Source organism: Embleya sp. NPDC008237 (assembly GCF_042956465.1).
In the GTDB taxonomy this organism is placed as follows: domain Bacteria; phylum Actinomycetota; class Actinomycetes; order Streptomycetales; family Streptomycetaceae; genus Embleya.
In genome coordinates, this window is record NZ_JBIBGL010000016.1 from 148311 (window position 1) to 205981 (window position 57671).

Below are 57671 nucleotides of genomic sequence, written 5' to 3' on the forward strand. Positions count from 1 at the left end.
GTCGGTGACGGGGTTGCCGTGTACGTCGGTCAGGACGGGGCCGTGTTCGCCGGGGACGACGAAGTGGGCTTCGCCGGCGCCCTGGAGGGCGATGCCGCGTTCGGCGATGCGGCCGTCGCCGCCGTACCGGACGGACCCGCCGCCGGCGGGATCGGTGACCCGATAGCCGTCGGGGATCGTGGTGAGGGTGTGGTCGGTGATCGGTTTGCCGTGCGCGTTGGTCAGGACCGGAGGCCGGACGTCGCTGTGGACCACGAAGCGGGGTGCGCCGGTCCCGCCGAGCGCGATGCCCTGATCGGCGATGGCGCCGTCGGTGCGGTAGCGGATGCTGTGGCCGCCGGCGGGGTCGGTGACCCGGTAGCCGCCCCGCACCACGGTGACCTCGACGCCGGTGACGGGGTTGCCGTGCACGTCGGTGAGGAAGGGATGACCGGTGCCGTTGTCGACGACGAACCGGGGCTCACCCGGTGAGTGCAGGGCGAGTCCCTCGTCGACGACGGTGCCCCCGTCGTCGTACCGGATGGAGTGGCCGGTCGCGGGGTCGGTGACCCGGTAGCCGTCGTTCACCGTCGTGCGGATCGCCGCATTGTCGAGCCCGACCGAGTCGAGGCCGACATGCAGAGCGGTGATCGCGGTCGGCGGCGGGACGCTCCCGGCCACGGCCGTCGTCGGCAGCGCCGGTGACCCGCCGCCGACCACGTCGTGCCCGCTCCCGCCGACCAGCCTCGGGCGCTCCAACAGGCTTTCCGCCTGTGCCCGGGCCAGGTTGCGGTCGATCCGGGCCGGGTCCATGCCCAGTTGATCCAGCCGGGTGAGGGCGTTCTCCACCTTGGTCGAGGCGTGGTCCACCGCGATCCGGGCGTCGCGCTCGAACGGAGACGGCTTGGAGGACCCGCCGGGGCGGATCTCCAGGTCGTGCAACACCTGCTGGGCCCGGCCCAGTTCGGTCCGCGCCGAGGCCAGGTCGCGCCAGGCCTCGATGCGGCCGGATCGCAGCGGATCGTCGGCCTTGCCGAACAGCGCGCCGATCCGGTCCGCGTCGCTCTTCCACAGTTGTTCCAGCTGGGAAGGGGACAGCCGGTTGGCCGGGCCGGCCAGGCCGCCGCCGGTCGTCGCCGGCGTCGGCGCGACGGCGACCGGGTTCGTGCTCGGCGCGCCGGGGCGCAACTCGGCGCCGCTGCCGGGTCCGTGCGGCGGCGGCGCGGAGGGAAGCGCGCCCGCGTTGGCGGGCGAGTCCGGGCGCAGCGGCGCCGGCCGGCCGTGATCCAGCAGGTTGAGCGCGTTTCCGGCGTGGTCCGGGACCAACGCCGTCGGCGCCGGGCCGCCCGCGAGGGCCGACGGGGACGGCGCGGACAGGCTCGTCGGCGTACCGAACCCGGTCGGCCCGACCTCCACGTGCGGGCCGGGCGTGCCGTGGCCGGGCAGCCCCGGGCCGGTCAGGCCGTGGTTGGTCAGGCCCGAGGCGGGCAGGCTCGGCGCCGGCAGGACGTGGTTGGTCATACCGGACGCGGGCAGGCTCGGCGCGGCCAACCCGTGGGTGCTCAGACTCGGGTTGGCCAGGTGTGGGATGCCGGCGCCGCCGCCCGGGACGGTGCCGGTGATCGGGGACGGTAGGTTCGGCCGGTGTACGGCCCCGGTCTGGACCAGGTCGAGCGCGGACAGCGAGACCGGGGACGGGGTGTGCGCGATGCCCGGGAGCGCGGACGGGCCGGGCAGGGCGGACACCGCACCGGCCGTGCCGGTGGTCGGGGTGAGCCGGCCGACCGAGCCGACCGCGTCGAGTTCCAGTCGGGAACTTCCCGCCGGCGTCGGCAACTTGGCCCAGTCGCCGATCTGCACCATCTTCAGATCGCGCGCGCCGATGTCCAGGAGCGCGTCCATCCGGCGCACCGCGTCCGGTGCGAACTGCATCACCTCGCCGAACGAGGTGGGGATGTGCAGGCCGCCCGGCGAGGTGACGGTCAGATTCGTCGGCAGGTCCAGGCTGTTCAGCCGAAGCTCGTTCGCGCCGAACCCGGACCAGTCGCCCGCCCGGATCTGCGCCAGCTTGTCCAGCGACATCTCGGGCAGCGCGCCCACCCCGTGCAGCGGCGGCGGCGTCGGGATCTGACCCAGGCCGCGCCCACCCGCGCTCAGCAGCGGTGAGGCGTAGCGGAATTTGCCCAGCACGCCGCGCTCGTAGAAGCCGATCTGCAGCGCGCGCTTGAGGCCGAACCGGCTGATCTCGGCCGCGTCCACCGGCAGGATCAGCCGTAGCCACTTGGTGCCGCCGAGTTCGGTTTTGAGGAACTTCCAGGTGCTGCCCGCGGCGCCCTTGACCAGGCCCGGCAGGCCGCGGAACAGGGCCGGCACCGCCTTGAAGCCGTTGATCACCGCGAGGCCGCCCTTGCCGAGCGCGGAGCCGACCCAGGACGGCAGCTTGAGCGTGGCCGCGCCCACCCACAGGGCGCCCGACTTGACCCAGCCGCCCGCGAGTCGGGCGAAGTCCTTGAAGCCCGGGATGAACGCGAACGAGCGGAACGCGCCCGCTTTGAAGGTGCCCTTGAGGGCGCCCCACGCGCCCTGCGCGAAGGCCTTGAGGCCCTTGTCCCAGACGAACTTCGCCCCGTCCTTGAACAACTTCAGCAGGTTGAGGCCCTTGGTGGTCGGCGCGATCATCCCCAGTCCGGCCAGGAACAGGTCGAGCAGCCCGGCCTTGCCGTTCGCGACATCCACCGCGGTCTTGACGAACAGGACCAGGTTGATCCCGATCGCCAGCAGCGCGAGCGGGCCGCCCAACAACAGCGCGGGCAGGATCAGGATGATCGCCAGCCAATTGAACGCCTCCCAGAACAGGTCGCAGTCGGTCACCGGCTGCTTGATCCCGGTGGCCGCGCTGTTGACGACCTTGGCCGTGGCCTCGGCCTGGGTGCGCTGGGTGGTGCCCGCGGTGCGCGCGGTCGTCCCGAAATGAGCGCGTTGCGGGTCCTCCGGTGCCAGGTCCCGGCCGTTGCTCAACGCGGTGTCGGCGACCCGTTGCTGAGCCTCCATCACGTCCGCGTACGTGCGCATCGACTTCGCCGAGTTCTCGAACGCGTCGGCGATGCTCTGCACGAACTCCCGGAGCGGGCCGCTGATCTTGTCCCGCAGCGCGTCGGCGGTCTGCCCCACGAAGGCGCCCGTGCCGGTCTTGTCCAGCACCGAGTTCAACGCGTCGTCGATCTCGCGGGCGACCCGACCCAGGCTCTCCATCGAGGTGACCAGGGCACGCAGTCGGACAGGGTCGCCTGGGGTGGGATCGGTGCTCAAGCCGATCGCGTTCCAGTCGGTGGGGCGATTGCCCATGACCCGTCGTCTCCTCGCCGTGCTCGCCGGACCTCGCCGGGACCACGCCGGGACCGGCTGCGCGGTTCAATGAACCGCGCGGGTCGCCCCGGCGTGGTCACGGCGACGGATCCGGCCGGTGGATCCGCGCTGCCCGACGGGAGCGGACGTGATCGACTTCGCGCTGGACTACAGCACGTTGAGCGAGGCCAAGAAGGACCTGTACGACCTGGCCGAGCGGATCTCGCCCACGCTCAAGTCCAGCGACTTCGCCACCCTGGGCAAGGGCGGCTACACCGACGCCCAGGCGGTGTTCGGCGACCCGACGCTGACCGGTGCGTTCCGCAGCCTGTACCGGCTGTCCGCGGGCCCGATGACCCGCGCCGAGGACCTGCTCAAGAAGCTCGGCGACTGCTTCGGCAAGGTCGGCGACGCCTACTTCAACGCCGACGCACAGATCACCGAGGGCATGGGGGTGATGGGCGCGACCATGGGCCTGGAGGAGTGGCGGAACAAGGTCAGCGCCTGGAAGTACAAGCAGGAGCACCTGTCCGAGTGCGCCACGCCGGGCCCCGACGGCACCTTCCCGGAGTTCTGCAAGGCCCAGGACCCCGGCGACAAGCCGCCGCTCGACCAGGTGATCACCACGCCCAACGGCGGCCGGATCGAGACCCATCTGACCCTGGACGCCAACGGGAACGTGATCAAGGAGGAGACCAAGGTCACCTCCAACGGTCAGACCTACACGTCGGTCACCACCTACGACTCGGACCGGCTGAACTACAAGACCGTGTCCACCGCGGCCGACGGCAGCGTGACCACCACCGAGACGCACCTGAACAAGGACGGCGGCGGGACCCAGACGGTGGTCGACTCCGAAGGCAAGACACACCTCTACACGCGCGTCGACGGCAAGCACGAATGGAAGGACGTCACCCCCAAGCCGCCGGAGAAGCCCGTTCCCCCGGGCGGTGGCGGCGGCGGTGGTGGCCGCATCCCGCGCCGCGACTGAGCCCCCTCGACGCCCGCCTGCGTCGAGCCCCCGACTGCCTCATCCCGGCATCGGGTGATCCCCGCATCGCGCGATCCGCTGCACCCGACCCCCGCAGTTCCCGACCCGGTTCGCCCACCCCTGCGGTGAGCCGATCTCCCCAGGAGGAACCCATGCCCGATATCGCACTCGACTTCGGCCGGATCGACGAGGTCGCCGGCAAGCTCAACAAGGCTCGCGAGACGATCACGCCGATGATCAAGACCCTGCTCGGCGACGTGAACGGGCTGCTCGACAACGGCATGGTCTTCAAGGAGTCGAGCCCGGCCATGCGCGACGCGTACGCCAAGTTCGACACCAGCCTGACCGCCGCCATCGACGGCATCCAGATCTTCTCCGAGATGTTCGCCAAGATCCGCACGCAGATGCACGAGATGGACGTCGAGATGGCGAAGAACCTCAAGAAGAACTGAGCCTCCGGCACCATCGGGCGGGCCTCGGTACTCAGTTGGGCCCGCCCACCACGATTCGGGCCGCACCCCTTGGGGATGCGGCCCGAATTCGTGTCACGCGCGGGGTGGTTCGGCGCCGCCGGCTACCCGACCGACCGCAACACCGTCAGCGGCACCTGCACCGACATCGGCATGCCCCCCGGACCCGCGGTCCACCCCCGGCCGGGCACGGGCGGCGCCACGCGCACCACGTTCGTCGGGAGCCGGACGCCGATCATGTCGCCCTCCTGGAGGTTCTTCGGCGCGAGCAGGATCCCGCTGCGGCTGCCGCGCCGGGCCGCGCTGAGCCAACTGCCCATCGCCACCTGGAGGGCGTCGTAGGAACCCGCGTACAGCAACGCCTGACCGCGGTCCCGCCCGGCGACCGCCAGGTCGCGCAGGACCCGGTCGGCGGCGGGCATCCCGAGCAGTTCGGCGTCGTCGACGACCACCACGCGCGGGCCGGACAACTCCTCCAGGGCACGCTCGACGTCCTCGGCTGCGGGATCCTCCTCGGTCAGCAGGCGCACCTGCGGATGTTGCGCCAGCGCGCGCAACGGTGATTCGCGCGGGGTCAGTACGAGCAGCGAGGTGCCGCCCGCGAGCAGCGACACCGACAACGACGCGAGGGTGGTGCTGCGCCCGGTGCCGGAGGGCCCGATCACGCAGAACACCGACTTGCCGGCGAAGTCCACGCCGACCGGCTCCGCACTGTCCCCGCCGATGCCCAGCAGCCCCCACATCGGACGACGGGCCGCGGTCGGCACCTGCTCGTACGCGGCGGCGAACTCGACCACCCGCGGCAGGGTCGGGATCCGCACCGGCATGCGCTCGCGCGGCAGCCCGGCATCGCGGCGGGTCGCCTCCGCGCCGATCCGGCGCAGCGCCTCGGCCTGCTCCTGCCCGCTCGGGTCGGGCGCCAGCAGCGCGACCTGGCTCTCGGTCTGGGACAACACGTGCCAGCCGCGACCGGGCGGGATCACCGCCGGCACCTTGCGCAGCGGCATGCCGACCATCTGGTAGTCGGTGCGATCCACCTGGCGCAGCAGCAGCTTGTGGTCGTTGTGCGCGGCCAACCGGCCGCCGAGCAGCGCCCGTTCGGAGGTCGCCACGAAGTGGATGCCGGCCGCCGCGCCCTCGCGCAGCAGTCGCGTCACGTCGTCCACGAGCCGGCCGCCGTCGTGGTCGTCGAGCAGTCCCACCAGCGCGTCCCAGCCGTCGAGCAGGACCACGATGTGCGCGGGTCGCTCGGCCGCCGGGAGCATCCGGCGCAGCTCCACCAGCCCGGCGGCGTTGTGGACACTGCACCGTTCCTGACGCTCGGTCAACTCGCGCACCAGGCGGCCCAGCAGCCGGCCCATCCGCTCCATGTCGTGCCGCGAGACCACCGCGCCGCAGTGCGGCAGGGCCTCCAACGCGGCCAACCCGCCGCCGCCCGCGTCGATCCCGTACAGGTGCACGTCGGCGCAACTCGCCGTGGCCGCCGCGGCGCCCGCGAGGGTGCGCAGCACCTGGGTGCGGCCCGAGCGGGGCGAGCCGATCACGTACAGGTGGCCGAACGTGGCCAGGTCCATCGTGGTCACCCGCTGCTCCTGGAGTTGCGGGACGTCCTCCAGCGCGTAGGGGATGGGCGGCGGGCAGGTGTCGGACGCGCCGGTGTCGGCCCGCTCCACCGTCGGCAGGTCGTCCAGCAGCACCCGTTCGGCCAGCGCCGGCAACCAGGGGCTGGGCTGCGGGGTGTAGTCCGGCAGCGTCGCGGCGGCCTCGCGCAGGGCCAGGACCAGCGCGTTGAGGTCGGTCGGGTGGGGTGCGTCCGTGGTGTCCGGCCCCTCGTCGACGGCCGGCAGCGACGCCGGGCGGCCGAGGCCGGCCAGGGTCAGTTCGGTGGCGCGCACCGACCGGGTCGGGCCGGTCACGGGGCCGTGGCCGGGGATCGGCCGCTCGGCGCCCACCCACGCGGCCTGGAACGGCACGGCCGCGTTGTGTCCGGTGCGGATCAGCGCCCGGCCCGGGGTGCCGGCCGAGATGTGCACGGCCTCGGCGGTGTCGATGATGTCCTGGCTCTCGCCGGCGTCGGTCACCCGCAGGGCGATCCGCAGGTTGGTGTTCGCGCGGATGTCGCCGGTGACCACCCCGGCCGGTCGCTGGGTGGCCAGCACCAGGTGGATGCCGAGCGAGCGACCCCGCTGGGCGATGTTGATCAGCCCCGCGACGAAGTCGGGCACCTCGCGGACCAGGGTGGCGAACTCGTCGATCACCAGGATCAGTCGAGGCAGCGGTGCCAGCGCGGGGTCGGCGGTGCGCTTGCCCCGGTACTCGGGGTGGTCCTTGGCCCCGACCTCCGCCAACAGGTGCTCGCGCCGCCGCAGTTCCGCGGCGAGCGAGTCCAGTGCCCGGGTGGCCAGGTGCTCGTCCAGGTCGGTGACCATGCCCAGGGTGTGCGGGAGTTCGGCACACTCGCTGAACGCGCTGCCGCCCTTGTAGTCGACCAGGACGAAGGTCAGCTCGTCCGGCCGGTTGGCCACCGCGAGCGCCGCCACGAAGCTCTGCAACAACTCGGACTTGCCCGAGCCGGTGGTGCCCGCGATCAGGCCGTGCGGGCCGTCGCGCACCAGGTCGATCCGCACCGGCCCGTCGTAGCCGGCCCCCAGGGTGAACGTGGTCGAGGCCGGTCGGCGGGCCCAGCGAGCTTGGAAATCGGCCGCGTTCGGCGGCTCGGCGTCGACCAGGTCGAGCAGCTTTACGGTCTGCGGGAGGCCACTGTCGTGTTCGGGGCTGACATCGCGCAACGGCGCCAGGGAGCGGGCCAGTTGCTCGCACCAGGAGGCGTCCACGTGGTCGGCCCGCACGTCCGCGATGTCGGGCAGGCCGGTCTGGCGCACCGTCAGATGCCGACCCGTGGCCAGCACGACGGCGGCGCACTCCTCGGGCAGCAGCCGCTCCTGCTCGTCCAGGCAGACGCTGAACACCCGAACCGCCGGGCCTTCGGTGAGCACCTGGACCATGCCGGGCACCTCACGCAACTGCCGGGCGCCGTCCGCGATCACCAGGATGTCGGGGCCGCTGAACATCGCCTGGCCCATCGACGAGCCCATGCTGCGCCGGCGGCCCTGGATCTGCGCGACCAGTTCGGAGATCCGGTTGGCGGTGGACTCCGGGTCGGTGCCCAGCAGCACGACCGGCGCGGCCGAGCCGGACTGCGGGCGCAGATGCGGCAACCAGCGCACCCAGGCCCAGCCGGCGGCCCGATCGGGATCGGTCAACACCACCACGCGCAGGTCCCGCGGGCTGTGCAGGACGGCGGACTGGATCACCAGCCAGCGGGCCAGCGCCTGGATCGGTTCGCTGGGGCCGGCCACCCCGAGCACGCCGTGGTCGGCGATCTCGACGCCTATCGGGGTGTCCGGCAACGTCCAGCGGGCGGTGCGGTGATGCTCGTCCCGGGCCGGGTCCTCGACCTCCTTGACCGAAGGCTGATCCACTGTGCCGATCCGCAGTACCAGGTGGTCGGCGTCGCGCCGGCGCCGCTCCCACAGCCGGCTGCCCGGGCCGGTCGCGATCAGCGCGACCGCGGCCGGGTCGGGGCCGACCTCGCCCCGGACGATGCGCTCGCGCCGCACGGCGGTGCGGATGTCGGCGTGCAGGACGCGCAACCGGCGCCGATACTGCACCCCGTCGAGCTGGTGCTTGAGCCGGTTGCCGCGGCGGCCGGAGATCCAGTTCGCGATCGCCATGAGCGGGCTCATGATGCAAAAGATCAGATAGAAGTACGACTGGAAGAACCCGACCATCGCCAGACCCATCACCAGCGGCGCGATCATCACCAGCAGCGGGAACGGCAACCGGTTCGGCTCCAGCGGCGGCGAGGGCAGCCGGATCTTCTCCGCGTCCAGGTGCGGGGCGATCCGGGGTGGCCGGTTGTAGTCCAGCCCGACGCCGTCGTCGGAGGGCGTGACGTCGGCGTCCGCCTCGACGGGCCCGGACAACCGCAGCAGGGACGGGCCGACGACCAGGTCGGCCTCCTGCGGCCAGGGCGTGCCCGGCGGCGCGGGGACGCGGACCACCGGCTCCTCGGGCGGGGCGATCCGGGCGCTCTCCCGCTCCACCTTGAGGTCCGCCTCGCGCTCGTCCTCCAGGACCCGTTCCTCGTGCTTGCGCGGCAGCGCCGCGGCGGCGGTGATCGCGTCGGTGGGCGGCGGCGCGACCTCGCGGCCGTGCACCGCGCCGTCGTCGGGGACGGTGCGATGCCAGTACGCCGAGCCGTCCGGGCAGACCGTCACCCACAGGCCGCGGGCCGGAACGCCGGCGACCGGCAGCCGGATCGCGCAACCCTCGTCGGCGCCGATCTCGTGGCTGCCCGGGCCCAACGGCCAGATCCGACCGGTGTAGGGGCCGGAGACCGCGTGCACCTGGACCAGGGTCTGCGGATCGAAGGGATGCCGCGGAGCGCGCACCCGATCGGGCTCGGCGGGCGGTGCACCCAGGCCGAGGACGGTGGCCTCGTGGATACCGGAGACGGTCAGCGGAGCGTGCGGGTCCAGCGCGGTGTCGCCGAGGTAGAGGGCCTGCCCGTCGGTCTGCGCCTCGCCGTCGAGGAACGCGCCCAACTCGGGCGCGCGCCCGTCGGGGCCGGCCTCGACGGGGGCGGTCGGTCGCCGCACGGCGGTCGCGAGGTCCGCCACGATGCTCCCGGGCGGGAGGTCCACGAGATGGTCGCGGCGCAGACCGTCCGCGGCGTCCACGGTGGTGACGGTGAGTCTCACGTTGGCGTGCTCCTGGGGGTGGGCGGGGATTTACGGCCGGGGGTGCGGCCTGGGATGGCACACGGGAGGTTCGGCCCGGCGGATCACGACGGCGCTGCCCCACCGGGATCCGCCGGAGAGGACCCGAACGCCGGACGGGCCGATCAACGGCCCGTCCGGCGTGGGGACGGTTCACCACCGGGCCCCGACGGCTCGCCCGACGGGATTCCCGGCGGGTGCGACGCCGCGCGGGATCACACGTCGACGGAGACGCCGCTCGGCTTGTCGGTGTCGGCGGGCTCGTCGAAATCGTCGTGCGGGGCCGGCGGGGCCGGCTCGGCCGGGGTCGCGCCCGGCGTCGAACCCGAGGCCGAGGCCGGTGCGTGGGTTGCCGCCTCCGGAACCGGATCCAGGTCCGGATCGGCCGCCATCGGGCCCGGGTGCGCGGCGTCCTCCGTGGACCACGGCGGCAGTTGCCACACCGTCGCGGCGACCGCGCGCGGCAGCGGACGGGCGTCCACCCGCAGCGGGGTGCCGTGTACGAGCAGGGCGCCGGTCGGGGACACCGCCAACAGCCGGGCGTGGCCGCGCGGTGTACCCAGGGTCAGCACCGACACCGGTGAGGAGGCGGGCACATCGGGGGTGTCCGCGCACACCACGACCTGCGGATGGCGGCGGCTCGACGCGGCGGTGGTCGCCAGGGTGAACGCCTCGGCGGTACTCGGCCCGGCATGCCGCGGGTGGATGCCGTCCGCGACGGTGACCGCGCCCGCCGGCAGCCGCGCGTCGAGCTGGGCCGCCAGGGCCTGTACGGTGGCCCGCGCGCCGCGCCGCTCGCCGGACACCGCGAGCACGCGGGGACCGGCCGACAGGTCGAGGAAGACCACCGCGTCCTCCCGGGTACCGATCGCGACCGGCAACGGGGCCGGACCGGTGCCCACTTCCAGGTCGGTGCGCGCGATCCACCACAGCCGGGGGTCGAGTTCGTCGACCGCCCACGGCTCGGCGGGCTCGGGCAGCTCCGGACCGCAGGTGACCAGGACGCCCACCACGTCGCGCTCCACCAGCGCCGCGTACGGACGCGCACCGGCCGCCACGTCGGCCGCGAGCCGCAGCGCGTGCTCGGCGTCGGCCCAGGTGTCCGGCCCGCGCAGCGCCCGTACCAGCAGTCGGCGGCGCCGCCGATACCGGCTGAGGGCGGCGACCGGCTCGGCGAACGCGGCCACCGTGAGCGCCAGTTCCCGGCGCAGCCGGCGGCGGACGAAGCGCCATCCGCCGCGCCGCATCGCGGCCCAGTGCGCGAGGGCGAAGACGAGGACGACGATCCCCGCATAGCCGAGCAGGGTGGTCAGGTTGTGTCCGGCGACCTGCATGGCGAGGTCCTCGGAGCCCGTCATCCGCTCTCCTCGATCGCGGCCGGCTCCCGACGGATGGCCGCGATCCCGTGGTAGGTACGAGACTTGACCGTTCCGCGCGGTATCCCCAGGGTGCGGGCGACGTCCGCGCCGCTGCGATCGAGCAGGTGCACCTGGGCGAGCGCCTCGCGGTGCGGCGCGGCCAGTGCGCGCAACGCCCGTACGAGCACGCAGCGATCCACGACCGTCGCGGCGGGATCGGGCACCGTCGGCAATCCGGTGAACTCGCTCGGATCGATGCCCACCGGTAGTGACCGGTTGCGGCGCCGGGCGTCCACGGCCAGGTTGCGGGCGACCCGGAACAGCCACATCCGGATCGGCCGGCCGTCCCAGTCCAGCCGGTCCGCGGCCTCCCACGCTCGTAACAGCGTTTCCTGGACCACGTCTTCGACGGTGTGCAGGTCGGCGCCCAGGATTCCGCTCACATACCTGCGCAACGGCGCACTCTCCGCCATCAGCAGTTCGATCCGCCGTTCGCGCTCGTGGGTCTCACGGCCAGGCGACACGACTGGGCTCCTCGGAAGTTCGGCCGACGTCCGTTCCGCCGGTCAAGATCACGATATGGAGCCGGAAACACCCTCGGCGGGCCGGAAAATGAACAGTCGGCGATCTTCTGGCGGACCTTCGGTGACCCGAGGTCGTGCGGCCCGAACGTACCTGCGCGGGCGGCCGATTCCGCGGCCCGGTGCGTGGACCGGGCCGGTCAGCCGATGGCCGGCGGGTGCTGCGCGTCGTAGCGCTCGCGGGCCCGGTCCACCTCGGGGATGTGCTGCTCGGCCCAGGACTTGATGGCCGACATCAGCGGCAGCAGGCTCTCGCCCAGCGGGGTCAGCGCGTAGTCGACCCGGACCGGGACGGACGGCGTGACGGTGCGGGTGACCAGGCCGTCGCGTTCGAGGTTGCGCAGGGTCTGGGTGAGCATCTTCTGGCTGACCCCGGCCACTCGGCGGGACAGGTCGCTGTAGCGCTGCGGGCCGTCGGCCAGCGCGTTGACGAGCAGGCTCACCCATTTGTCGCTGATCCCGTCCAGGAGCCGCCGGGCCGGGCAGTCGGCCATGTACGCGTCGAACGCGGAGCGGGCCTGGGCGCGGCGTTCGGCCGCGGTACGGGTCGGCATGGCTCTCCTTCGGGTGGCATACGCACTTTCGGGTACGTGCTTACCCAGGGAGAGTAACTCTTCGTAGGTTGGCGGTCGAGGGGCCGGACGGACCGGCCCGACGCAGAGCGTGGGAGTGGTGTCATGCGTGCGGTGGTCGCCCGAGCCGGATCGCCCGTGGTCGAGGTCGTGGACACGCCCGACCGCGAACCGGGGCCGGGGCAGGTGCGGATCCGGGTCGCGGCGGCGGCGGTGAATCCGGTGGATTCGATGGTGCTGGAGGGTGCGCCGGTGCGATTCGGCCTGGTGCCCGCGCGCGAGGTGTTCGGCCTGGGTTGGGACGTCGCCGGCGAGGTGGCCGGCGTCGGCGCGGGAGTCACCGGGTTCGCGGTCGGCGACGCGGTGCTCGGGTTGCGTGATCGGCTGGATGTACGGACGGGTGCACAGGCCGAGTTCGTGGTGCTGGACGCGGACGCGGTCGGGCCGCTGCCGGCCGGTCTGGATGCCGTCGCGGCGGCGACGATCCCGTTGAACGGGCTGACCGCATGGCAGGGACTGGAACTGCTCGACCTCGCGGCCGGGGACACCCTGGTGGTGACCGGGGCGGCGGGCGCGGTGGGCGGCTTCACGGTCGAACTCGCGGCGGCGCGCGGGGTGCGCGTGGTGGCGGTCGCGGGCGCCGCGGACGAGGACTTCCTCCGCGGGGTCGGCGCCGAGTGGTTCGTGGCCCGCGGCCCGGAACTGGCCGACCGGATCCGGGCGATCGTGCCGGGCGGCGCGGACGCGGCGCTGGACGCGGCGATGCTCGGCCCGGACGCGCTGGACGCGGTGCGCGGAGGCGGGGCGTTCGTGGCGCTCAACGCGGGCGCGGCGCCGCCGGCCCTGCGCGGCACGCGGGTGCACCACGTCTGGGTGCGCGCGGACGGTGCCCGGGCAGCCGAACTCGCGGCGCTGGCCGACAAGGGCGGGCTGACCCCGCGGGTGGCCGGGGTGGTCCCGCTCGCGGACGCGGCCGAGGCATACGCCCGGCCGACGAAGGGCGGGCTGCGCGGGCGGTGGGTGCTGGTGCCGTGAGGGGACGGGCGCCCCGGAGGCCGTAGGCCGAGCCGAACCAGGGGCCGGCTTCGTGTGGGTCGAGTCCGGGCCGGGATCGCGCGGGCCGGGTCCGTGGGGATCCGGCCCGCGTGGGTGGATCAGGGGGTGCGTGCGTGCGGCGGCTTGGGCGTGTGTACGTGCTCCTCCCACGGCTGCCGCGGCGGCCCGGGGTGGATCGCCTCGTCGATTTCCAGCAGGGATTCGCTGTGCCGTTCGCGCTCGAACGCCTCGGCGCCGCCGCGGACCCCGAACAGCCGCTTCGCGACGATGATGTAGACGACCGCGAGGATGTTCAGGGCGAGCGTGGCCACCTTGAACGCGCTCACGTGCTCGCGCATCTCGTAGCCCTCCAGCGGCAGGAACGCCGCGGTGGCGACCACCGTGAGGTATTCCGCCCAGCGCTCGAGCAGCCACAGACCGACCGCCTCGACGATCTCGATCACCGCGTAGACGACCATCGCGACGGCGACCCAGACCAGCGTCGAGTGCTTGTAGTCGAAGGTCTTGCGGATCGAGTCGACGATCGGCGAGTGGTCCAGGTCGTAATGGAAGTGCTCGGCCACCGGCCGGAACGCGGTCAGGTCGTCCTCGAACAACCTGCGCACCGAGTCCTGCGAATTGCTGAAGCGCCAGACCGCGTAGGCCGCGAGCAGGATCAGTACGCCGCGCGCGGCCCGCTCGACGGCCAGAAAGCGCAGGATCAGCACGTCGCGCAGGGCCCGCCCGCGCATCACCGTCGGCGCGTCGCCGGCCGGGCCGCGGCCCTTGACCTCGCCGAGCACGTAGTCCCCGCAGCGCAGGCAGCGCCACGCCTCGCCGACCGGTGTGCTCGCGTGCAGTCGGTCGCGCAACGCCGGTTCGTCGGGAGCGTACGTCTCGTGTCCGCGCCGGGCGCAGGTCCGTCGATTCCAGTCCACGCGGTGAAGTTACGGCCCGTGGATCCCGTTCCGTCCGGGATTTGGCCGGGTGCGGATCAAGGATTGGTCATCGAAGCGTGAAATGACGGCCGCCGGCCCGCCCGGGGCCCGATCACGCCGGATCGGCCCGGCTGAGCCGGGATGTGCCCGAACGAGCCCGGATCACGCCGGGGTACGGCCGGCCAGCACGGTGTCCAGGTGCATCGCCCACTGCCGGACGATCGCCCGCCGGCACGCCTCGTCCTCGGTGAGCAGTTCCCTGATGCCCAGTCCGCGGGCCAGGCTCAGGGTGCCTTCGACGGCGGCCGGCACCCCGGGGCGGGACACGTCGGCGTCGAGCAGGTCGACCGCCATGTCGTACATCGCGGCGCACAGTCGCCGATCCAGCGGCGCCACCCTGGCCCGCAGCGTGTCGTCCTCCACGGCGGCCACCCACAGGTTGAGTGCGGCCCGGTAGAGCGGGCCCCGGAACATCGACACGAGCGCGTCGACCACCGCCTCGGTGTGTGCGGGGCCGGGCGGGATCCGCGCCCCGTCCAGACGTATCCGGGCGAACAGGTCGCCGGCCATGTGATCGATCGCGGCGGTGAACAGGTCCTCGCGGGTGGGGAAGTGGTGCTGCACCGCGCCCCGGGAGACGCTCGCCCGCTCGGCGACCACGGTCACGGTGCCGCCGAGCCAGCCGACCTCGGCCAGCACCTCGACGGCGGTGTCCAGGAGTTTTGCTCGGGTGACGCGACTGCGGTGCTGGCGTGGTTCGCGTACGGGTGCGCTGGTCACGGAGTTCAGCCTAGGCCGTGTCCGGCGGATCTTGGTGGGGCCGCGCCGCCCGGCACCGCGCCTCGCCGCACCGGAGAAACGGCCGAATGGAACCACTATGCGGCTGCTTCTCCGGCACGCCGAGCCACGGCACCGGACGACGCGACCTCATCCACCAAGATCCACCGGACACGGCCCAGGGCCTGTCTTCGGTCCCACGTCGCGGTGCTCGGTGTCGTGACCGGCAACGTTCGGTGGTGCTCGGGTCGATGCTTGACAGGGGTTGCGCCGGAGGGTCGAATGTCTTTAGCGAACGTTCAGTAACCTTGCGGATCCGAGGAGACGAAGCCCCATGACCACAGCCGTCATCGTCGACGCGGTGCGGACCGCCTCCGGCAAGGGCAAGCCCGGTGGCGCGCTGTCCGGCACCCATCCGGTCGACCTGTTCGCCCACACGCTGCGTGCCCTGGTCGAGCGCAACGGCCTCGACCCGGCGCTGGTCGAGGACGTGATCGCGGGGTGTGTCTCCCAGGCCGGCGACCAGTCGCTGAACATCGCGCGCAACGCGGTGCTCGCCGCCGGATTCCCGGAGAGCGTGCCGGCGACGACCGTGGATCGGCAGTGCGGATCCAGTCAGCAGGCCGCGCACTTCGCCGCGCAGGGCGTGATCGCCGGCGCGTACGACATCGTGATCGCGGGCGGCGTCGAGTCGATGAGCCGGGTGCCGATGGGCTTCGCCGCGCGCGGAGGCGACCCGTTCGGCGAACTGCTCGGCAAGCGCTACCCCGAGGGGCTGATCCCGCAGGGATACTCGGCCGAGTTGATCGCGGCCCGCTGGAACCTGGACCGGGCGGCGCTCGACCGCTTCTCCGCCCGTTCGCACCGGCTCGCCGCACAGGCCGCCGCCGAGGGCGCGTTCGATCGGGAGATCGTGCCGATCACGCTCGCCGGCGGCGAGCACCGGGTGGACGAGACGGTGCGGCCCGCCACGACCGAGGAGGGTTTGGCCGGGCTCAAGCCCGCGTTCGTGGACGAGGGCATGGGTGCCCGCTTCCCGGAGATCGACTGGCGGATCACCCCGGGCAACTCGTCGCCGCTGACCGACGGCGCCTCCGCCGCGCTGATCATGAGCGAGGAGCGCGCGACCGCGCTCGGACTGACCCCGCGGGCCCGCTTCCACGCGTTCGCGGTGACCGGCGACGACCCGTTGCTGATGCTCACCGGGATCATCCCGGCCACCCGCAAGGTGCTCGAACGGGCCGGCCTGGGCATCGACGACATCGACGCGTTCGAGGTCAACGAGGCGTTCGCGCCGGTGCCGTTGGCGTGGGCGGCGGAGGTGGGCGCCGACTTGGAGAAGGTGAACCGGCGCGGCGGTGCGATCGCGATCGGGCACCCGCTCGGCGCGTCCGGCGGGCGGCTGCTGAGCACGCTGCTGGGGGTGCTGGAGTCCACGGGTGGCCGGTACGGCCTCCAGACGATGTGCGAGGGCGGCGGGATGGCCAACGCGATGATCATCGAACGCCTCTGAGGGTTGTGCACCCGCCCACCTGTTTTCCGCCGATCCGGACTCACCCTGTTTCCGGCCCGGCACCCCGAATTGCCGACCTCGCTTTGATCGTTTTGATCGTTACGGAGACACATAGATGCGCATCGAAGGCACCACCGCCCTGATCACCGGCGGCGCCTCGGGCCTGGGCCTGGCCACCGCCGAACTGCTCGTCGACAAGGGCGCGTCGGTCGTGCTCTTCGACCTGCCCTCGTCACAGGGCAAGGAGGTGGCCGAACGGCTCGGTGAGCGGGCCGTGTTCGTGGCCGGCGACGTCACGCGGGAGGACGAGGTACGTGCGGCGGTGGACGCGGCGGACGCGGACGGCACGCTGGCGATCACGGTGAACTGCGCGGGCGTGGCCAACGCGGCCCGTACGGTGGGGCGGCAGGGCGCCTTCCCGCTGGACCTGTTCGCGCGCGTGGTCAACGTCAACCTGATCGGTACGTTCAACGTGCTGCGGCTGGCGGCGGAGCGCATGGTCGGGCACGAGCCGGTGGACGGCGAGCGCGGGGTGATCGTCAACACCGCGTCGGTGGCGGCCTTCGACGGACAGATCGGGCAGGCCGCGTACAGCGCGTCCAAGGGCGGCATCGCGGCGATGACGCTGCCGATCGCGCGGGACCTCGCCGGTCTGGCCGTACGGGTGATGACGATCGCGCCCGGGTTGTTCGAGACGCCGCTGCTGGGGGCGCTGCCGGAGGCCGCGCGGGCGTCGCTCGGTGCGCAGGTGCCGCATCCGAGTCGGTTGGGGCGGCCGGCGGAGTATGCGGCGTTGGTCGCGCACATCGTGGAGAACCAGATGCTCAATGGTGAGGTGATTCGGCTCGACGGTGCGATCAGGATGGCGCCGAAGTAGGCGTTGGGCACTGGGCCTTTTGGCCTCATACGCCGGCCGGGCTGGAGTTGGTTCGGCCGGTGTTGGGTGTTGGGTCGGCTGGGTTCGCCTCAAGCGCCGGCGGGGCTGAGTGGCCTCGAACGCCGGCCGGGCTGCTTCGGCTCAAGCGTTCGTCGGTTGAGTGGTCTCAAGGGCCGGGTGGGTTGGGTTTGTGGCCGACTGTGGCCAGGGAGATGGTTACGTAGCGGTTGGCGATTTGTTGGGGGGTCAGGGGGCCCGTGGGGCGGTACCAGTTGGCCACTGCCTGGCAGCACGTGATGACGGCGCGGCCGGCGTCCACCGGGTACGGGGTGGTGAACTCGCCCAGGGCCACGCCGTCTCGTACCGCGTCGTGCATCAGGGCTTCGAGTTCGTCGCGCATGGCGATGTAGCGGGCCCGGTTGTCGGGTTCGAGGCTGCGCATCTCGCTGTCCAGGAAGGCCAGCGGCGCGCGGTTCGCCATGTACAGCACGATGCACTCGACCAGTGCGGCGAATCGCGCGGTGGGCGCGTCGTCGGCCTCGGCGAGGGCGCCTCGGCAGCGACCGAGTGCCGCGTTCATCGAGCCGATCAGCAACTCGACCAGCAGCGCCTGCTTGTTCTGGTAGTGGTAATACAGCGCCGGCACCGTCACGCCCACCCGGCGGGCGATGTCGCGCACGGTCGTGCCGTGATATCCGTGCTCGTCGAACGCGGCGAGCGAGGCGGCCAGGATCGGCGGCAGCAGCAGCGGGTCGTACGCGCGCCAGTCGGTGTGGCCGTCGGCGCGCAGATCCGCCGCGAGTGGCTCCGCCATGGGTCCGGCTCCTGATTCCGCACACGGGCTCCGGCCGCTCCGGGGCACATCGTCTTGGGTGTGGCTATTTCGGGTGTCGCCGTTTTTGGGTGGCGACAGTCTAACGATCGCTCGCTCGGTACCGGGGCGCGGCCGGTGCCCGGGTTGCGGCGATTTCGAACCGGCCCCGAACCCGGCCGCGCGGCGCGGTACTTCGTGCCGCCGCTCAGCCGCCGATCTGCTGCAGGGTCTTGACGAGTTCGGCGAAGCCGATACCGACCTCGTCCAGGACCCGCAGCAGGGCCGGCGGCGGGTCGCCGATCTGCCGGTTGAGCGGACCGACCCGGCCCGGAACGCTCGCCAGGTCGCCGCCGCGGAAGCGCGACTCGGGGTCGGCCGGGGGACGTATCTGGTAGCTGCGCCAGTTCCGGGCGGGCCAGTTCAGCAGTGTCAGGTCGGGCGCGTGCCAGGCCATGAAGGCCCAGCGGCGCTCGTTGCCGGCCTGGATCAGCACCGGCTCGCCGTACTGCGCCAGCCGGGTCGCGGCCACCGCCGCGATCGGGACCGGGTTGCCGAACGAGCCGGTGATCCGCCAGATCCCGTCCTCGATGCCGGCGACCCAGCCGTGTGCGGCGAACTCCTCGATGGCCTCGGCGTACGGCCCGTCCTCGGCGGGGGCGGTCGGGACCGGCTCCGGGTCGAGGTGGGACGGCACGTACAGCGGCGCAGGCGTCGGGGTCGGCGCAGGCGGCGCGGCGGGGGCGGGGGTCGGTGCCGGCGGGCGCGGCGCCGGTGTCGGTGCGGCCGGCGGCGCGGACGCGGCCTGGACCGGCCGCGGCGCGACCGCGGCCGCCGGTGCCGCGGGCCGCGGGGTGGGGGGCACGGGTTCCGGGCGGGCGGCGAGCCGGGTGTCGCTCGGTCGCGCGGCGGCGGCCGGGCTGTACGCGAAGACCGCGGCGGAGTGGACCACGCTGCCGTCGGCCCGCGTGAAGCTGCCGCGCACGGCCGGCCCCAAGCCCGCCGCGGGCGGGAAGTCGGAGCTCGACGCGCCGCTCGGGATGACGCCCAACTCCCGCCAGGAGCCCGGCGATCCGTCGGCGGAGGTGCTCACCGTGACCGGCTCGCGGGCGGCCTCGGCCAGCACCACGTGCAGCCCCGCGCCGTCCGCCTGCGCGCCGAGCAGCACGAGTTCGGCGCCGACCGCGACGCCGCGCAGCGCGTCCAGGTCGGCGAGTGAGGTGGGCCGGCCGTCGCCGAGCGGCAAAACCGGACCGCCCCCGGTGCGCACCGCGAGGTCGAGACCGCCGCCGGCCGCCGCGGTGCCGGCGAACCGGGCCCGGGTCAGGTCGGCGTTGCCGGTCAGCGCGAACCACCGGTCGCCGATCCGCCACTGCGCGAACCGGCCGTGTACCAGCCGCTGTTCGGGCAGTACGAGCACGTCGGCGGGACGACCGCCGAGCGCGGAGCGCAGCAGCGCGCCGGTGTGGCCCGACCAGTTCTCGTGCACACCCAAGAGCACCCGCGCGGGGGCCAGTCGCGCGATCAGCTCGCGCAGCGTGTCACCCGCCGGGTCCACGGCCGGCGCGTACACGTGGAGTTCGTCCACCGGGCCGGCCGGCACCTGGTCCAGCAGCGAGCGGTCCAGGTTGTCCAGCAGCCGCGCGTCGGGACCGGGAGTCTCGTCGGCCAGGATGTGCCGCTCGGTCAGCAGCACGGCGATCTCTCGCAGGTACTCGGCGGCCCACGGGGCCATCGCGACCCCGTCGAGTTCGGGCAGCTTGTCCAGCCAGTCGGCCACGTCGGCCAGCAGCGCGTTGGACGCGTCGTCCTCGGTCTCCACCACCGTCCACAGCCGGTCGTCGCCCGCCCAGCCGGGCAGCGCCGGGGTGCCGCCGCCGATCGCGATTCGGCACGCGTGCTCGCCGAGCAGCACGACCAGCCTGGCGCGCAGACCACCGGGACACACGGTGGGTGCATAGAGGTAGTCACGACCGGCGCCGCGCACCTCGTGCGGGTGGTGCGCCTCCTGCGCGGCGTCCCCGAAGATCGCGACACGGGCGGAGAGGCCACGGGCGAGCGGGACCGCGACGCGCTCCAGGAAGGGCAGGTCGACGTTCAGGCCGAGGAACAGGGCCTCGTGCAGGGCGGCGCCGTCGGTGCGCTCGTGCCATTCCCGCAGGAGCGTGACGGGGGATGCGGATCGGGTGTGCTGCGACGCGGTCATATGTCGATGTCCAAGGTCGTTCGTCCCGAGGGGATGGCGTGCGGGTGCGGCTCGCGGATGCGGTCGGAGGAGCCCTCGACACGCTTCCGATGGTAGGCCCGGTCGCGAGTCGGAGGAGAAAGGCCGATCACCGCACGGGCGCGCCTCGGATCGGCGCCGGTCGGCGTGCGGGCCGCGCGGGTCATCCGAAACCACCTTCCTCGTCGCGAGGATCATCGCAGGAGTCGGCGGTGGCGATGGCAGAGGTCCCACGTCGTGGGCACCATCCGGGAGCGGAGCGCCCCCGCATCCTTGTCGCCGACCCGGCTGCCTGAGATATTAGTCCCATGCGGCATGGGAGTGTCCGGCCGCGTCGGGGTCGATACGCCGGTCACCGGGTTCCGTGAACCGGTCGCGGCACCGGCTTGCCGATCTTCGCCGATCCTCGTCGCCGACACCGATCGCGGCCGGGATCCGAGGAGAATCCGGACATGACGCCGACCTCGACAGCGCGTACCAAGAGCCGGACCGCCCTCGCCCGGGAGACGATCCGCGGCCGCATCCTGCGCCTGGAGATGTTGCCCGGGACGGTGTTCAGCGAAGGGGATCTGGCGACCGCTCTGGACATGGGCAAGACGCCGGTGCGCGAGGCGCTCAACCTGCTCACCCACGAGAGCCTGGTCGCGGTCGCGCCGCATTCGGGCTACCTGGTCATGCCGGTCACCCTGCGCGACATCCGGGAACTGCTCGAACTGCGCCTGACGATCGAGACGTTGGCGGCCCGACTGGCGGCCGGCCGGCGCGATGCGGAGGGGCTGCGCGGGCTGGACGAGGCGGCACGGGCGTGGCGGCGCACGGCGATGGGCGGGGCCTCGACGGCGGATCGGGCGTCCGGGCCGGGGCTCGGGCCGAGCGTCGGGTCGGGGCGCGGGCCGGACGTCGGGTCGACGCTCGGACCCGCCGTGGGTGCCGGAGTACGTGCGCGAGCCCGAGTCGCGTCGGCGCCGCTCGGGTGGCTCGGCTTCGGCACCGCGCTCGCCGAGCGGGCCGGCAACGGGCGGGCCGCCGAGATCGAGGAGTACGTGCTGCGCCACCAACTGCGCCACCTGTGCCTGGCCGTCGTACTCGGCGAGCCGACCTGGCCGGCACCCGACCACGGGCCGCTGAGCGCGGCACTGGCGGCGGGCGACCAGGAGGCCGCGGCCGCCGCCGTCGAGCACGGCATCCGGGCGCTGGGCACGGCCGTGTTCGGCGCGCTGGTGCCGCCGGTCGCCGCGCACCTGGGCCGCAGGGTCGGCGCCGAATGTGCCCCCGAACTGCCGGCCGACCTGCTCGACCTGGACCTGGGCACACTGCTCCGCACGGGCGCGAGCTGAGCCGGCGCCCCGACGGCGGCGCCGGCCGAGTTCGTTCAGGGCCCGGGCGCGAGCCGAGCCCGCGCCCGGCACCGGCGCCGGCCGAGTTCGGTCAAGGCCCGGGTGTGGGACCTGCGATGTTCACGTCCAGGAGGGCGTCGCTGGACAGGAGTGCGTCCAGCACCCGCTCGCGGCATCCGGTGAGCCGGGTGTGTACCGCGTGCCGGGCCGCGTTCGGGTCGCCCGCTGCGAGGGCGTCCAGCAACGGCGCATCGTCGCCCGCGATCGAGCGCAGGTGCGGCCCGCCGGCGGCCACGCACAGTCGGAGCAGCCGGTGGTGTGCGTGCAGCGTTCCGCCCAGGGCGCGGCGCAGGTGTCGATTGCCCGCCAGCTCGCCGAGCAGCAGATGCAGCCGGGTGTACCGGTCCAGCCACGCGTCCGGGCCCTCGACCGGTCGCGCGTCCCGCACCCACGCGCCCTCGCGGGCCACCGGCGCGACGACCTCGGCCGGCCGCCGGGCCACCGCGGCCGCCGCGTCCTGCTCCAGCGCCCGATGCAGGTCGAACAGTTCGCGCGCGGAGCGCAGGGTGACCCGGGAGACCCGGTATCCGCTGCGCGGAAGCACCTCGACGAAACCGTCCTCGGCGAGCAGGGCGAGCGCCTCGTGTACGGGCGTCTTGCTCATGCCCAGTTCGCCGGCCACCGCCTTCTCGGTGAATCGGGCGCCGGGCGCGAGTTCCAGGTGCAGCACCCGACGCCGGACCTCCCGGTACGCCGAGCCGGTCAGCGACCCGGGCCGACCCTCACCGCCGGTGCGGTAGTAGCCGGGCGGACTCGCATTCGCCATGACACTCCTCTCACTGCTCACCGGCCGGTTGCATCCCGGCGCGCGTCGATTCGGTCCGGTGCGCGGGTCGATCCCGGTGCGGTGGGTCGACCCGGGCCGGTCAGTAGAAGTGCCGCAGCTCCGGCCACAGGCGCGACCAGGGCTTCGCCGTGCCCGCGCACAGTTCGACCACCGCGTGCTGTTCCTCGTTGTCGACGCCCTCCCCGTTGTCCACCCGGGTGACCAGTCGGCAGCCGACGAAGCCCCGGTATCCGGACGTCACTTCGCCTTCGCGGACGATCACCACCGGACCGTCGGCGCGATCCGGCGGCGGGCCCCAGTCGGCGAAGGACATGTGGCCCGAGTACGGCTTGGGCAGCCCGCGGTCGGGGCCGTACCGGTCGAGCGCGCCGGCCTCGCCGTAGTTGCCCGCGAACAGCACCGCCCGGTCGCGCTGTTCGGGCGGGATCCGCGCCCAGGCCACCGCCGCCGCGTCGGCCAGTTCGGGCCAGCCGATCTGCTCGCCCTGCTCCGGGTTGATCCCGTTCACCGCGTTCACCCGGCCGGCCGGCAGCAGCGGCAGCGAGATCACCGCGCTGGTGACCGTGGCGACCACGAGCATCGAACCGACCGGCACCCGCCGAGCGGGTCGGGAGGCGGCCCAGCGCACGGTCGGCTCGCAACCGGCCGCGACCAGCACCAGGAGCAGCGGCAGTGCGTAGTACGACTTGCCGCCCGAGCCGATCACCAGGACGCACAGGACCAGGTATCCGGGCAGTATCGCGCGAGCCCAGCGAAGCTCCGCCGAACGCCACAGCCGCACCCCGCCGGCTACCCAGATCGGTACGAACAGCGGTGAAAGGTAGGCGATTTGCAGGGGGACGAACATGATCCGGTTCTCGGTGCCGTCGTCCGTACTGATCCCGCCGGCGACGGTGAACTGCGGCCAGCCGTGGCCGGCCTGCCAGATCAGGCCGGGTGCGCTGAGCAGTACCGCGATCGCGATGCCCGCACCGAGCAGGCGACCGCGCAGCACCTCGCGCGGGCCGACGGCGAGCAGACCGGCGAGCAGGGCCACCACGAGATAGCCGACCAGGTACTTGTTCAGCATCGCGCCGCCGACGGCCGCTCCCACCGCGAGCCACCAACGCCCGTCGCCGGTGCGCAGCAGGCGCAGCAGGAACCACGCCACCATGAGCCAGGCGAGGATGTCCACGGTCGCGGTGGACCACAGGTGGCCGACGCCCAGCACGATCCCGGACGTGGCCGCGCAGGCCGCGGCGAGCAACTGGCCCGCCCGGCCGGAACCGAACTCGCGTGCTATCAGCGCGACGACCAGGACCGTCGCCGCGCACGCGAGCGCGGCGAAGATCCGCAGATCCTGCGGCTCGTCCCCGAACAACTCGCCGGACGCGCGGGCGAGCAGCGGCGTGAGCGGGGGCTGGTCCACGTAGCCCCACGCGAGATGCCGACCGGCCACCACGAAGTACAACTCGTCGCGATGGAAGCCATAGCGCGCGGACAGCGCCGCCTGCACCGCGAAGACCGCGATCACGATCAGTGCGATCGGCCGCTTCGCGAGCGGCGGCAGGGCGGGCGGTACCGGTGCGGGCAGCAGTGGTTCGGTCGACGTGCGTTTCTCCACACGGCTCATTACGTCATGGTGCCGGATCCGGGGTCGGTACGGCAGAGACTCGCGTGCAGGTCCGGCGGAGGAAACTTGTCCGGCCACAGGGGACGTGCCCTCTTCATACGGGTAACGTCGCGGTGCGAAGCCCGGCCGCTCCGCACCGCCACTCCATCCCGTATCCCGGATGTGGCATTTTGCATGCCGCATGCCGCATCCCGCCCGAGGAGACCACGACGTGTCCAAGACCCCCGAGATCGGCGCCCCGGCACCGGACTTCACCCTCGACGCGGTACACCTGAGCGACGGCGAGGTCCGCCGGGAATCGCTGACCCTGTCCGCACAGCGCGGTCGTCCGCTCGTGCTGGCCTTCTACCCCGGCGACGACACGGCGGTGTGCACCAAGCAACTCTGCTCGTACTCCTCCGGCTTCGAACAGTTCACCGACCTCGACGCCACCGTCTGGGGAATCAGCCCGCAGGACTTGGACAGCCACGAGAAGTTCGCCCGCAAGCACTCCCTGCGCATGCCGCTGCTCGCCGACACCGACCACAAGGTGGTCGAGTCCTATGGCATCGGCCTGGGCAGCAACGCGCTGCGCCGTGCCGTCTTCATCATCGACGCCGACGGCATCCTCCGCTGGAAGCACGTAGCCCTCGTCGGCCTCACCTATCGCGGCGTGGACACCCTGACGGCCCAACTGAAACTGCTCCGCGGCTGAGCGGCGGTGCCCGGACCGAAGGTTCAGAAGTTCAGGGGTTGGAGGAAGGTGGGGGCGCCTTCGGGTGGGCCGCCACTGATCAGGGCGACTCCGGTGGGGCCGATGTGGACCGGGCCACCGGAGTCGCCGGCGGCGCCGGACTGGGTGCTGCGGACCAGGCCGGTGACCGCGCCCTCGGGGTAGTTGACGGTGACGCCGGTCGCGTCGATGGTGCCGCACCGGGTGCCACTGGCGGCACCGGTGCCGCAGACCCGGTCACGGAGCCGGGGCACGGCGAAGCCGGTGATCACGGTGGTGGAGTCGCCGTCGACGATGTCGGCCGTCGGAGTCAGGCCCTCTGCCGCGGGGATGACCGCCCAGTCGCCGCCGGGGAAGCGGTACTGGTCGACGGTGCCGACGAGGGCGCCGGTGCGGTCGTACCAGGTGGGGGCGTCCCGGGCGCAATGGCCCGCCGTACCGGTCGCGTTCGGGCGGTAGCCGTTGAAGCCGGCGGTGCAGATGAAGACCGTGCCGGTGAGCCCGCTGTAGATCGTGCTGCCGCCGTGGAACCCGGTCGCGGCGCGGGAGTTGGGCCCGGCCGCCGGTCCTCGGGCCACCCGCGGTCGGATCGGCGCGGGGAGTTCGAGCACCTCGACCGACGCGGGCAACATCCGGGCGGTGCGCAGGAAGGCCGAGGTGGCCGGGTCGGCGGCGCCGCGCAGCTTGGCGATCGTGAGCGTGCAGCGCTGATGGTCGACGTACCAGTACTGGTTGTCGCCGGCTCGGCCGTCCAGGGCCAGCCCGTCCAACCGGTGCCGCAGCGCGAGCAGTTGGTCCAGCCGGTCGACCAGGCAGCCGACGGCGGGCGGATCGGCCGTGGCCGGGCCGACCTGCGTGGTCAGGACGAGCGCGGACGCTGCGGCCATCGACAACATCGAACGCGTCATGGTGGTCCGCTTCATGCCGGACACCGTAGGGACCGGCACCGGGCGCACGGAGGTCAACCGCACCGCGCTCACCCGAACGAGCGGCGGGATCCCCCGCCCGGGCACCGCACGTTCGGGGCCCGGGCGTGACGTGTGCCACCCGGGCGGATGGCGCCCCGTACCGTCTTGCGCAACTTGTGGAAGGTAAGGCTAACCTAAGCACGACCCCGGGGGTCGTGCCGAGCCCCGGCCCCCGTCCTTACTCGTGCCCGGAGCCCCACATGCCCTCATCTCATCGCCCGCTCGCGACCGCCCGACGGCGCGCGGTTCGGCTGCTCGCCGTGGCGGGGGCGGCCGGTCTGCTGCTCACCGGATGCGGTTCCGACTCCGACTCCAAGTCCGAGCCCAAGCCCGCCGCGAGCCAGGGCGGCGGGGCGCCGGCCGCCGGCGACTCGGCCGGCGGCACCCGCACGGTCAAGGACGCGACCGGTACCGCGGTCCAGGTGCCGGCGAGTCCCAAGCGCATCGTGGTGCTCACCCAGGAGGACCTGGACGCGGTGCTCGCGCTCGGCGTCAAGCCGGTCGGGATCACCAACGGCCAGGGCCTGGACAAGCCGCCCGCCTACCTGGCCGACAAGGTCAAGGGCATAGAGGTGGTCGGGAACCTGCTCCAGCCGGTGATGGACAAGGTGATCGCGGCCAAGCCGGACCTGATCCTGGCCGGCGACATGCAGGACGAGCAGGTGCTCAAGCAACTGCGCAAGATCACGCCGGCGACGCTGGTCACGATGGCCCCCACGGACGACTGGAAGTTGTCCTTCCGCGGCATCGGCAACGCGGTCAACAAGCTGGACCAGGCGAACAAGGTGATCACCGACTACGAGGCCAAGGCCAAGAAGACCGGCGAGGACCTGACCGCGAACAAGGGCGCCGCGGTGAGCATCGTGCGTTGGAACCCGAACGGCCCGAGCTGGATGGAGAAGCGCCAGTTCGCCAGTGGTGTCGCCCTCGACATGGGGCTGACCCGGCCCAAGGCGCAGGACAAGGACGGCAATGCGCACACTCCCGCGCTGAGCCTGGAGAAGATCGCCGAGATCGACGGCGAGTGGCTGTTCCTGGGCACGCTCACCGCGGACGGCGCGAGCGCGCTCAAGGAGGTCCAGGAGAAGCCGGCGTACAAGGAGTTGAACGCGGTCAAGAAGAACCACGTGGTCACCGTGGACGGTTCGGTGTGGTCCACCCGGGGCGGCCCGCTGGCCGCCGACGTGGTGCTCGGTGACATCTCCAAGGCACTGTCCGCCACCTCCTGACCCGCCGTCGACGGCGACCGGCCCCGGGACGCGACACGCGCTCCGGGGCCGGGCCCGTTGCGGAACCTTTTCTTCGTCGTCGTCCCAGTCTTCGCCTTCGTCCTCGTCGTCTTCGCGCAGAAAGCCGAGCATCATGGACAACCCGATCCTGCACGCGCTGACCGAGGCGGTTGCCGCCGGACGAGCCGAGGCCGGCGCCGACTTCTGGGCCCGGGTCGAGGCGGTCGGTGCTCCGCTGGTCGAGCCGGACCCGGCCGATCCCGGGCAGCGCCTGGTCACCTTCGTGTGGCGGGACGATCCGGCCGCCCCCGCCGGCGACGTGCTCGCGCTGCTGCACACGTTCACCGATCGGGACCGGCACGCGGGCGACCTGACGCCGCATCTGATGCGCCGAGTGCCCGGGACGGATGTGTGGGCGCTCACCCATCGGTTGCCCGCCGACCTGCGTGCGTCGTACCAGTTCTTCGTCGGCGCCGGTCCGCGCGGGCGGATCCTGCGCACCGATCGTGCCGCCTGGCTGGGCGTATTGGACGGCGCGGTGCCCGATCCGTACAACCACGCGCCCACGCTGGCCGCGCGGGACGGTCGCAACCCGTCGTCGGTGCTCGCGCTGCCCGACGCGCCCGAGCAGCCGTGGGTGCGCCGACGGCCGGGCGTGCCGCGCGGATCGCGGCTGGACACCACCGTGGACGGACGCCGGGTCAGCGTGCTGGTGCCCGCCGGCGACCGGCAGGAGCCCTACCGGGTAGCGGTGTTGCTGGACGGCGAGGTCTGGGGTTCGGTACTCGACATCGGCGACACGCTGGACAACCTGCATGCCGAGGGCCGCATCCCGCCCACCGTCGCGCTGCTCGTGGACACCATGGGTCGGGATCGCCGGATCGCCGATCTCACCTGCAACGAGGCGTTCGTGGACTGGCTGGCGGACGTGCTGTTGCCATGGGCGGGTCGGCAGTACGGGATCGCCGGGGATCCCGCGCACACCGTGGTCGTCGGGCAGAGCGCGGGCGGCCTGACCGCCGCCTTCGCGGCCCTGCGTCGACCGGACCGGTTCGGCAACGTGCTGTCCCAGTCCGGGTCGTTCTGGTGGCCCGACCCGGACGAGAGCAACGACGGACCGGAGTGGCTGACCCGACGGTTCGCCGCGACCGAACGGTTGCCGATCCGCTTCCACGTCGAGGTGGGGCTGCTGGAGTGGATGCTGATTGCCGAGAACCGGCGCCTGCGCGATGTCCTGCTCGAACGCGGATACCCACTCACCTACACCGAGTTCGACGGCGGCCACGACTACGCCTGCTGGCGCGGCGGGCTCGCCGTCGGACTCGTCGGGCTGTTGTCAGCCTCGGCCGGGGACTGAGGCACCGGCCGCATCCGTGCGGTCCGGTTCGACGGCGTCGTCGTCCTCGAACGGTGGGGGAGCGGGCGCCTCGCGCGGGAGTCGCAGTGCGAACACCGCACCGAGCGCCACCAGTGCGGCCGTGACCCAGATCGCCGCGCGGTACGGCCCCGGCGCACTCGCGTCGTGGCCCGAGCCGCCACCCGCCTCGATCACCGCGGCGCCGGCCGCGATCCCCAGCGACCCGCCGAGCGTGCGCACGATGGTGAACAGGGCCATCGCGTGGCCCATGTCCGGTGGTTCGATCTCGGCGAATCCGGCGATCTGCACGGTCAGCACCGCGGTACCGAGCACGAGCCCGACGCAGAACATCAACACTCGTACCGCCCACGCGTTGTCGGCGACCCCGGGCAGGGCGAGCGCACCGAACACCAGCGCGGCCGACAACAACGCGGGCGTGGCCAGTCGCCGCGGGCCGAGGCGGGGCAACAACCGGTCGACCACCTGTGAGGCGAACATCAGGCCGACCGCCTCGGGGAAGACCCCCAGGCCGGCGTCCAACGCGGAAGCGCCGAGCGCCGCCTGATACAGCAGCGGGAAGACGAACAGCACACCCATCAGCCCGGCCGAGGTGACCAGGGCCAGTGCGGTCGCCGCACCGAAGGCCCGGTCGGTCAGCAACCGCAGGCGCAAGAGTGGTTCGGCGGCCCGAAGTTGGTGCGCGATCGCGACGCCCAGCAGGACGAGACCGAGGATCCCGGAGACCGCGATGGCGGGCGTGCTCCAGCCCTGCGACGGCCCGAAGCCGAGTGCGTAGGTGAGCAGTCCGAGGGCCGGCGTGGTGAGCCGGAAGCCGGTCCGGTCGAACGGCCCGACCACTCCCGCCCGGTGCTCGCGCAGCCCGAACAGGCCGAGCAGTACGGCGGCCGCGCCGATCGGCACGTTCACCAGGAACAGCCAGTGCCAGGACAGGTGTTCGGTGAGGAACCCGCCCAGCGGCGGGCCCAACGCGGGCATCAGCGCGGTCGGCACGATCAGCCACTTGGCCAGCCGCATGCGCTCGTGCGGGGCGAACGCGGTGAACAGGATGGTCATCCCGACCGGGGTCGACAGCCCGCCTGCCAGACCCTGTACGACGCGCGCCAGGACCAGCGAGGCCAGGTTCTGGGACAACCCGCAGGCGGCCGAGGCAGCGGTGAACACGGCGAGCGAACCGAGGAAGACGCGCTTGGTGCCGAATCGATCACTCAACCGCCCGGCGACCGGCAGCGCGGCCACCAGCGCGACCAGGAACGCGATCTCGACCGTGTTCGCCGCCACCGCGGGCCGATCGAAGTCCTCCGCGATGGTCAGCAGCGCCGGATTGACGATCGTCGAATCCAGGCCGTTCATGCACATCGCGGCCGTGTAGACGGCGATCACGATCCACCCGGAGGCGCGTTTCGCGGTCGCCGGAGCAGGTCCCGGGTGTTCCGCGGTCACCGCGCGGCCGGGCTCAGGTCGGTCCAGTGCTCGGTGATCCACTCCAGCGCCGCCGAGCGCGCACACGGCCCGTGCACCCCGGTCCAGCCGTCCGGCACGGCGGCGAAGTCGGGCCACAGGGAGTGTTGCCCGAGGTCGTTCACCAGGACCAGGAACTCGCCCGTGTCGTCGTCGAACGGGTTCGTCGGGGTCTCGTGGTCACGAGAGGTCATGGGAGAGGCTCTCCAACTCGGTGAGGCGGTCCCGGACCACGCGCGCGATCTGCGCGATCGGGCCGGGCAGGGTCATGTCCTTGTGCGAGCAGGCCACGTTCGTGGTGTCGATCCGACCGCTTACGTACGGGGCCCAGGTGTCGGGGGTGAGGGTCTCGTCGATGGTGTCGACGGTGGCCCGGAAGAACAGCACGTCGCCGCGGAACACCCGGTGATCGAAGGCGCGGACGAGGTGATTGGTGTTGAGGTAGATGTCGTTGAGCGCCTCGATCGTGGCCTCGTCCAGCCCGGCCAGCGGGCTGCCCTCGCGGCGCAACACGGCAATCACCTCGGCGAGTTCGAACGGGGCGCCGGCCAGGCTCTCCGGTCCGTAGCCGCCCATGGTGAGCAGCGCCTCCAGCGCCTCGGCGAGATCGGGCACCGGCAACTCGCGAAAACCCTCGGCCGGGTACGCGTCCAGGATCGCGAGCAACTCCACCTCGTGTCCCAGGTCCTGGAGCCGGGTCGCCATCGCGTGCGCGATGATCCCCCCGGTCGACCAGCCGAGCAGCCGGTACGGGCCCTCCCGACGCACCTCGCGCAGCCGGTCGACATAGTGCGCGGCCAACTCCTCCAGCGTGCCCGGCAGCGGCTCGCCGGCGGTCGCCGGGCCGACGCCCTGGGCCTGGAGGCCGTACAGCGGCAGCTCCGCCGGCAGGTTCCGGATCAGGCCCGCGTAGCACCAGGAGAGGCCGCCGGCCGGATGCACGCAGAACAGCGGTGCCCGGTCCGTGGGACCGCCCGGGCGCAGCGGAAGCAGCACGTCCAGCGCGTCGGTGCGATCCGTCGCCTCCAGCGCGGCGTCCAGGCCGGCGGCGGTGGGGGCCTGGAAGATCGTGCCGATGCCCACGTCCGCGCCCAGTGCGGACTTGATCCGCCCGGCCAGCCGGACCGCGAGCAGCGAATGGCCGCCCAGGTCGAAGAAGTTGTCGTGCACGCCGACCGTGGGCACGCCGAGCACGTCGGCGAACAGCGCACACAGCTGCTCCTCGCGTGGTCCGCGCGGGGCACGACCCGCGGTGGCCGGGGCGGTGTGCTCCGGCCGCGGCAGCGCCTTGCGGTCCAGTTTGCCGTTCGCGGTCAGCGGCAGCCGATCGACCACGACCACGGCCGACGGAACCATGTGCGTGGGCAGGGTCGCGGCGGCGTGTTCGCGCAGTGCGGATCCGTCCGCGAGCGAATCGGCGACCACATAGCCCACCAGTCGTTTGTCCCCGGGAGTGTCCTCGCGCAACACCACGGCCGCGTCCGAGACTTCCCGATGCGCGACCAATACCGCCTCGATCTCCCCGAGTTCGACCCGGAAGCCGCGAATCTTGACCTGCTGGTCGGCTCGGCCGAGGTAGTCCAGGGTGCCGTCCGCGCGGCGCCGCGCCAGGTCGCCGGAGCGGTACATCCGGGCCCCGCGCTCGCCGAACCGGGCCGCGTGCGGATCGGCCACGAAGCGGCCCGCGGTCAGCGCGTGCCGGCCCAGGTAGCCACGCGCCAAGCCCTCGCCGGCGACGTACATCTCACCGGTCACCCCGGGTGGGACCGGTTGCAGCCGATGGTCCAGGACGTACACGCGCAGGTCCGGGATGTTCACCCCGATCGTGCTCGCCGCCCCGGCGGCGGCCGACGCGCGGTCCAGCGGGTGGTAGGTGACGTGCACCGTGGTCTCGGTGATGCCGTACATGTTCACCAGGCGCGGCGCGTCGTCGGCGTGCCGCTCGTACCAGTCGGCGAGCCGCGCCGGTTCCAGCGCCTCGCCGCCGAACACCACGTACCGCAGCGCCAGTTCGCGCCCGGGGCGATCCCGGTCGGCGGCCACCAACTGGTGGAACGCGGACGGGGTCTGGTTGAGCACGGTGACCCGCTCGCGGGCGAGCAGGTCGAGGAACTCGGCCGGATCGCGGCTGACCGGGTGCGGCACCACGACCAGCCGGCCGCCGAACAGCAGCGCGCCCCAGAGTTCCCAGACCGAGAAGTCGAACGCGTAGGAGTGGAACAGGGTCCACACGTCGTCCGGACCGAAGCCGAACCAGTGGTCGGTCGCGGTGAACAGCCGGGCCACGTTGTGGTGGGTGACCGGCACACCCTTGGGCCGACCGGTCGATCCGGAGGTGTAGATGACATAGACCGGATCGCTCGCCCGCAGCGGGCGCTTGCGCTGGTGCTGACCCAGGTCGGAACTCGGGTAGGCGTCCGCGTCCCGGCCGTCCACCGCGATCCGGGGCAGGTCGTGCGCGGGCAACCGCAGTGCGGTCGCCGAGTCCGTGAGCAGGAGCACCGGCGCGGCGTCGTCCAGCATGTAGGCGAGCCGATCGGCCGGGTAGTCCGGGTCGAGCGGCAGGTAGGCGGCGCCCGCCTTGGCGACCGCGAGCAGGGCCACGACCAGTTCGGGCGAACGCGGCAGGGCGAGCGCGACGATGTCGCCGGGGCCGATGTCCCGGGCGACCAGCAGCCGGGCCAGGCGGTTGGCACGCGCGGACAGCTCCGCGTGGCTCAGCGACAGGCCCGCACAGCTGACCGCGATGCGCTCGGGGTGGGTACGGGCGGCCTGTTCGTAGCGGGCGACCAGGGTGGCCGACGCGGTCGCGGTCGCGGTGGGTCCGACGTTCCACTCGACGAGCGCGCGGTGCCGCTCGGGTTCGTCGAGCAGCGGCAGTGTGTCGATCGGTGCGTCCGGGTCGGCGACGGCGGCGGCCAGCAGTGCGGCGAGCCGACGGGACAATCCGAGCACCGTGGCCCGGTCGAACAGGTCGGTGCGGAACTCGACGAACCCACCGACGCCGCGCCCGGGTTGCTCGCCCACGTTCAGGGTGAGGTCGAACTTGGCCGTCCCGGACGGCACGGCGGTCATCCGGGCGGTCAGCGGACCGAGCGCGAACTCGGTGTCGGGCAACGACTGCCACGCGATCAGCACCTGGAACAGCGGGTGCCGGCCCAGCGAGCGCGGCGGGTTGAGTTCGTCCACGACCCGGTCGAACGGCACGTCGGCGTGGTCGTACCCGGCCAGGGTCGCGGTGCGTACCCGGTCCAGCAGGGTGCGGAAGCTCGGCGCACCGGAGGTGTCGGCGCGCAGCACCAGGGTGTTCACGAAGAACCCGACCAGGTCGGCGGTGGCATCGTCGTCGCGGCCCGCGACCGGCACGCCCAGCGGGATGTCGGTGCCGCAGCCGTGCCGGGTGAGCAGCGCGGCCAGCGCGGCCTGGACGGTCATGAACACGCTGGTGCCGGTCGAGCGGGCCAGCTCGGCCAGGCCCGCGGCCGCGGTGGCATCCAGGTGGAACGGCACGGTGTCGCCCGCGTAGGAGGCGACCTGGGGGCGTGGCCGGTCGGTGGGCAGCTCCAGTTCGTCCGGCAGACCGGCGAGGGTGCGCTTCCAGAAGTCGAGTTGCCGGGCGGCCAGGGGAGTGGGCGCGGCGGCGCTGCCGAGCAGGCGGGCCTGCCACGCGACGTGGTCCGGGTAGCGCACCGGCAGCGGGGTGAACTCCGGTTCGCGACCGGCGACCCGGGCTGCATAGGCGGTGGCCAGGTCGCGCGCGAGCGGCGTGGTGGACGCGCCGTCGCCGGCTATGTGGTGCAGCAGCAGGACCAGCGTGTGGGTGTGCTCGTCGGTGCGGAACAGCGTGCCGCGCAACGGCGGTTCGACCGCGAGGTCGAAGGGGTGCCGCACGGCGTCGGAGATCGATTCGCCCGGCGCCGCGAGACGCAGCCGGGGCCGGGCCTGATCGACCGTCAGCACCCGCTGGTACGGCTCGCCCGCCTCGTGGACCTCGCGGGGCGTGGGCGCCTCCTGCACCTCGCCGGGCGCAGGCGCCGTGCCCATCGCGGTCGGCGTGCCCACCGCGCCCGTCGGGGCCACCGCGCCCACCTCGCCGACCCCGGGGGTCTCAGCGGTTCCACCCGCCTCGTCCCCGAGCATCGGGTAGACGGTGCGCAGCGTCTCGTGTCGCGCCACGAGGTCGACCAGGGCGCGTTCGAGCGCGGTGTGCTCCAGCGGGCCGGTCAGGGTCAGCACGAGCGGGATGTTGTAGGTGGGGCTGGGTCCTTCGAGTCGGTACATGAACCACAGCCGCTGCTGCGCGGGGGACAGCGGCAGCCGGTCGGCGGGGTGTGCCACCGGTTCCAGCACCGGGCGCGGCCCGGGCGCGGCGCCCGTCCGGACGAGTTCGGCCAGACCCGCCGGGGTCGGCCGGCGGAAGACGTCGGCCAGGCCGATCGGCGCCTCGAAGCTCTCCCGGGCCCGCGCGGCCAAGCGCGCGGCGAGCAGCGAATGACCGCCAAGCTCGAAGAAGTCGGCGTCTCGGGCCGGTTGTTCGGCCAATTCCAGGACGGCCGCGAACAGATCGCAGATGATCTCCTCGTGCAATCCGCGAGGTCCCTCCCGCAGACCGGGCGCGCTCGGCGCCGGGTCCGGCAGCGCGCGCCGGTCGATCTTGTCGTTGGCGGTGCGCGGCAGAGCCGGCAACACGAGCAGCGCGGCCGGAACCATGTGCTCGGGCAACTCGTCGGCCAGGTACGCCCGGAGTGTCTCGGGGGACGGACTGCGCCCGGCGACCGGGACGGCGTAGCCCAGCAGCCGCTTGCCGTGCGCCGCGTCCCGGGCGATCACGGCGGCCTGCGCGACGTCCGGATGGGCGGCCAACACCGCCTGGACCTCGCCCGGTTCGATCCGGAAACCGCGGATCTTGACCTGTTCGTCGGCCCGGCCGAGCAGTTCGAGCGTGCCGTCGGCGCGGCGTCGGGCCAGGTCGCCGGTGCGGTACATCCGGGCGCCCGGATCGCCGTGCGCGGCGCCGAACGGGTCGGCCACGAACCGCTCGGCGGTCAGGTCGGGCCGGTTGAGGTAGCCGCGGGCCAGGCAGGCGCCGGCGATGTGCAGTTCGCCGGTCACCCCGACCGGGGTGGGGCGCAGCGAACCGTCCAGCACGTAGGCGCGCGAGGCACGAACGACACTGCCGGTACCGTCCGGGCCCCAGAAGTAGGCGTCGACGGTGGTTTCGGTGGGCCCGTACAGGTTGATCGGTCGGCTGCCCGGGATCGCGGCGAGCCGTTGCCACAGCGGCTCGGCGACGCTCTCGCCACCGACCACCAGCACGGCCGGGTGGTGTCGGTCGGGCGCGTCCAGGCCCTCGGCGAGCAACGCCTCGGCGTAGGTGGGTGTCACGTCCAGGTAGTCGATCCGGTGCTCGTTCAGGTAGTCGAGCAGGGCGAGCGGATCGCGGTAGCCGGCGTCGTCGAGCAGGTGCAGCTCGTGGCCGTGCACCATCCACAACACCGGGTCCCACGAGGCGTCGAACGCGAACGACGCGCTGTGCGCGATCCGCAACCGGGTGCGGCCGGTGCGCTCGACGGCGGGCGCGATGTGGTCGGTGCCGTGGCTCGCGTACAGGTTGGCGAGCGAGGCGTGGGTGACCGCGACGCCCTTGGGCCGGCCGGTCGAGCCGGAGGTGTGGATCACGTAGGCGCTCTGCCGCAGGCGGGGCGGTTGCGGGGCCCGGTCCGGGTGCGCGGCCAGTCGGGCGCGGGTGGCCGGATCGTCCGGCAGCAGGGTGGGGATGGTGTGCGCCGGCAGCTTCGCGATCGTGTCGGTAGTGCCGATCAGGCAGCCCGGTTCGGTGTCGGCCAGCACGTCGCGGATCCGCCGGGCCGGGTGGCCGAGATCGAGGAACTGGCAGACGCCGCCCGCCTTGAGCACCGCGAGCAGCGCCACCACGGTGTCCGCACCGCGGTGCAGCGCGATGGCGACCGGGACTTCGGCGGTCACTCCGATCGCGATCAGCTCGTGGGCGAGCCGGTTGGCGGCCGACTCGATCTCGGCGAAGGTACGTGCGTCGGCGCCGGCGCGGACCGCGATCGTGTCCGGAGTGCGGGCGGCCCGGCGGGAGTACAGCTCGGGCAGGGTGGTGTCGGCCGGCGGCTCGGTGCGACCGGCGGTGGCCTGCTCGACCTCGGCGGGGGTGAGCAGGTCGATTCGGCCGATCGGCCGCTCGGGCGCGTCGTGCAACTGGTCGACCAGTGCGTCGAGGTAGCGCAGCAGGCCGAGTTCGTGGCCGGCCAGGTCCGCGGCGGAGTAGCGCGCGGGATGCGCGTCCAGGTCGATCCGCAGGCCGCCGTCGGCGGTCGGCACCACCCCGACGGCCAGGTCGTCCACGGGGCCGGCAGCCAGGTTGTGCACCCGGCCGACCGCTTCGCCGAGGTCCGGATCGCGCTCGAACGCCTTGATGTTGACCATCGGCCCGTACAGCGGTCGGGCCCGGCCCGTGGCGCCGAGTTCGCGGAGCAGGTCTTCCTGACGGAACCGCTGGTGCCGGCGCACCGCGCGCAGTTCGAGCACCACCCGGCGCAGCAACTCGGCTGCGGTGTCCCGGGGTTGTACGCGCACTCGCAACGGCAGGATGTTGACCGTCATCGCCGGGGTGCGCAGTGCGGTGGGGCTGCGCCGATTGAGCAGCGGCAGGCCGAGCACGATCTCCCGGGCGCCGGTGCTGCGGTGCAGATAGCCCGCGGTGGCCGCGATGAGCAGTTCGGCCCACGTGGCCCGGGCGCTCGAGGCGGCCTCGGTCAGCCGTGCGGTGCGGGCGGGCGTGAATTCGACGCTGCGGCGCAGAATCGGGCCCGTGGGCAGCACGGTTGCCGGTGCCCGGGACAGGGTGACCGGTTCGGGATGATCGGCGAGGCGATCCAGCCAGAACGCGCGATCGGTGTCGTACGCTTCGCTCCCTCGGTAGTCGGCCTCCTCCGCGACCAGTTCGCGCAGCGTGCCGAACGGGTTGGGGGTGGGCCGGTCATGGCGGGCGAAGGCGGTGTACAACTCGGCGACGCGGCGATTGATCAGGGTGAGTGCGTACGCGTCCACCGCGACGTGGTGCACGCGCCGGTACCACCAGTGCAGGTCGTCGGCGAGTCGGAACACGGCGTGCGTGACCAGCGGGCCGGTGGTCGGGTCGACGGGCCGGGCCAAGTCCGCGTGCAGCCAGGCCCGGGCCTTCGCCGCCGGGTCCCGCGCGGTGCGCAGATCCAGGAGATGCACCGGGGGTTCGTGGTCGGTCACGCGCTGGGTCGGGGTGCCGTCGGCGCCCGCGACCACCAGCACGCGCAGCGTCTCGGCCTCGTTGCCGACCCGGCGCAGTGCCCGGGCGAACAGGTCGGCGTCCAGCGGGCCGCGGATCTCGACCCGGTCGCCGGTGTTGTACCCGGGATCGTCCGGCATCAGGGCCTGTGCGTAGACGATGCCGGCCTGCGCGGCGAGCAGAGGCAGCCGGGCGGCGTCGGTGCCGGCGCGGGCCGGCGCGGGCGCATCGGCGTCGGCGGCGTCGGCGGTTTGCGCGCTCTCGGCGGCCCGGGCGGCCGCATCGGCCTCGGCGGCTTCGGCCGGATCAGGGACGGTGGTCTCGGCCTGGTGGTGACGCATGGTGTGGAGACTCCCGGGGCGCGACGACGACAGGCGGCACGTACCGGTCCCCGGCACGTGAAGTTAGGTAAGCCTAAGCTATCTTCCGAGGGTTCGTCAGGGTGCCCCCGGGGCGAAGAAATCTCGATGAAGCGGAGCGGAACATGAGCGTGGCCGACGTTGCGGACCGACCGGCCTCGGATGCCGACCGGGCCGCGATCCGCGATCGGGTCCGGGCGAACCGGGACGAACTGCTCGCACTCAGCCGGCGCATCCACGCCCACCCGGAGCCGGCGTTCGCCGAACACCGGGCCGCCGCGTGGTGCGCCGACCTGCTGCGCACCCACGGCTACGCGGTCACCGCGCCCGCGTTCGGCCTGGACACGGCATTCGTCGCGAGCATCGGCTCCGGCCCGATCACCGTCGCGATCGCCTGCGAGTACGACGCGCTGCCCGGAATGGGCCACGCGTGCGGGCACAACCTGATCGCGGCGGCCGGCGTCGGCGCGGCGCTTGCCCTCGGGCCCGCCGCGGACCTGCTCGGCCTCACCGTGCGCGTGGTCGGCACTCCGGCCGAGGAGCGCGGCGCGGGCAAGGCGTTGCTGCTGGAGGCGGGCGCGTTCGACGGAGTGGACGCGGCGATGATGGTGCACCCGTGCCCGTTCGAGGTGGCCGAGTTCCGCTCCTTCGCGCTCGGCACGCTGTCCGTGGAATACCTCGGTACCGCCGCACACCCGAGCCTGAACCCGCACGAAGGCCGCAGCGCCGCCGACGCGCTGACGGTGGCTCAGGTCGCCCTGGGCCTACTGGGACGGCAGTTGCCCACCGACTGGCGTGTGCACGGCATCACCACGGCGGCCGGCACCTCGCCCAACGCGGTCCCGGACCGGGCCACCGCCGAATACGAGCTGCGCACCACCGACGCGGCCCACCTGGCCGAACTCCGCACCCGCGTCGAGGCCTGCTTCCGCGCCGGCGCCCTGGCCATCGGCTGCGAGGTCCGGCTGACCCGCCCCGAGCCGGACTACCTCGACTTCCGCACCGACCCGACCCTGATCGCCCTGTGGCGCGCCAACGCCCGGGAGCTGGGCCGCCCGGACCCGATCGAGCGACCCCCCTTCGCATGCACCGACATGGGCAACGTCTCGCACGCCATCCCCACCATCCACCCGGTCCTGGACATCACCGGCGGCACCTGCGGCCCCCACGAACCGGCCTTCGCCGAAGCCGCCGTCTCCCCGGCCGCCGACCGCGCCATCCTCGACGGCGCCACCGCCATGGCCTGGACCGCCGCGGACTACGCCCTCCTGCGGCAAGGGGGCGGAGGGGGCGCGACGGGGTGATGACGGCCCGGGATCGAAGCCGGCCTCGTCAGCCCTCCCGGCCGGTCGATCGGAGGCGTTTGCCGATCGTCGTCAGGAACGGCTCGTCCATCGAGGTGAAGGGGTGGTCGCGGACCATGTAGGTCCAGGTCGAGGTGGGGCGTTGGATGTCGGATCGTTCGGCGTCCAGGCCGGATTCGGTGATGTGGGCGGTGTCCAGGTGATCGGCGGCGGCCTCGCGGGCGCGGTCGATCAGCGGGACGAAGGCGCGTTGGGTCTCGGCGTGGAAGGCGTCGATCGGGTTCTGCCGGCCGAGGGCGCGCAGGTGGATGCCCTCGCGCAGATCGGCGGTGCGGGCCAGGTGCTCGCTCCAGGCCGCGTCGAGGTCGTGCAGGAGAATCTGTCGGGCGGCCTCCGCCAGGACGGATTCGCCGACTGCGTCCAGGAGTTCGGCCCAGCGTTCGGGACGCAGGTCGGCCAGGGCGCGGGCGGCCTCGTCGCCGTGCAGGATGCGGCGGCGCAGGTCGAGCACCTCCTCGCGCTGGAGCCGCAGTTGTCGGTTGTACCGCCACGTGGTGCGGTGCCCGTCGAGCAACGCGCCCTCGGCCACCCGCTGGGCCTGCTCGACGTAGCGCCGCACGGAGGCGTCGCGGATCCGCCCGTCGTCCTCCACTCGGGCGGATCGCGGCGGCGGGTCGGACGCGTGCCGGGTGATCGATTCGTCCTCCAGGCTGGTCAGGAAGACCGAAGTGCCCGGGTCGCCCTGCCGGCCGGCCCGGCCGCGGAGCTGGTCGTCCAGGCGGCGGGTGGGGTACCGGCCGACCCCGACCACGAGCAACCCGCCCAGTTCGGCGACCCGTTCGTGATCCGCGCCGTCCCTGCCCCCGAGGCGGATGTCCGTGCCGCGCCCGGCCATCTGGGTGGACACGGTGATCGCCCCGACCGCCCCCGCGTCGGCGATGATCGCCGCCTCCCGGCTGTCGTCCCGGGCGTTGAGCACCGCGCAGCGCAGGCCCGACTCGCGTAGCGTCGCGCCGATCTGCTCGGATTTGGCGACGTCGCGGGTGCCCACCAGAATCGGCCGACCGGTGGCGTGCGTGCGCTCGATCAGGTCGATCAGTGCGGCGTCGCGCGATGCCTCGTCGTGGTAGAGCCGGTCCGGTTCGTCGACCCGTACACACGGCACGTTCGGCGGCAGGTCGCCGGTCTCCAGGCGGTAGAACTCGCGCAGTTGCTCGGCCACGATCACGGCGGTGCCGGTCATCCCGGCGACGGTGGGGTATCCGCCGATCAGGTCCTGGACGATCAACTGGTCCAGCACCTCACCGCGCGGCCCGACGACCAGGCCCTCCTTGGCCTCCACCGCCGCATGCAGCCCGTCCGGCCAGCGTTGGCGCTGCGCCAGTCGGCCGCGGTTGGCGTCCACCAGGCGGATCCGGCCGTCCCGGACCAGGTAGTCCACGTCGCGGCGCAGCAACACGCTCGCGTACAGCGCCACGTTGATCTGCGAGAGCCGGGCGTCCATGCCGAGCGCGAAGAGGTTGTCCACGCCCAGGGCGCGTTCCACCTCGGTCACGCCCGCGTCGGTCAGGTGCACGGTCATCCCGTCCGCCTCGGCCTCGAAGTGCAGGCCGTCGACCAGGCCCCGGACCACCCGGGCGGCCTCCGCCTCGTCCGAGCCCGCGGCCACCCCGCCGGCCAGGACGAGCGGGATCCGGGCCTCGTCGATCAGCACCGCGTCGGCCTCGTCGACGATCGCCACGTCCGGCTCGGGCAGCACCAACTCCGCGGCGGCGGTGCGCAATCGGTCGCGCAGCGTGTCGAAGCCCACCTCGCCGACCGCGACGTGGACGACGTCCCGGGCGTAGCCGGCCTGCCGCTCGGCGTGGGTGGATTCCTGGGTGACGTAGCCGGCCTGTACGCCCAGGAGTTCGTAGACGGGCCGCATCCACTCGGCGTCGCGGCGGGCCAGGTAGTCGTTGACCGACAACACGTGCACGCGCCGACCCCGGATCGCGAACCCGGCTGCGGCCAGCGCGCCGACCAGGGTCTTGCCCTCGCCGGTGGCCATCTCCACCACCGTGCCGCGGAGCAGGCCCAACATGCCCAGGAGCTGTACGTCGAAGGCGCGTTCGCCCAGGGCGCGGTGGGCGGCCTCGCGGCCCAGTGCGCACAGTTCGACCAGGGTGTCGTCGTCCCAGGACGCCGCCGACGCCTTCCGCGTCCCGGCTTCGTCCCGCGCGGCGGCCCGGCTTCGCAGCACATCCACCGCCGCGCGCAGCTCGGCGTCGGTCAGGGCGCGCAGGGCCGGCTCACGCTCTCCCGCGCGCCGGACCAGCGGGCGCAGGCCGGTCGAGCCCACCGTCCCGGGTCTGCCCAGGAAGCGACGTACGGACCGGGTGAGAGCACCGGACGAGCCCACTGGGCCTCCACTTCCGCGGGCGCGTGCACACCCGTGTCGTCGTCGACGTCTGGCGCGCCGGGCGCCACGCGACGCCGCTCGAACAACGAAGCGGGGTTCGACCCTGTTCCCCGCGCCACCGAGCCGGAAGCCGCCGGTCCGGGCTCCTTGCCGGATAATCGCTGCGGAGATAGTCTCCGCGTAGCGTAAATCGGTGCACGTCTCCGTGGACGTCCCGGCGGGCGTCGCGGTCGAACAGCGAACGAACAATGCACAGCGAAACCGAACGAACAATGCACAGCGAAACCGAACGAACCGGGAGCGGGCGCATCATGTGGACTCACGAGCACACGGTCGAGACCGAAGTCGGCGTCGAGGCGATCTGGGCCGTCCTCGCGGACCTCGACAACTGGGCACAGTGGGACACCTCGCTGGAGGCGGTCTCGCTGGAGGGCCCGTTCGAGGTCGGATCGCACGTCTCGATGACGCCAACCGGTCAGGAGCCGATCCGGTCGCGAATCGTGGAGATCGAGGAGCACGCGCGCTACGTGGACGAGACCGAGTTCGGCGGCGTACGGCTGCGTTTCGGCCACACCCTGACCCGGCTGCCCGGCGGTGGCGCCCGGGTGGCGCACCGGCTGGAGATCACCGGCGCGGCGGCGGACGAGGTGGGTCCCGAGCTGGGCCCGGCCATCACGGTCGACTTCCCGGAGGCGATGGCCGCGCTCCTGAACCGCGCGGCGGGGTTGCCGGCACCCCGCGGCTGACCGGCCTCGGGCCGGAAGCACACGTGGGGTCGGCGGGCGGTCGGGCCCGGCAGGTCGGGCCTGCGGGGTCGGACGCGGGTCGCGGGCCCGCCGGTCTCCCGGTGCGCGCCGCGGGCCCGTGTCCCCGGGCCCGCGGCGCCGGCCGGTCAGTCGGCCAACAGTTCCGCGCGCAGCCGGGTCAGGATGCGGTTGAGCAGGCGGGACACGTGCATCTGGGAGATGCCGAGGCGTTCCCCGATCTGGGCCTGGGTCAGTTCCTCGCCGAACCGCATCGACACGATGTCCCGGTCGCGTTGCGGCAGCGCCGCCAGCAGCGGCTTGAGCACGTGCAGATTCTCCGCGATCTCGAAGCCGGGATCGACGAAGGAGGACCGTACGGCGTAGCTCTCGGCGGGACCGTCGTCCCCGGCCGGCGCGTCCAGCGACGCGGCCGAGTATCCGGCGGCGGCGGTCAGCCCCTCGGTGACCTCCTCGACGCTGAGGCCGAGCTGCTCGGCCAACTCGGCCGGCGTCGGCTCACGGTCGAACTCGCACGTGAACGCGTCCCGGGCGCGGGCCAGTTCCAGGCGCAGTTCCTGAAGTCGGCGCGGGACGTGGACGGCCCAGCTGGTGTCGCGGAAGAAGCGCTTGATCTCGCCCGAGATGGTGGGTATCGCGAAGGTGGGGAACTCGGTCCCGAACGACGAGTCGAACCGGTCGATCGCCTTGATCAGGCCGATCGTGCCGACCTGGACCATCTCCTCGGTGGATTCGTGCCGCGAGCGATAGCGGGCGGCCACGAACCGAACCAGAGGGATGTTCAGTTCGATCAGCGTGTTGCGCACGTACTGGTACTCGTGCGTGCCTTCCTCCAACACCTTCAGCCGGTCGAAGAGCACCTTGGACATCGCTCGCGCGTCGCTCGCGGTGACCTCCGACATGTCTTCGACGACCGGCAGGTCGACCACCGGCGGTTCGGCCGCCGACGGCGCGACGGGAGGAGCGGCGTAAACGGCCTCCGCGGCGGCAGTGGAAGCGGTCGTGGCGCTCGGGTTCATGGTCGGCTTCCCCCTCTTGGTCGTACCCGGTGCGTGGTGTTCGGTGCCCGGGCATAGTGCCCCGCCCGTTTCGGAGTACACCCGTTCGGCGTAATTTCTTGTCGCCCGGGCGTGTCCGGGCGCATCCGAACGGGGCAGAGCGGGGCAAAGCAGGACAGAACGGTTCCGGGTAGACCGCGTCCGGCGGGTCGCAGGCGGGTGCGGGCCCACGCGGCCTGCGCAGCCGCCGGGCCGAGCCTACGCGCGCGTCGCGCTCGATCGCCCCAGCAGTACCCACAGCAGGAACGGCCCGCCGAGCACCGTACTGACCACGCCCACCGGAATCTCGGCGCCGTCCAGCAGGACGCGGCCGAGCATGTCGGCCAGCACGATCAGGATCGCGCCGACCAGCATCGAGCCCAGGATCGGCACCCGCAGCGGCCCGGCCAGCCGGCCGGCGATCACCGGGGCGGCCAGTGCGACGAAGCCCACCGGCCCGCAGATCCCGACCGCCAGTCCGGCCAGGCACACCGCCGCGATCAGGCAGACCAGCCGGATCCGGGCCGGATCCACGCCCAGCGAGGCCGCGGTGGAGTCGTCGAAGCGCAGCACGTCAAGTTTGCGGCCGAGCACGAGCGCGAGCGGGACCAGTACGGCCAACCCGATCAGTACCGGCCCGGCCACGTCGTAACCGCGCCCGTTCAGGCTGCCCGAGCTCCACACGTACAGCGCGCTCGCCGAATCGAGCGAGCGTCGTGACAGCACCACCTGGGTGATCGCCGAGGCCAGTGCGGACAGCGCGAGCCCCACCACCAGGACCCGGTAGCCGCGTTGGCCCAGGCCGCCGGCGACCGCGGTGACCACCAGAACGGCGACCATCGCGCCGATCGGCCCGGCCCACCACGCGCCGAAGGTGCCGCTCGCACTGAACGTGACGGAGATCAGCACGGCCGCGGTCGCGCCGTCGTTGACGCCCAGCAACTCCGGGGTGGCCAGCCGATTTCGGGCCAGGGTCTGGGTCAGGCAGCCCGCGACGCCCAGCGCCGCGCCCGCCGCCACGCCGGCGATGATGCGACCGAGCCGGAACTCGCGGACCAGCAGCACGTCGAAGTGGTCGCCGTGGCCGAAGACCGCGTTGAACGTGCGGATCAGGCCCAGTTCGCGTTGACCGGAGTACACGGACAACACGATCGCGCCGAGCAGGGAGACGGCGAGCACGATCGTGGTCAGCACGGCCCGGCTGGGCAGCAGCAGCGACAGGGCGCCGCGGCGCAGCACCAGGTGTTCGGGCAGCGTGCGCAGCCGGCGCGGCAGTCGGGCGGCCGCGGCCGGGCCCAGTCGCCGCAGTGGCGAGCGGCGGCCGCCGGTGCGGGTGGCCGGTTCGGCCGTGGCCGGATCGGTCAGGCCCAGCGCGCCCAGCCGTCGGGAGCGGACCACGCCGATCAGCAGCGGTGCGCCGATCAGCGCGACGATCACCGACACCGGCGCCTCGAACGGCCGGGAGACCACCCGCGCCGCGACGTCGGCGGCGGTCAGTACGGCTGCGCCGATCAGGGCCGCGAAGCACAGTTGGGCCGGGATCCGCGGGCCGACCAGGGTGCGGGCGAGGAAGCCGGCGAGCAGGCCGAGGAAGGAGATCGGGCCGACCAGGGCGACCGAGGACGCGGTGAGCAGGGTGACCGCCAGGGCGACCAGGACCCGGGTCATCGCGGGGCGGTGGCCGAGGCTGCGGGCGAGGTCGTCGCCGAGCACCAGGGCGGACAACGAGCGGGAGGTCAGCAGCGCGAGGGCGAAGCCGACCGCGAGCACCGGGGCCAGGCTGCCGAGCGACTCGTAGCCCTGGATGCCGGCCAGTGAGCCGAGCACCCAGAAGCGGAAAGTGTCGTATGCCTCGGCCGAGTTGACGATCAGTACGTTGGTGACGCCGCCGAACGTCGCGCTCAGTGCGGCGCCCGCCAGGACCAGCCGCATCGGCGAACCGCCGCCGCGTTGCCCGGAGATCAGCAGAACGAGCAGTCCCGCGACGGCCGAACCCGCGAACGCCCAGAGCAGGTAGCCGTATCCGGTCTGCACGCCGACCAGGGTGATGCCGAGCACGACGCCGAGCGAGGCGCCGGCGTTGACGCCGAGCAGGCCGGTCTCGGCGAGCGGGTTGCGGGTGACCGTCTGGAGCAGGCATCCGGCCATGCCCAGCGCGGCGCCGGCGAGCAGTGCGGTCAGCGTGCGGGGGAGCCGCAGGTCGCGGATGACCAGGGTCAGGTGGGTGTCCGAGCGCGCGCCGCCCCGGTCGAAGAGGTAGTCGAACGCGCCGCCGACGCCGACCTCCCCGGCGCCCACCGAGAGCGAGACGCCGGCCAGCACCGACACCGTGGCGATCAGTGCGATCCCGGAGAAGAGCACCGTGCGCCGGCCGTGCGGGTTCCTCGACAGGGCGTCGGGGCGTTCGTCCGAGGGCGGCTCGGGCGTCGCGTCGGCGGGATCGCTCGGAGGATCCGCCGAGTTTCGCAGAATCGGCTGATGCACAGTCATAAGGTGAGGCTAACCTAAGCATCGAGGGCTCTTCGAGGTGCCGGGAGGGGTCGTCCTGCGGACCGGCGGCGCCTTGCACCTCTTCCGAGCCTGCGCCGCGAGGGATGCATCCTCGGGAGAAATCCGGCCACTTGTCGAGGTTCGGGTGATTCGAGGATGTCCCCGGCCCACCATCGACCGAATGTGCGAGGTTAGGTTAGGCTCACCTAAACTCCGACCCCGGAGTCGTGTTTGCCGAGGGGATTTTCGTGCACCCATCAGACCTCGCCGGCCGCGTCGCGGTGGTCACCGGCGCCGCCCAGGGCATCGGTGCCGCCGTCGTCCGGGCCCTCGTCGACCACGGCGCGATCGTCGCCGCCACCGACCGCGACCCGGTCGGCGTCAAGAAGTCGATGGCCGACCACGACACGGACGCGGTGGTCGCCTACCCGCTCGACGTCACCGACGGCCCGGCGGTCACCGCCACCGTGGCCGCGATCGAGCGACACCTGGGGCCGATCGCCATCCTGGTCAACGTCGCGGGCGTGCTGCACACCTCGCCGGTGAGCGAACTCACCGACCGGGCCTGGGCGGACACGTTCGCGGTCAACAGCACCGGGGTCTTCCACACCAGCCGCGCGGTGGCCGGCCCGATGGCCGAACGCGGTGCGGGCAGCATCGTCACGGTCGGTTCCAACGCGGCCGGCATCCCGCGCACCGGGATGGCGGCGTACGCGGCGTCCAAGGCCGCCGCGACCATGTTCACGATGTGTCTGGGCCTGGAACTCGCGCGCAGCGGCGTGCGCTGCAACGTGGTCTCGCCCGGCTCCACCGACACCCCCATGCAACGCGCCCTGTGGACCGACGCGGACGCGCCGCGGCGGGTCCTCGACGGCGACCTCGCCAGCTACCGCACCGGGATCCCGCTGGGCCGGATCGCCGACCCCGCCGACATCGCCGAGGCGGTCGTCTTCCTCGCCTCGGATCGGGCCCGGCAGATCACCATGCACAACATGTACGTCGACGGCGGCGCGACGCTGCACGTGTGACGGACCCTCGGCACCTGCGCCGGGCCCGACCCACACCGTCCCGCCCGGCTCGGCGGACCCCCCGCACCCGCACCGGTTCGACCCGGCTCTTCGAACGAGCCACCGCACGGCCTCCGCAGCACCCCGCCGGAGAATCAAAGGAGCCTCAGGTGACCACCCCAGAAGCCACCGGCCTCGCCACAGTGGGCGCGGCGACCGCGCTGCTCGACGCGTATCGACCCGGCAGCGCGCGCTTCTTCGCCTCACCCACCCGCACCCTGCTCGCACACGGGGTGCAGGCCGAAGTCGGGCACGACGAACGGCCGTTGACCACCCGGGTGGCGCAGACCCTGGCCGCGGCGAGCCCGGTCGGCGGGCGCGGCCCGATCGTGCTCGGTGCCGTTCCGTTCGATCAGCGCGAGCGCGCCGCGCTGGTGGTCCCGGAGGCGGCCGGCTGGGGACCGCCGCTGTCCGCCGACCCGCTGATCGCGCTGGCCGCTCCCGAACCGGCCACAACCGCATGGGACATCCGACCCGTGCCGGCGCCCGAGGCATACGGAGCGGGCGTGGCCGAGGCGGTCCGGCGGATGCGCGCCGGCACGCTGGACAAGGTGGTGCTGGCCCGCACCCTGGAACTGCGCTCCGCCGAACCGCCGGACATACCCGTGCTGTTGCAGCGACTGGCCCGCCGCGACCCGCAGGGCTACACCTTCGCGGTGCCCGGAGTACGGGCCGGCAGCACGCTGATCGGCGCCAGTCCCGAACTGCTGGTCTCCCGCTCCGGCCGAAACGTGCTGGCCAACCCGCTGGCCGGCTCCGCCAAGCGCAGCACCGATCCGGCCGAGGACGTGCGCCGCGCGACCGGCCTGCTCGAATCCGAGAAGGACCTGCACGAACACGCCGTCGTGGTGGCCGCGGTGCGCGCCGCGCTCGCACCGTTGTGCGAGACGCTGGAGGTGCCCGAACGGCCGACCCTGGTCTGCACCGCCGCGATGTGGCACCTGTCCACCACCGTCACCGGCACGCTGCCGGCCCAGGACCCGGCCTCCGCGCTGGAGTTGGCCTGCGCCCTGCACCCGACCCCGGCCGTGTGCGGCACCCCGACCGCGACCGCCCGGCGCACCATCGCCGACCTGGAGCCGTTCGACCGCGGCCTGTACACCGGCATGGTCGGCTGGGGCGACGCGCACGGCGACGGCGAATGGGTCGTCACCATCCGCTGCGCCGAGGCGGACGCGGACACCCTGCGGCTGTACGCCGGCGCCGGCATCGTGGCGGCCTCCTCGCCGGAGGCGGAGATCGCCGAGACCGAGGCCAAGTTCCGTACCTTCCTGCACGCCGTGGCAGGCCGCTCGTGAGCGCCCCGATCCCCGTGCCCGCACCCACCTGGCCCACCGAGTTCGCCGAGCGCTACCGGGCCGCCGGGTACTGGCGCGGCGAGACGTTCGGCGGCATGTTGCGCGAGCGCGCCGGCGCACACCCGGACCGGATCGCGATCGTGGACGGCGACCGCCGCTGGAGCTACGCGGACCTGGACGAGCGGGCCGACCGACTCGCCGCCGGGCTGCTCGCCCGCGGGATCGGCAAGGGCGACCGGGTGGTGGTGCAACTGCCCAACGTGGCCGAGTTCTTCGCCGTGGTCTTCGCGCTGTTTCGGATCGGCGCACTGCCGGTCTTCGCGCTGCCCGCACACCGCGAGACCGAGATCGCCTACTTCTGCGCGTTCACCGAGGCGGTCGCCTATGTGATCCCCGACGTGTCCGAGGGCTTCGACCACCGGGCGCTCGCGAGCAGGGTGCGTGCCGACCTGCCCGCACTGAAGCACGTCCTGGTGGTCGGCGACCCCGGCGAACACACCGCGCTGGCCGACATCGAGCGCGACCCGGTGCAGCTCACCGACCCACCCGGACCGGGCGAACTCGCCTTCCTGCAACTGTCCGGCGGCAGCACCGGCGTGCCCAAGCTGATCCCGCGCACGCACGACGACTACATCTACTCGCTGCGCGGCTCCAACGAGATCTGCGCGGTGGACGCGGACAGCGTGTACCTGTGCGCCCTGCCCGCCGCACACAACTTCCCGCTCAGCTCGCCCGGCACGCTCGGCGCGCTGTACGCGGGCGCCCGCGTGGTGTTGTGCCCAAGGCCCACCCCGGACGTGGCGTTCGCCCTGATCGAGCGCGAAGGGGTGACCATCACCGGGGTGGTCCCGCCGCTCGCGCTGGCCTGGACCGAGGCAGCCGAGCGCGGTGGCTTCGACCTGAGCAGCCTGCGCGTACTGCTGGTCGGCGGCGCGAAGTTCAGCGAGGAGGCGGCCCGACGGGTCACCCCCACGATCGGCTGCGCGCTCCAGCAGGTCTTCGGCATGGCCGAGGGCCTGGTCAACTACACCCGGCTGGACGACCCGAACGAGCTGATCGTCACCTCACAGGGCCGACCGATCTCGCCGGACGACGAGATCCGGATCGTCGACGACGCCGACACGGAACTGCCCGAGGGCGCGACCGGTCACCTGCTCACCCGCGGGCCGTACACCATTCGCGGCTACTGGAACGCGCCCGAGCACAACGCGAGATCCTTCACCGAGGACGGTTTCTACCGCACCGGGGATGTGGTGCGCCGGCTTCCCTCGGGCCACCTGGTGGTCGAGGGCCGGGCCAAGGACCAGATCAACCGCGGCGGTGAGAAGGTCGCGGCCGAAGAGGTGGAGAACCACATCCTCGCCCACCCGTCCGTGCACGACGCGGCCGTGGTCGCGGTACCGGACGCCTACCTGGGCGAACGCACCTGCGCCTACGTGATCCTGCGCACCGGGGCCGCGCCGCTCAAGCCGGTGGCGATCCGCCGCTTCGTGCGCGAACGTGGTCTGGCGGGCTACAAGGTGCCCGACCACGTCGAGTTCGTCGAGACGTTCCCGTATACGGGCGTCGGCAAGGTGAGCAAGAAGGACCTGCGCGCGGCGATCGTGGCCGGACTGGCCGGCGCCGCGGGATCGGCCGGGGCCGCGCCCGGCGATTCCCCCGGGGTGGTGGACACCCCGGGGGTGGTCGACTCCACCGGGTTCGTCGGCTCCACGGGGCCGGCGGATTCCGCCGAACCGGACGGCACGGCGCACTGATTCGGGCGATTCGCCCTCCTTCATCCTCTCCTGAAAGGCTGTCATGGCACTGCCGAAAATCGCTCCGTACCCGATGCCGGACCCGGCCGAGCTGCCGAGCAACCGGGTCGACTGGGTCGTCGACCCGGCCCGTGCCGTGCTGCTCGTCCACGACCTGCAGAACTACTTCCTGTCCGCATTCGCACCGGACGCCTCACCGGTCACCGAATTGCTGGCCAACGTCGCCCGGCTCAAGGACGACTGCGACCGACTCGGCGTGCCGGTGGTCTACTCCGCGCAGCCCGGCGGCCAGACGGCCGAACAACGCGGCCTGCAACAGGACTTCTGGGGGCCCGGACTCCCGGACGACCCGCACGCGGCGGCGATCGCACCGGCCGTCGCACCCGGTCCGGCCGACACCGTGCTGACCAAGTGGAAGTACAGCGCCTTCGTCCGCACCGAGCTGCGCGAGTGGATGCGCGAACTCGGCCGCGACCAGCTGGTGATCGTCGGGGTGTACGCGCACATCGGCGTGATGACCACCGCGTGTGACGCCTGGATGCAGGACATCCAGGCATTCGTGGTGGCAGACGCGGTGGCCGACTTCACCTCGGACAACCACCGGATGGCACTGCAATGGGCCGCCGCGAACTGCGCGGTGGTCACCGACACCGAGTCGCTGTTCCTTGGGAAGTAGACCTGACATGGCCCTGACCCTCGACATCATTCGCGCCGACGTCGCCGACATCCTCGGCGAGGATCCGGCGGACATCCCCGACGACGAGAACCTGGTCGACTACGGCCTCGACTCGGTGCGGGTGATGGCCCTGGTGGAACGTTGGACGCGCGAGCACGGCGTCACCGTGGACTTCGCCGACCTTGCGGAACGGCCCACCCTGGAGGGGTGGGCCGAACTCCTGTCGCCCAAGGGGTAGCCGGTCGGCGGCCGGGACCGGGCGTTCACGGACGAGTCGGATCCGGCGCGCACAGGGCGTGGTCGATCAGCGCCCGGGTCGCCGCGTCCACCCGCGCGCCGCCCGCCTCGTCGTTCTCGTCGACGCCGTTCTTCACCACCAGGACGGCGCGCCGACCGTCGGCCGTGACGCCGTTCTCGCTGGAGAAGCCCAGATCGTCGCCACCGTGGTGCCAGTAGCGCCCGCCGCAGCTCGACTCGGTGCTCTCCAGGCCCAGGCCGTAACCGCGCCCGGGCTCGTCCGGGATCGCACGGGTGTGCTGCATCTCGGCGAGTTCGGCGGGGGCGAGCAGCCGACCGGAGAGCAGTGCGACGAAGAACCGGTCGATGTCGCCGGGCGTGCCGTACATCGCGCCCGCCGCGTCGGCCACGGTGTGGTTGAGCACCGTCGTGTCGGTGGGCCGGTCGTCACCGGCGAACGTGTGCTCGGCCTGCGCGTGCGGACGAGGAAGATACGGATCGTCGCCCGGGACGCGGGTGTCGTGCAGGCCGAGCGGTCGCAGGATCCGGTCGCGCACCTCGTCGCCCCACGACCGGCCCGTCACCCGCTCGACGATCATGCCCACGAGCACGTAGTTGGTGTTCGAGTAGGCCCACGCGGTCCCCGGCTCGAACCGACTCGGCAACGTCAGCGCGGCGGAGACCAGTTCGTCGGGCGAATAGTGCCGGAAACGGTTCTCCCGGTAGCCGCGCGCGGAGTACAGACCCGGGACGGCGGCCGGGATCGCGGTGTAACCCGGGATGCCGCTGGTGTGCTGGAGCACCTGCCGCAGGGAGATCCGGCGACCGTCGTTGCCGTTGCCGCGCACCACCCCCGGCAGCCAGGTCTCGATCGGCTCGTCCAGCCGCAGCCGCCCCTCGGCCACCAGTTGCAGGGTGACGGTGGCCACGAACGTCTTGGTGGTGCTGCCGATCCGGTAGTAGCCGTCCCGGGGCAGCGGCCGGCCGCTGTGCGACTCGGCTTCGCCGCTGCGGGTGGTGCGGACCGTGCCCGGTGCGGTGTAGCGCACGGTGACGCCGATCGCACCGGCGGCATGGATCGCGTCGGTGTCGCGTTGGAGACGCGACGCGGGTGGGTCGGAGGGCTTGTTCGGCGCGGCCGCAGTGGTGCCGGCGAGCACGACGCCGACGGCGAGGAGACACGCGGCGCGGAGCCCGGAACGCGGGGTCGGGGTGGGTAAGTTCGGCACGGATTGCCTTCCTGTCGGGCGGCGGCGAGGCGGTTCGACGGCGGTGGTGACGTGGTTCGGCATCGGTGGTGACGTGCTGCGGCGGCGGTGCGGACGTGGTCTCAGGGCGCCGCGGGGGCGAGCAGTCGGTCGGTCAGCCGCTGCACGGACACCTCGGAGGACAGTTCGTGTTCGTCGTCCGCGTAGGTGCCGTTGACCACGATCACGGCGCCGCGCCGGCCGTCCTCGGTGACCCCCATCCGGATCTTCGTGCCCTCGATGTCTCCGCCGTGCCCCCAGCGGAATCCGCCGCCGGGCAGCGGCTGGCGCATCAGTCCGAGCCCGTAGCGCACTCCGGGCATGACCTGCTCGAAGTCGGCCGGCATCGGCACGGTGTCGCACATCCGGGCGAGTTGGGCGGGCGGCAACAGCCGGCCCCGCAGCAGCGCGGTGAAGAAGCGGTCCAGGTCGGCGTGCGTGCTGATCATCTCCCCGGCGGCATCGCCCCAGGTCATGTTGCGGATGGTCGTGTCCACCCAGGCGTCCCGGTCCGCGAAGCGGTGGTAGGAGTGGGCATACGGCGCGCGCAGCGTCGGGTCGTCGCCGGGTGCGTAGGTGTCGGCCAAGCCGAGCGGGCGGACCACGCGGCTGTGTACCTCGTCCGCCCAGGAGCGACCGGTGACCCGTCGGACGATCATCCCGGCGAGCACGTAGTTGGTGTTCGAGTACTCCCAGTTCGGCGTCGGATCCGCCGGATCGGCGGGCGGGAAGCTCGGCGCGAACCGCATCGCGCCGGCGACCAGTTCCTCCGCACGGGTGCTGCGCAGCCGCGTCTGCTCGAAGCCCGCCGCGGTGTCCGGCAGTTCATTGCTGTAGTTGTGCAGGCCGCTGGTGTGCTGGAGCAGGTGCCGCACCGTCACCCGGCGACCGTCGTTCCCGTTGCCGGCGACCACCCCGGGCAACCATTTGTCCACCGGGTCGGTGAGCGCCAACCGCCCCTCGGCGACCAGTTGCAGGACAACGGTGGCCACGAACGTCTTGGTCGCACTCCCGATCCGCAGTTGCCCGTCACGCGGTACGGGCCGCCCGGTGCGCAGATCGGCAGGCCCCGCGTGTCCCTCGGCGTACTCGCGCCCGTCCCGCGCCAGGATCGCGGCGTTCACGAAACCACCGTCCCGAAGCAACCGCTCCGCCTCGCCGCGCAATCGCTCTCGGGCGGGCGCCCGCTGCTCGGCCGCGGCCGCCGGCGCGGCCGCCGCAACCGCCGATCCGGCGAGCGCGACGGCCAGCGCACAACACCGACGGCGGCTCAGCAGGAACGGGCTGCCGGGGACATGGACCACGTGTGCGGACACGACGACTCCTCAGGGTTCACCGATACCGCACCACCATCCCGCGAGACAATCATGGCCAACTACCGTGTGGGCACCCGAAACCACGGTGGTGCGACCCGGTGCGTGAAGGGTGTGGCAAACCGAACCGGCGCACGGCCGTGCGCCGGGTCGACGGGTTGCAGGTGGTGCGGTGATTCCGCCGGGTGGGGGATCGATGTCAGGGGCCGGTCAGGATGTGTAGTAGGCGGCGGGCCTCGGTGCGGGAACGGGAGGGGCCGGGGCCGGCGGCTTCGGGGAGGCCGGGGATGGGGCCTCGGGCGGCGGTGATGTCGGCTACGTGGACGGCCAGTTCGAGCAGGTCGGCGTGCCGGGTGGGTGGTGGGGTGGCGGCCAGGGTGTGGGGGAGGGCGGCCCGGAGGAGGTCCCATACCGGTTTCGGGGCTCCCGCGTCGGCGAGTTCGCGCAGGCTCGGGACGATTCGGGTCGGGGTGAGTTCGCCGGCGGCGGTCGACCGGCCGATCAGGTCGCCCAGGAAGGCGCCGTCCAGTTGGTCGCGTGCCGCGAGGATGGCCAGAGCGTCCGTGGCGTGCGTACGGTCGGTGCGATCGCGGGCGTTGAGGCCGTGGGCCAGGGCGAGGGCCAGGCCGGCCCCGAACGGGCCGTCCGCGATGGCGAGCATCGGCAGCAGGCGCCCGTCGCCCCGGCCGACCCGGGCGCGGTGGGCGAACTGCGGCACCAGGTGCGCGGCGATCAGGTCCCGATCGTTGGGCAGGAAGGATGGCAGGCAGGCCGCCCAGCGCCCGCTGCGGTCCCCGTCGTAACCGTCCGCAAGCCAGTCCTCGGGGGTGTCCAGGCCGAGCCGGCTGCCGGTGGGGACCACGGCCAGCGTCGCGGTCATCGGCTCGGCGATCCGGTGGCCGAACCGACCACGATCGGTGCTGCGGCGCACGGCCCGGGTCGGGTCGGCCGACGGTAGATGCCCGGCGGCCAGTCGCAGCGCCGCCCGGTTGCCCTCGGCGGTGCCCAACGCGCGTGCACGTGAAGCGAGTTCCGGCTCCGGAGCGATCGGCAGGCGACGCAGCGCGTGCTCCAGGTCGAACGGCCACGGCTGCCAGCCCTCGGCTGCCGCCCGACGCAGCCGGTCGACCAGCACGGCCGGGTCGATCAGGCCGTTCGCGCCGGTGGGTGTGGAGAGCAGGGCGGGACGGGGTGCATGGGCCACGCCGACCGCGATCGCGCGCAGCCGGCGGGCGTACACCTCGTGCAGCGGCGTCGACCCGGGCCGGCGCAGCAGGTCCCGCCAGTGCCGGTCGCCGGGTGTCGGGTCGGCGCCCGGGTAGGGGGCGCCGAATGCGCCTCGTGCGGGCGCCTGGGCAGCCGCGACCACCAGCATCAGTTCGTCCGCGTGGTGCAGTCGCCGATAGGGATCGTCGATCGAACCCGCGGGAAGCTCGGTCGGCAGGTACGCGTCCCGGGCGAAGAGCGGCGCAAGCGCGGCCCGCACCCCCGACCGGTCCACGGCGCCGAGTGCGACGAGCGCGGCAAGTACCCGCTCGACTCCGACCGGATCGAGTTCCTCCCGGGACTGCCGGCGCAGCACCGCGATCTCGACCGCCAACTCGGCCGCGTCCACGATGGGCGCCGGCATCTCCTCGGGAACGTACGCCGGCATCGGGAGCGGCACCGGCGCGGCGGAATCGTCGTCGGCGCCCAGCTCGGCCCGTTGGTCGGCGGGCAACTGCCGGGCTGCGGCGAGGAGGTCGGCCCGAGCCCGCGGGTCCGCGTGGTCGATCCAGCGAAGCGCCGAGGAGACGGCTCGGCGCTGGAGGTCCGCGGCCTGCCGGCCGAACGCGACGGCGAGCACCGACAGCGCCGCGCCCGCGCGTGTCGCCGGGTCGCGCGCGGTCAGCGTGTCCAGCCAACCGAGCGCGGTGCGGACGAGTTTCTTCTCGGTCCGGGTACAGGCCGCCTCGACGGCGCTCAGGGCGATCTCCGGCGGCAGCGACTCCGCCCGATCGGCCCGGATCAGCGCCGCCAGGGCGGCATTCGCCACCGGGCCCGGCGCCATCGTGGTCACCGCCACCAACTCCCGGGCATGCGTGCCGATTTCGTTCGCGGTGAGGTCGAGGGTGGTGAATACGCGCAGGTAGCCGGCCAGTTCGCTGGTGCGACCGGGACTGCCGAGTCGGGTCACGCACGCGGCCACCACGTCCGCGCGATCGACGTGCCCCTCGGCGATCAGGGCCGGGAACGCCTCCGGCCACCAGGGCGATGCGTCGAAGAACGAACCCACGCCCGGGACCTCGAACAGACGCAGCAACAACGCGGCACACTCCGCACGACCGGAGGGGAACATCGCAGCCGGCAACGTCGTTCCCGCCACCGTGGATCGCGATGCCGCCGAACCCACGGACACGGAACCCATCGACAACAAACCCATCGAGGTGGATCCCGATGTCGAACCCGCGGACCGCGAACCGCCAAACGTCGAATCCACCGCCAACAGCCGGGCGGCGCGAGGTTCGTCCAGCCAGGTCAGCACGTACCCGTCGCTCGGCGGCGGGGCCGTGCCGGTCTCCGCCGCCAGCGCCCGGACCAGCAGGAATCGGGCCCGATCGAAGTCCCGGACGGGCAAGCGCTCGGCCAGCCGGGACATCAGGTTCGGCAACCAGGTCGGCGCCCGATCCCGCAGTGCGGTCATCACCAGTTCGACCCCGACCTCGTCGGTGATGTCGTTCGACCACATGCGCAACCGGTGGCGTGCCAGCCAGGCGGCCAACGGCGCGGCGCCCGGCAGTACCGCCGCGCCCGCCACGGCCAACGCCGGGCCACGCCGCCACGGGGCGCTGTCGCGACGCGCGTTTCGTTCGTAGGCGACGAGCGGATCGACCAGTGCCCTGCGGCCGGCGGTGTCGAGTCCGTGCATCGCCGCGCCGACCCCGCGCGGGTCCTGGGCCTCGATCAGCTTGTGTAGCGTCGCCCACTCGGTCATCCGGTCCCCACCGCTCCGATTCCACAGCTCCGACTTCGCAGTCGCGCCGTCGCGCGACCCCGCATACGGTGCCGGCGCGTCCCGACATCGGCGAGCCCCGGCGAGCCCCGGCGGGCACAGCCGGCACCGCTCCCGGCACAGCTTCGGCCGAAGCCGACGCGTGCGGTATTAGAGTCGGGCCATGGCAACGACAGACGAGGGGACCGTACGCGTCGACAGCTGGATCTGGTCCGTGCGCCTGACCAAGACCCGGTCGCTGGCCGCCGCGGCGTGCAAGGCCGGGCACGTGCGGGTCAACGGCGACAAGGTGAAGCCGGCCCAGTCGATCGGGATCGGTGACGAGGTACGGCTGCGCCAGGACGGCCGCGAGCGGATCGTCGTGGTCAAACGCATCGTCCGCAAGCGGGTCGGCCCGCCGGTGGCCGCCGAGTGTCTGATCGACAACAGCCCCCCGCCGCCCCCGCGCGAAGAGGCGGTCGTGGTGGCCCGACGCGACCGGGGCGCCGGCCGTCCGACCAAGCGCGACCGTCGTGTGCTGGAGCAGTTCCGCGAACGCTGAGCGATGGCGGGTCCGGCCGTCGGACCGGACCCACCCCGGCCGAGGTCAGGACCCGGCCGTACCGCCGGCCCCGGGGGATCCGGTCGTCGGCCCTACGGACCCCACCGGCGCGTCCGGTGTCCTCGGCGGCTCCCGCTCGGCCACCGCGCGCGGCAACGTCTCGCCGCGGAAGAACGCCGGCTGCATGAATCGATAGACGAGCATCAGCACCGCGCCCAGGAGCAGCGCGCCGATCCCGGTCAGGAACACCCCGCCCAGTTGCCAGTGCGGTGCGAAGGGCAGGGTCCAGTAGGTCGTGCCGTAGTCCTTGTCCGAGTACACGATGCACGCGTCGATGAAGAAGTACGCCAGCAGCGCCCCGCCCAGGCCCGGCATGATGCCCTTGGTGATCAGATCGCGTCGGCTGCGGGTGAGTACGCGCCGGTGGAACCAGACGCACGCGAAGCCGGTGATGCCGTAGTAGAACGCGATGGCCAGGCCGATCGAACCGATCGAGTCGGTGAGCACGTTGGTGCTGACCCGGGTGATCGCGACGTAGAAGGCCACCGATGCGATGCCCATCCCGACCGTGGACCACGTCGGTACCAGGTTCCGGCTGTGCACTCGGGCGAAGTTCTGCGGGACGGCCCGGTGCGCGGCCATGGACAGCGTGGTGCGCGCGGTCGGCAGGATCGTGGTCTGGGTGGACGCGGCCGACGAGGTGAGCACCATGAACACGAGCAGCTTGGCCATGAACCAGCCGAACCCCTCGGTGCCGAACACGCTCGACCCGAGACTGGACAGCACATCCCCGGAGTTGTCCGGATTGGCCAGGCCGTTGCCGGTCTCGGCGGCGCCCGCGAAGGACAGCGCGGAGGTGCTGATCAGCACGTAGATCAGCAGCAGCAGGACGGTCGAGATCACCGCGGCCCGACCCGGTGTGTGCTTGGTGTCCGCGGTTTCCTCGTTGATCGAGACGGCGGTGTCCCAACCCCAGTAGATGAACACCGCGGCCAGTACGCCCTTGGTCAGCGCATCGATGGAGTCGATCTCGAACGGGTTGAACCAGGACCAGCCGATGTGCACCGAGCCGTCCGGGGCGTTGCCCAGGTAGACCTTCCACAG

General features: G+C 72.8%; 38 protein-coding genes and 1 pseudogene (1 of these 39 only partly in view). 17 read left to right on the plus strand and 22 right to left on the minus strand.

What is annotated here, in order from left to right:
• Positions 1 to 3324: pseudogene (locus ACFZBU_RS35065) on the minus strand (hypothetical protein); the annotation flags it as partial.
• A 148-nt stretch (positions 3325 to 3472) separates the two neighbouring features.
• On the opposite strand from ACFZBU_RS35065, the gene ACFZBU_RS35070 reads away from it, so the two are divergent.
• Positions 3473 to 4315 carry a hypothetical protein gene (locus ACFZBU_RS35070; protein WP_391587765.1) on the plus strand — a complete coding sequence of 281 codons (843 nt, stop codon included), beginning with the start codon at positions 3473 to 3475 and terminating at the stop codon, positions 4313 to 4315.
• 152 nt (positions 4316 to 4467) lie between these two features.
• Positions 4468 to 4767: a hypothetical protein gene (locus ACFZBU_RS35075; RefSeq protein WP_391587766.1), complete on the plus strand. Its 300-nt coding sequence runs from the start codon at positions 4468 to 4470 to the stop codon at positions 4765 to 4767.
• Between the two features lie 122 nt (positions 4768 to 4889).
• On the opposite strand, the gene ACFZBU_RS35080 is transcribed toward ACFZBU_RS35075, so the two are convergent.
• The 4 genes from ACFZBU_RS35080 to ACFZBU_RS35095 all read right to left on the minus strand — a co-directional run bounded on the left by ACFZBU_RS35080 (position 4890) and on the right by ACFZBU_RS35095 (position 12059).
• On the minus strand, positions 4890 to 9548 hold the full coding sequence (locus ACFZBU_RS35080) for an FtsK/SpoIIIE domain-containing protein (RefSeq protein WP_391587767.1): 4659 nt from the start codon (positions 9546 to 9548) through the stop codon (positions 4890 to 4892).
• 233 nt (positions 9549 to 9781) lie between these two features.
• Positions 9782 to 10924: a hypothetical protein gene (locus tag ACFZBU_RS35085; RefSeq protein WP_391587768.1), complete on the minus strand. Its 1143-nt coding sequence runs from the start codon at positions 10922 to 10924 to the stop codon at positions 9782 to 9784.
• Positions 10921 to 11448 carry a sigma-70 family RNA polymerase sigma factor gene (locus ACFZBU_RS35090; protein WP_391587769.1) on the minus strand — a complete coding sequence of 176 codons (528 nt, stop codon included), beginning with the start codon at positions 11446 to 11448 and terminating at the stop codon, positions 10921 to 10923. Before ACFZBU_RS35090 ends, ACFZBU_RS35085 begins: the two co-directional genes overlap by 4 nt.
• 197 nt (positions 11449 to 11645) lie before the next feature.
• Positions 11646 to 12059 carry a winged helix-turn-helix transcriptional regulator gene (locus ACFZBU_RS35095; protein ID WP_391587770.1) on the minus strand — a complete coding sequence of 138 codons (414 nt, stop codon included), beginning with the start codon at positions 12057 to 12059 and terminating at the stop codon, positions 11646 to 11648.
• Between the two features lie 123 nt (positions 12060 to 12182).
• Between ACFZBU_RS35095 and ACFZBU_RS35100 the strand changes: the two genes are divergently transcribed.
• A complete protein-coding gene (locus ACFZBU_RS35100; RefSeq protein ID WP_391587771.1) occupies positions 12183 to 13112 on the plus strand; it encodes an NADP-dependent oxidoreductase in 930 nt (309 codons plus the stop codon).
• Between the two features lie 119 nt (positions 13113 to 13231).
• Here the strand turns inward: ACFZBU_RS35100 and ACFZBU_RS35105 are convergent, their stop codons facing one another.
• Together ACFZBU_RS35105 and ACFZBU_RS35110 are read right to left on the minus strand one after the other, a co-directional pair.
• Positions 13232 to 14050 carry a DUF2127 domain-containing protein gene (locus ACFZBU_RS35105; protein WP_391587772.1) on the minus strand — a complete coding sequence of 273 codons (819 nt, stop codon included), beginning with the start codon at positions 14048 to 14050 and terminating at the stop codon, positions 13232 to 13234.
• Positions 14051 to 14212: 162 nt separating this feature from the next.
• Positions 14213 to 14830 carry a TetR/AcrR family transcriptional regulator gene (locus ACFZBU_RS35110; protein WP_391587773.1) on the minus strand — a complete coding sequence of 206 codons (618 nt, stop codon included), beginning with the start codon at positions 14828 to 14830 and terminating at the stop codon, positions 14213 to 14215.
• Between the two features lie 331 nt (positions 14831 to 15161).
• On the opposite strand from ACFZBU_RS35110, the gene ACFZBU_RS35115 reads away from it, so the two are divergent.
• Together ACFZBU_RS35115 and ACFZBU_RS35120 are read left to right on the plus strand one after the other, a co-directional pair.
• Complete coding sequence (locus ACFZBU_RS35115; protein ID WP_391587774.1) at positions 15162 to 16340, plus strand: thiolase family protein; 1179 nt, start codon at positions 15162 to 15164, stop codon at positions 16338 to 16340.
• 115 nt (positions 16341 to 16455) lie between these two features.
• Positions 16456 to 17217: a 3-hydroxyacyl-CoA dehydrogenase gene (locus ACFZBU_RS35120; RefSeq protein ID WP_391587775.1), complete on the plus strand. Its 762-nt coding sequence runs from the start codon at positions 16456 to 16458 to the stop codon at positions 17215 to 17217.
• Between the two features lie 166 nt (positions 17218 to 17383).
• On the opposite strand, the gene ACFZBU_RS35125 is transcribed toward ACFZBU_RS35120, so the two are convergent.
• Together ACFZBU_RS35125 and ACFZBU_RS35130 are read right to left on the minus strand one after the other, a co-directional pair.
• Positions 17384 to 18031, minus strand: coding sequence for a TetR/AcrR family transcriptional regulator (locus ACFZBU_RS35125; RefSeq protein ID WP_391587776.1), 648 nt, complete (start codon positions 18029 to 18031; stop codon positions 17384 to 17386).
• Positions 18032 to 18236: 205 nt separating this feature from the next.
• Complete coding sequence (locus ACFZBU_RS35130) at positions 18237 to 20234, minus strand: hypothetical protein (RefSeq protein WP_391587777.1); 1998 nt, start codon at positions 20232 to 20234, stop codon at positions 18237 to 18239.
• A gap of 470 nt (positions 20235 to 20704) precedes the next feature.
• On the opposite strand from ACFZBU_RS35130, the gene ACFZBU_RS35135 reads away from it, so the two are divergent.
• Positions 20705 to 21589 (plus strand): GntR family transcriptional regulator, encoded by an 885-nt coding sequence (locus tag ACFZBU_RS35135; RefSeq protein WP_391587778.1) that lies wholly within the window; start codon positions 20705 to 20707, stop codon positions 21587 to 21589.
• Between the two features lie 91 nt (positions 21590 to 21680).
• On the opposite strand, the gene ACFZBU_RS35140 is transcribed toward ACFZBU_RS35135, so the two are convergent.
• Together ACFZBU_RS35140 and ACFZBU_RS35145 are read right to left on the minus strand one after the other, a co-directional pair.
• Positions 21681 to 22415: a GntR family transcriptional regulator gene (locus ACFZBU_RS35140; RefSeq protein ID WP_391587779.1), complete on the minus strand. Its 735-nt coding sequence runs from the start codon at positions 22413 to 22415 to the stop codon at positions 21681 to 21683.
• A 100-nt stretch (positions 22416 to 22515) separates the two neighbouring features.
• A complete protein-coding gene (locus ACFZBU_RS35145) occupies positions 22516 to 24048 on the minus strand; it encodes an ArnT family glycosyltransferase (protein WP_391587780.1) in 1533 nt (510 codons plus the stop codon).
• A gap of 211 nt (positions 24049 to 24259) precedes the next feature.
• On the opposite strand from ACFZBU_RS35145, the gene ACFZBU_RS35150 reads away from it, so the two are divergent.
• Positions 24260 to 24742 (plus strand): peroxiredoxin, encoded by a 483-nt coding sequence (locus ACFZBU_RS35150; RefSeq protein WP_391587781.1) that lies wholly within the window; start codon positions 24260 to 24262, stop codon positions 24740 to 24742.
• Positions 24743 to 24765: 23 nt separating this feature from the next.
• Here the strand turns inward: ACFZBU_RS35150 and ACFZBU_RS35155 are convergent, their stop codons facing one another.
• On the minus strand, positions 24766 to 25683 hold the full coding sequence (locus ACFZBU_RS35155; RefSeq protein WP_391587782.1) for a S1 family peptidase: 918 nt from the start codon (positions 25681 to 25683) through the stop codon (positions 24766 to 24768).
• Positions 25684 to 25928: 245 nt separating this feature from the next.
• Between ACFZBU_RS35155 and ACFZBU_RS35160 the strand changes: the two genes are divergently transcribed.
• Complete coding sequence (locus tag ACFZBU_RS35160) at positions 25929 to 26957, plus strand: ABC transporter substrate-binding protein (protein ID WP_391587783.1); 1029 nt, start codon at positions 25929 to 25931, stop codon at positions 26955 to 26957.
• 133 nt (positions 26958 to 27090) lie between these two features.
• Positions 27091 to 28314, plus strand: coding sequence for an enterochelin esterase (gene fes, locus ACFZBU_RS35165; protein ID WP_391587784.1), 1224 nt, complete (start codon positions 27091 to 27093; stop codon positions 28312 to 28314).
• Here the strand turns inward: fes and ACFZBU_RS35170 are convergent.
• Genes ACFZBU_RS35170 through ACFZBU_RS35180 form a run of 3 tightly spaced genes read right to left on the minus strand, consistent with a single transcriptional unit; the run spans position 28294 to position 37425 of the window.
• Positions 28294 to 29715 (minus strand): DHA2 family efflux MFS transporter permease subunit, encoded by a 1422-nt coding sequence (locus tag ACFZBU_RS35170; RefSeq protein WP_391587785.1) that lies wholly within the window; start codon positions 29713 to 29715, stop codon positions 28294 to 28296. The two genes, fes and ACFZBU_RS35170, sit on opposite strands and share 21 nt — an antisense overlap.
• Positions 29716 to 29771: 56 nt before the next feature.
• Positions 29772 to 29987 (minus strand): MbtH family protein, encoded by a 216-nt coding sequence (locus tag ACFZBU_RS35175; protein WP_391587786.1) that lies wholly within the window; start codon positions 29985 to 29987, stop codon positions 29772 to 29774.
• Positions 29974 to 37425 carry an amino acid adenylation domain-containing protein gene (locus tag ACFZBU_RS35180; protein ID WP_391587787.1) on the minus strand — a complete coding sequence of 2484 codons (7452 nt, stop codon included), beginning with the start codon at positions 37423 to 37425 and terminating at the stop codon, positions 29974 to 29976. The genes ACFZBU_RS35175 and ACFZBU_RS35180 overlap by 14 nt, the downstream gene beginning before the upstream one ends.
• A gap of 143 nt (positions 37426 to 37568) precedes the next feature.
• Here ACFZBU_RS35180 and ACFZBU_RS35185 point away from each other — a divergent pair, with 143 nt between their 5' ends.
• Entirely contained in the window at positions 37569 to 38747 is a 1179-nt protein-coding gene (locus ACFZBU_RS35185) for an amidohydrolase (RefSeq protein WP_391587788.1), read from the plus strand.
• 28 nt (positions 38748 to 38775) lie between these two features.
• Here ACFZBU_RS35185 and secA2 read toward each other — a convergent pair whose 3' ends face one another.
• Positions 38776 to 41148, minus strand: a complete 2373-nt coding sequence (gene secA2, locus ACFZBU_RS35190) for an accessory Sec system translocase SecA2 (protein ID WP_391587789.1) — start codon at positions 41146 to 41148, stop codon at positions 38776 to 38778.
• A gap of 311 nt (positions 41149 to 41459) precedes the next feature.
• On the opposite strand from secA2, the gene ACFZBU_RS35195 reads away from it, so the two are divergent.
• Positions 41460 to 41894, plus strand: a complete 435-nt coding sequence (locus tag ACFZBU_RS35195; protein ID WP_391587790.1) for an SRPBCC family protein — start codon at positions 41460 to 41462, stop codon at positions 41892 to 41894.
• Positions 41895 to 42040: 146 nt separating this feature from the next.
• Here the strand turns inward: ACFZBU_RS35195 and ACFZBU_RS35200 are convergent, their stop codons facing one another.
• A complete protein-coding gene (locus ACFZBU_RS35200) occupies positions 42041 to 42931 on the minus strand; it encodes a SigB/SigF/SigG family RNA polymerase sigma factor (protein ID WP_391587791.1) in 891 nt (296 codons plus the stop codon).
• Between the two features lie 237 nt (positions 42932 to 43168).
• On the minus strand, positions 43169 to 45439 hold the full coding sequence (fhuB, locus tag ACFZBU_RS35205; RefSeq protein ID WP_391587792.1) for a Fe(3+)-hydroxamate ABC transporter permease FhuB: 2271 nt from the start codon (positions 45437 to 45439) through the stop codon (positions 43169 to 43171).
• Between the two features lie 248 nt (positions 45440 to 45687).
• On the opposite strand from fhuB, the gene ACFZBU_RS35210 reads away from it, so the two are divergent.
• From ACFZBU_RS35210 to ACFZBU_RS35230, 5 genes are all read left to right on the plus strand, one after another.
• Positions 45688 to 46467 carry a 2,3-dihydro-2,3-dihydroxybenzoate dehydrogenase gene (locus tag ACFZBU_RS35210; protein WP_391587793.1) on the plus strand — a complete coding sequence of 260 codons (780 nt, stop codon included), beginning with the start codon at positions 45688 to 45690 and terminating at the stop codon, positions 46465 to 46467.
• Positions 46468 to 46616: 149 nt separating this feature from the next.
• Positions 46617 to 47804 carry an isochorismate synthase DhbC gene (gene dhbC / locus ACFZBU_RS35215; protein ID WP_391587794.1) on the plus strand — a complete coding sequence of 396 codons (1188 nt, stop codon included), beginning with the start codon at positions 46617 to 46619 and terminating at the stop codon, positions 47802 to 47804.
• Positions 47801 to 49561, plus strand: coding sequence for a (2,3-dihydroxybenzoyl)adenylate synthase (locus ACFZBU_RS35220; protein ID WP_391587795.1), 1761 nt, complete (start codon positions 47801 to 47803; stop codon positions 49559 to 49561). The genes dhbC and ACFZBU_RS35220 overlap by 4 nt, the downstream gene beginning before the upstream one ends.
• A 43-nt stretch (positions 49562 to 49604) precedes the next feature.
• Positions 49605 to 50237 (plus strand): isochorismatase family protein, encoded by a 633-nt coding sequence (locus ACFZBU_RS35225; protein ID WP_391587796.1) that lies wholly within the window; start codon positions 49605 to 49607, stop codon positions 50235 to 50237.
• A 7-nt stretch (positions 50238 to 50244) separates the two neighbouring features.
• Positions 50245 to 50475: a phosphopantetheine-binding protein gene (locus tag ACFZBU_RS35230; protein ID WP_391587797.1), complete on the plus strand. Its 231-nt coding sequence runs from the start codon at positions 50245 to 50247 to the stop codon at positions 50473 to 50475.
• 25 nt (positions 50476 to 50500) lie between these two features.
• On the opposite strand, the gene ACFZBU_RS35235 is transcribed toward ACFZBU_RS35230, so the two are convergent.
• From ACFZBU_RS35235 to ACFZBU_RS35245, 3 genes are all read right to left on the minus strand, one after another.
• A complete protein-coding gene (locus ACFZBU_RS35235; RefSeq protein ID WP_391587798.1) occupies positions 50501 to 51703 on the minus strand; it encodes a serine hydrolase domain-containing protein in 1203 nt (400 codons plus the stop codon).
• A 101-nt stretch (positions 51704 to 51804) separates the two neighbouring features.
• On the minus strand, positions 51805 to 53037 hold the full coding sequence (locus ACFZBU_RS35240; protein ID WP_391587799.1) for a serine hydrolase domain-containing protein: 1233 nt from the start codon (positions 53035 to 53037) through the stop codon (positions 51805 to 51807).
• A 196-nt stretch (positions 53038 to 53233) separates the two neighbouring features.
• A complete protein-coding gene (locus tag ACFZBU_RS35245; protein WP_391587800.1) occupies positions 53234 to 56008 on the minus strand; it encodes a DUF6493 family protein in 2775 nt (924 codons plus the stop codon).
• Positions 56009 to 56189: 181 nt separating this feature from the next.
• On the opposite strand from ACFZBU_RS35245, the gene ACFZBU_RS35250 reads away from it, so the two are divergent.
• Positions 56190 to 56567, plus strand: coding sequence for an RNA-binding S4 domain-containing protein (locus ACFZBU_RS35250; protein ID WP_391587801.1), 378 nt, complete (start codon positions 56190 to 56192; stop codon positions 56565 to 56567).
• 45 nt (positions 56568 to 56612) lie between these two features.
• Here ACFZBU_RS35250 and ACFZBU_RS35255 read toward each other — a convergent pair whose 3' ends face one another.
• Positions 56613 to 57671, minus strand: partial view of an APC family permease gene (locus tag ACFZBU_RS35255; RefSeq protein ID WP_391587802.1) — the 3' portion only. It continues 582 nt past the right edge of the window; 1059 of the gene's 1641 nt are visible here — the last part of the coding sequence; its start codon lies off the right edge, out of view; the stop codon is at positions 56613 to 56615.

Bases quoted from the DNA above. Each gene is read 5' to 3' on its own strand.
- ACFZBU_RS35075 (WP_391587766.1), top strand. From the start codon at position 4,468: ATGCCCGATATCGCACTCGACTTCGGCCGGATCGACGAGGTCGCCGGC.
- ACFZBU_RS35085 (WP_391587768.1), bottom strand. From the start codon at position 10,924: ATGACGGGCTCCGAGGACCTCGCCATGCAGGTCGCCGGACACAACCTG.
- ACFZBU_RS35095 (WP_391587770.1), bottom strand. From the start codon at position 12,059: ATGCCGACCCGTACCGCGGCCGAACGCCGCGCCCAGGCCCGCTCCGCG.
- ACFZBU_RS35100 (WP_391587771.1), top strand. From the start codon at position 12,183: ATGCGTGCGGTGGTCGCCCGAGCCGGATCGCCCGTGGTCGAGGTCGTG.
- ACFZBU_RS35115 (WP_391587774.1), top strand. From the start codon at position 15,162: ATGACCACAGCCGTCATCGTCGACGCGGTGCGGACCGCCTCCGGCAAG.
- ACFZBU_RS35120 (WP_391587775.1), top strand. From the start codon at position 16,456: ATGCGCATCGAAGGCACCACCGCCCTGATCACCGGCGGCGCCTCGGGC.
- ACFZBU_RS35125 (WP_391587776.1), bottom strand. From the start codon at position 18,031: ATGGCGGAGCCACTCGCGGCGGATCTGCGCGCCGACGGCCACACCGAC.
- ACFZBU_RS35130 (WP_391587777.1), bottom strand. From the start codon at position 20,234: ATGACCGCGTCGCAGCACACCCGATCCGCATCCCCCGTCACGCTCCTG.
- ACFZBU_RS35135 (WP_391587778.1), top strand. From the start codon at position 20,705: ATGACGCCGACCTCGACAGCGCGTACCAAGAGCCGGACCGCCCTCGCC.
- ACFZBU_RS35140 (WP_391587779.1), bottom strand. From the start codon at position 22,415: ATGGCGAATGCGAGTCCGCCCGGCTACTACCGCACCGGCGGTGAGGGT.
- ACFZBU_RS35145 (WP_391587780.1), bottom strand. From the start codon at position 24,048: ATGAGCCGTGTGGAGAAACGCACGTCGACCGAACCACTGCTGCCCGCA.
- ACFZBU_RS35155 (WP_391587782.1), bottom strand. From the start codon at position 25,683: ATGAAGCGGACCACCATGACGCGTTCGATGTTGTCGATGGCCGCAGCG.
- ACFZBU_RS35160 (WP_391587783.1), top strand. From the start codon at position 25,929: ATGCCCTCATCTCATCGCCCGCTCGCGACCGCCCGACGGCGCGCGGTT.
- fes (WP_391587784.1), top strand. From the start codon at position 27,091: ATGGACAACCCGATCCTGCACGCGCTGACCGAGGCGGTTGCCGCCGGA.
- ACFZBU_RS35175 (WP_391587786.1), bottom strand. From the start codon at position 29,987: ATGACCTCTCGTGACCACGAGACCCCGACGAACCCGTTCGACGACGAC.
- ACFZBU_RS35180 (WP_391587787.1), bottom strand. From the start codon at position 37,425: ATGCGTCACCACCAGGCCGAGACCACCGTCCCTGATCCGGCCGAAGCC.
- ACFZBU_RS35185 (WP_391587788.1), top strand. From the start codon at position 37,569: ATGAGCGTGGCCGACGTTGCGGACCGACCGGCCTCGGATGCCGACCGG.
- ACFZBU_RS35195 (WP_391587790.1), top strand. From the start codon at position 41,460: ATGTGGACTCACGAGCACACGGTCGAGACCGAAGTCGGCGTCGAGGCG.
- ACFZBU_RS35200 (WP_391587791.1), bottom strand. From the start codon at position 42,931: ATGAACCCGAGCGCCACGACCGCTTCCACTGCCGCCGCGGAGGCCGTT.
- fhuB (WP_391587792.1), bottom strand. From the start codon at position 45,439: ATGACTGTGCATCAGCCGATTCTGCGAAACTCGGCGGATCCTCCGAGC.
- ACFZBU_RS35225 (WP_391587796.1), top strand. From the start codon at position 49,605: ATGGCACTGCCGAAAATCGCTCCGTACCCGATGCCGGACCCGGCCGAG.
- ACFZBU_RS35230 (WP_391587797.1), top strand. From the start codon at position 50,245: ATGGCCCTGACCCTCGACATCATTCGCGCCGACGTCGCCGACATCCTC.
- ACFZBU_RS35245 (WP_391587800.1), bottom strand. From the start codon at position 56,008: ATGACCGAGTGGGCGACGCTACACAAGCTGATCGAGGCCCAGGACCCG.
- ACFZBU_RS35250 (WP_391587801.1), top strand. From the start codon at position 56,190: ATGGCAACGACAGACGAGGGGACCGTACGCGTCGACAGCTGGATCTGG.